This window comes from Belliella marina, from assembly GCF_042682445.1.
Lineage (GTDB): Bacteria > Bacteroidota > Bacteroidia > Cytophagales > Cyclobacteriaceae > Belliella > Belliella marina.
In genome coordinates this window covers 56498-114168 of sequence record NZ_JBHUHR010000038.1, presented here as the reverse complement: position 1 = coordinate 114168, position 57671 = coordinate 56498, and the positions used below count along the sequence as shown (strand labels likewise).

At 40.0% G+C, this 57671-nt stretch carries 55 protein-coding genes (2 of these 55 running past the window's edge); 35 read left to right on the top strand and 20 right to left on the bottom strand.

What is annotated here, in order from left to right:
* On the top strand, window positions 1-426 hold the end of the coding sequence (locus ACFSKL_RS12625) for a polyprenyl synthetase family protein (RefSeq protein WP_376886893.1). It extends 549 nt beyond the left edge of the window; only the last 426 of its 975 coding nucleotides appear in the window; its start codon lies off the left edge, out of view; its stop codon occupies window positions 424-426.
* 186 nt (window positions 427-612) lie between these two features.
* On the opposite strand, the gene ACFSKL_RS12620 is transcribed toward ACFSKL_RS12625, so the two are convergent.
* Entirely contained in the window at window positions 613-1863 is a 1251-nt protein-coding gene (locus ACFSKL_RS12620) for an RHS repeat domain-containing protein (protein ID WP_376886572.1), read from the bottom strand.
* A 242-nt stretch (window positions 1864-2105) separates the two neighbouring features.
* Here ACFSKL_RS12620 and ACFSKL_RS12615 point away from each other — a divergent pair, with 242 nt between their 5' ends.
* The 5 genes from ACFSKL_RS12615 (at window position 2106) to ACFSKL_RS12595 (ending at window position 6566) form a co-directional block, all read left to right on the top strand.
* On the top strand, window positions 2106-2792 hold the full coding sequence (locus ACFSKL_RS12615; RefSeq protein ID WP_376886571.1) for a DoxX family protein: 687 nt from the start codon (window positions 2106-2108) through the stop codon (window positions 2790-2792).
* A 109-nt stretch (window positions 2793-2901) separates the two neighbouring features.
* The gene (locus ACFSKL_RS12610) at window positions 2902-4230 is read left to right on the top strand and encodes a hypothetical protein (RefSeq protein ID WP_376886570.1); all 1329 of its coding nucleotides are present in this window, start codon (window positions 2902-2904) and stop codon (window positions 4228-4230) included.
* Window positions 4231-4235: 5 nt separating this feature from the next.
* Window positions 4236-4886 carry a hypothetical protein gene (locus ACFSKL_RS12605; RefSeq protein ID WP_376886569.1) on the top strand — a complete coding sequence of 217 codons (651 nt, stop codon included), beginning with the start codon at window positions 4236-4238 and terminating at the stop codon, window positions 4884-4886.
* A 161-nt stretch (window positions 4887-5047) separates the two neighbouring features.
* Entirely contained in the window at window positions 5048-5743 is a 696-nt protein-coding gene (locus ACFSKL_RS12600; RefSeq protein WP_376886568.1) for a hypothetical protein, read from the top strand.
* Between the two features lie 277 nt (window positions 5744-6020).
* A complete protein-coding gene (locus ACFSKL_RS12595) occupies window positions 6021-6566 on the top strand; it encodes an REP-associated tyrosine transposase (RefSeq protein ID WP_376886567.1) in 546 nt (181 codons plus the stop codon).
* Between the two features lie 317 nt (window positions 6567-6883).
* Here the strand turns inward: ACFSKL_RS12595 and ACFSKL_RS12590 are convergent, their stop codons facing one another.
* Entirely contained in the window at window positions 6884-8113 is a 1230-nt protein-coding gene (locus tag ACFSKL_RS12590; protein WP_376886566.1) for a peroxiredoxin family protein, read from the bottom strand.
* A gap of 406 nt (window positions 8114-8519) precedes the next feature.
* On the opposite strand from ACFSKL_RS12590, the gene mraZ reads away from it, so the two are divergent.
* From mraZ to ftsZ, 13 genes are all read left to right on the top strand, one after another.
* On the top strand, window positions 8520-8960 hold the full coding sequence (gene mraZ, locus ACFSKL_RS12585; protein ID WP_376886565.1) for a division/cell wall cluster transcriptional repressor MraZ: 441 nt from the start codon (window positions 8520-8522) through the stop codon (window positions 8958-8960).
* Between the two features lie 3 nt (window positions 8961-8963).
* On the top strand, window positions 8964-9869 hold the full coding sequence (gene rsmH, locus ACFSKL_RS12580) for a 16S rRNA (cytosine(1402)-N(4))-methyltransferase RsmH (RefSeq protein WP_376886564.1): 906 nt from the start codon (window positions 8964-8966) through the stop codon (window positions 9867-9869).
* A 1-nt stretch (window position 9870) separates the two neighbouring features.
* Complete coding sequence (locus tag ACFSKL_RS12575; protein ID WP_376886563.1) at window positions 9871-10251, top strand: FtsL-like putative cell division protein; 381 nt, start codon at window positions 9871-9873, stop codon at window positions 10249-10251.
* The gene (locus ACFSKL_RS12570) at window positions 10248-12362 is read left to right on the top strand and encodes a penicillin-binding protein (protein ID WP_376886562.1); all 2115 of its coding nucleotides are present in this window, start codon (window positions 10248-10250) and stop codon (window positions 12360-12362) included. Before ACFSKL_RS12575 ends, ACFSKL_RS12570 begins: the two co-directional genes overlap by 4 nt.
* Window positions 12363-13823 carry a UDP-N-acetylmuramoyl-L-alanyl-D-glutamate--2,6-diaminopimelate ligase gene (locus tag ACFSKL_RS12565; protein ID WP_376886561.1) on the top strand — a complete coding sequence of 487 codons (1461 nt, stop codon included), beginning with the start codon at window positions 12363-12365 and terminating at the stop codon, window positions 13821-13823.
* 3 nt (window positions 13824-13826) lie between these two features.
* Window positions 13827-15038, top strand: a complete 1212-nt coding sequence (gene mraY, locus ACFSKL_RS12560; protein ID WP_376886560.1) for a phospho-N-acetylmuramoyl-pentapeptide-transferase — start codon at window positions 13827-13829, stop codon at window positions 15036-15038.
* Window position 15039: 1 nt separating this feature from the next.
* Window positions 15040-16383 carry a UDP-N-acetylmuramoyl-L-alanine--D-glutamate ligase gene (gene murD, locus ACFSKL_RS12555; RefSeq protein WP_376886559.1) on the top strand — a complete coding sequence of 448 codons (1344 nt, stop codon included), beginning with the start codon at window positions 15040-15042 and terminating at the stop codon, window positions 16381-16383.
* 10 nt (window positions 16384-16393) lie between these two features.
* The gene (locus ACFSKL_RS12550) at window positions 16394-17566 is read left to right on the top strand and encodes an FtsW/RodA/SpoVE family cell cycle protein (protein ID WP_376886891.1); all 1173 of its coding nucleotides are present in this window, start codon (window positions 16394-16396) and stop codon (window positions 17564-17566) included.
* A 12-nt stretch (window positions 17567-17578) separates the two neighbouring features.
* The gene (gene murG, locus ACFSKL_RS12545; protein WP_376886890.1) at window positions 17579-18688 is read left to right on the top strand and encodes an undecaprenyldiphospho-muramoylpentapeptide beta-N-acetylglucosaminyltransferase; all 1110 of its coding nucleotides are present in this window, start codon (window positions 17579-17581) and stop codon (window positions 18686-18688) included.
* Window positions 18685-20079, top strand: a complete 1395-nt coding sequence (gene murC, locus ACFSKL_RS12540) for a UDP-N-acetylmuramate--L-alanine ligase (RefSeq protein ID WP_376886558.1) — start codon at window positions 18685-18687, stop codon at window positions 20077-20079. The genes murG and murC overlap by 4 nt, the downstream gene beginning before the upstream one ends.
* Window positions 20069-20824, top strand: a complete 756-nt coding sequence (locus ACFSKL_RS12535) for a cell division protein FtsQ/DivIB (protein WP_376886557.1) — start codon at window positions 20069-20071, stop codon at window positions 20822-20824. The genes murC and ACFSKL_RS12535 overlap by 11 nt, the downstream gene beginning before the upstream one ends.
* A gap of 10 nt (window positions 20825-20834) precedes the next feature.
* On the top strand, window positions 20835-22169 hold the full coding sequence (ftsA, locus tag ACFSKL_RS12530) for a cell division protein FtsA (RefSeq protein WP_376886556.1): 1335 nt from the start codon (window positions 20835-20837) through the stop codon (window positions 22167-22169).
* Between the two features lie 111 nt (window positions 22170-22280).
* Window positions 22281-23942: a cell division protein FtsZ gene (ftsZ, locus tag ACFSKL_RS12525; protein WP_376886555.1), complete on the top strand. Its 1662-nt coding sequence runs from the start codon at window positions 22281-22283 to the stop codon at window positions 23940-23942.
* 3 nt (window positions 23943-23945) lie between these two features.
* Here ftsZ and ACFSKL_RS12520 read toward each other — a convergent pair whose 3' ends face one another.
* Entirely contained in the window at window positions 23946-24470 is a 525-nt protein-coding gene (locus ACFSKL_RS12520) for an NADPH-dependent FMN reductase (RefSeq protein ID WP_376886554.1), read from the bottom strand.
* Between the two features lie 288 nt (window positions 24471-24758).
* Between ACFSKL_RS12520 and ACFSKL_RS12515 the strand changes: the two genes are divergently transcribed.
* The 9 genes from ACFSKL_RS12515 to ACFSKL_RS12475 all read left to right on the top strand — a co-directional run bounded on the left by ACFSKL_RS12515 (window position 24759) and on the right by ACFSKL_RS12475 (window position 34465).
* Window positions 24759-25595: a purine-nucleoside phosphorylase gene (locus ACFSKL_RS12515; protein WP_376886553.1), complete on the top strand. Its 837-nt coding sequence runs from the start codon at window positions 24759-24761 to the stop codon at window positions 25593-25595.
* A 361-nt stretch (window positions 25596-25956) separates the two neighbouring features.
* Window positions 25957-26766, top strand: a complete 810-nt coding sequence (locus ACFSKL_RS12510) for a purine-nucleoside phosphorylase (protein ID WP_376886552.1) — start codon at window positions 25957-25959, stop codon at window positions 26764-26766.
* A gap of 183 nt (window positions 26767-26949) precedes the next feature.
* On the top strand, window positions 26950-27861 hold the full coding sequence (gldA, locus tag ACFSKL_RS12505; RefSeq protein WP_376886551.1) for a gliding motility-associated ABC transporter ATP-binding subunit GldA: 912 nt from the start codon (window positions 26950-26952) through the stop codon (window positions 27859-27861).
* A gap of 4 nt (window positions 27862-27865) precedes the next feature.
* Complete coding sequence (gene gldF, locus ACFSKL_RS12500) at window positions 27866-28588, top strand: gliding motility-associated ABC transporter permease subunit GldF (RefSeq protein WP_376886550.1); 723 nt, start codon at window positions 27866-27868, stop codon at window positions 28586-28588.
* Complete coding sequence (gldG, locus tag ACFSKL_RS12495; RefSeq protein ID WP_376886549.1) at window positions 28585-30258, top strand: gliding motility-associated ABC transporter substrate-binding protein GldG; 1674 nt, start codon at window positions 28585-28587, stop codon at window positions 30256-30258. The genes gldF and gldG overlap by 4 nt, the downstream gene beginning before the upstream one ends.
* Window positions 30259-30912: 654 nt before the next feature.
* Window positions 30913-32037 (top strand): DNA polymerase III subunit beta, encoded by a 1125-nt coding sequence (gene dnaN / locus ACFSKL_RS12490; RefSeq protein ID WP_376886548.1) that lies wholly within the window; start codon window positions 30913-30915, stop codon window positions 32035-32037.
* A gap of 510 nt (window positions 32038-32547) precedes the next feature.
* Window positions 32548-32778: a hypothetical protein gene (locus ACFSKL_RS12485; RefSeq protein ID WP_376886547.1), complete on the top strand. Its 231-nt coding sequence runs from the start codon at window positions 32548-32550 to the stop codon at window positions 32776-32778.
* A 118-nt stretch (window positions 32779-32896) separates the two neighbouring features.
* A complete protein-coding gene (locus ACFSKL_RS12480) occupies window positions 32897-34078 on the top strand; it encodes a 6-bladed beta-propeller (protein ID WP_376886546.1) in 1182 nt (393 codons plus the stop codon).
* Between the two features lie 3 nt (window positions 34079-34081).
* A complete protein-coding gene (locus ACFSKL_RS12475; protein ID WP_376886545.1) occupies window positions 34082-34465 on the top strand; it encodes a DUF1573 domain-containing protein in 384 nt (127 codons plus the stop codon).
* Between the two features lie 495 nt (window positions 34466-34960).
* Here ACFSKL_RS12475 and ACFSKL_RS12470 read toward each other — a convergent pair whose 3' ends face one another.
* From ACFSKL_RS12470 to ACFSKL_RS12435, 8 genes are all read right to left on the bottom strand, one after another.
* Entirely contained in the window at window positions 34961-36841 is a 1881-nt protein-coding gene (locus tag ACFSKL_RS12470; RefSeq protein ID WP_376886544.1) for an alpha-amylase family protein, read from the bottom strand.
* Between the two features lie 108 nt (window positions 36842-36949).
* Window positions 36950-37702, bottom strand: coding sequence for a hypothetical protein (locus ACFSKL_RS12465; RefSeq protein ID WP_376886543.1), 753 nt, complete (start codon window positions 37700-37702; stop codon window positions 36950-36952).
* A 182-nt stretch (window positions 37703-37884) separates the two neighbouring features.
* Window positions 37885-38472 (bottom strand): hypothetical protein, encoded by a 588-nt coding sequence (locus ACFSKL_RS12460; protein ID WP_376886542.1) that lies wholly within the window; start codon window positions 38470-38472, stop codon window positions 37885-37887.
* A gap of 317 nt (window positions 38473-38789) precedes the next feature.
* Entirely contained in the window at window positions 38790-40076 is a 1287-nt protein-coding gene (locus ACFSKL_RS12455) for a M20/M25/M40 family metallo-hydrolase (RefSeq protein ID WP_376886541.1), read from the bottom strand.
* A 143-nt stretch (window positions 40077-40219) separates the two neighbouring features.
* Window positions 40220-40867: a hypothetical protein gene (locus ACFSKL_RS12450; protein WP_376886540.1), complete on the bottom strand. Its 648-nt coding sequence runs from the start codon at window positions 40865-40867 to the stop codon at window positions 40220-40222.
* A gap of 132 nt (window positions 40868-40999) precedes the next feature.
* The gene (gene murA, locus ACFSKL_RS12445; protein ID WP_376886539.1) at window positions 41000-42307 is read right to left on the bottom strand and encodes a UDP-N-acetylglucosamine 1-carboxyvinyltransferase; all 1308 of its coding nucleotides are present in this window, start codon (window positions 42305-42307) and stop codon (window positions 41000-41002) included.
* Window positions 42308-42976, bottom strand: a complete 669-nt coding sequence (locus ACFSKL_RS12440; RefSeq protein WP_376886538.1) for a DUF4290 domain-containing protein — start codon at window positions 42974-42976, stop codon at window positions 42308-42310.
* A gap of 212 nt (window positions 42977-43188) precedes the next feature.
* Window positions 43189-45444, bottom strand: a complete 2256-nt coding sequence (locus tag ACFSKL_RS12435; protein ID WP_376886889.1) for an ATP-dependent helicase — start codon at window positions 45442-45444, stop codon at window positions 43189-43191.
* Between the two features lie 283 nt (window positions 45445-45727).
* On the opposite strand from ACFSKL_RS12435, the gene ACFSKL_RS12430 reads away from it, so the two are divergent.
* Window positions 45728-46102 (top strand): GxxExxY protein, encoded by a 375-nt coding sequence (locus tag ACFSKL_RS12430; protein ID WP_376886537.1) that lies wholly within the window; start codon window positions 45728-45730, stop codon window positions 46100-46102.
* Between the two features lie 83 nt (window positions 46103-46185).
* On the opposite strand, the gene ACFSKL_RS12425 is transcribed toward ACFSKL_RS12430, so the two are convergent.
* Complete coding sequence (locus ACFSKL_RS12425) at window positions 46186-47040, bottom strand: lysophospholipid acyltransferase family protein (RefSeq protein ID WP_376886536.1); 855 nt, start codon at window positions 47038-47040, stop codon at window positions 46186-46188.
* Between the two features lie 337 nt (window positions 47041-47377).
* Between ACFSKL_RS12425 and ACFSKL_RS12420 the strand changes: the two genes are divergently transcribed.
* The 5 genes from ACFSKL_RS12420 (at window position 47378) to trxA (ending at window position 49885) form a co-directional block, all read left to right on the top strand.
* Window positions 47378-47971, top strand: coding sequence for a sigma-70 family RNA polymerase sigma factor (locus tag ACFSKL_RS12420; RefSeq protein WP_376886535.1), 594 nt, complete (start codon window positions 47378-47380; stop codon window positions 47969-47971).
* Window positions 47972-48025: 54 nt separating this feature from the next.
* Window positions 48026-48298, top strand: coding sequence for an anti-sigma factor (locus ACFSKL_RS12415; protein WP_376886534.1), 273 nt, complete (start codon window positions 48026-48028; stop codon window positions 48296-48298).
* Between the two features lie 5 nt (window positions 48299-48303).
* Window positions 48304-48876: a guanylate kinase gene (gene gmk / locus ACFSKL_RS12410; RefSeq protein ID WP_376886533.1), complete on the top strand. Its 573-nt coding sequence runs from the start codon at window positions 48304-48306 to the stop codon at window positions 48874-48876.
* A 3-nt stretch (window positions 48877-48879) separates the two neighbouring features.
* On the top strand, window positions 48880-49446 hold the full coding sequence (gene nadD / locus ACFSKL_RS12405; RefSeq protein WP_376886532.1) for a nicotinate (nicotinamide) nucleotide adenylyltransferase: 567 nt from the start codon (window positions 48880-48882) through the stop codon (window positions 49444-49446).
* A 118-nt stretch (window positions 49447-49564) separates the two neighbouring features.
* Window positions 49565-49885 (top strand): thioredoxin, encoded by a 321-nt coding sequence (gene trxA, locus ACFSKL_RS12400; RefSeq protein ID WP_376886531.1) that lies wholly within the window; start codon window positions 49565-49567, stop codon window positions 49883-49885.
* Between the two features lie 92 nt (window positions 49886-49977).
* Here the strand turns inward: trxA and ACFSKL_RS12395 are convergent, their stop codons facing one another.
* From ACFSKL_RS12395 to cmk, 8 genes are all read right to left on the bottom strand, one after another.
* On the bottom strand, window positions 49978-50538 hold the full coding sequence (locus tag ACFSKL_RS12395; protein WP_376886530.1) for a DUF502 domain-containing protein: 561 nt from the start codon (window positions 50536-50538) through the stop codon (window positions 49978-49980).
* A 243-nt stretch (window positions 50539-50781) separates the two neighbouring features.
* Complete coding sequence (nqrE, locus tag ACFSKL_RS12390) at window positions 50782-51393, bottom strand: NADH:ubiquinone reductase (Na(+)-transporting) subunit E (protein ID WP_241275160.1); 612 nt, start codon at window positions 51391-51393, stop codon at window positions 50782-50784.
* Window positions 51394-51406: 13 nt separating this feature from the next.
* Window positions 51407-52087 (bottom strand): NADH:ubiquinone reductase (Na(+)-transporting) subunit D, encoded by a 681-nt coding sequence (locus ACFSKL_RS12385; RefSeq protein WP_376886529.1) that lies wholly within the window; start codon window positions 52085-52087, stop codon window positions 51407-51409.
* Between the two features lie 25 nt (window positions 52088-52112).
* Window positions 52113-52889 (bottom strand): NADH:ubiquinone reductase (Na(+)-transporting) subunit C, encoded by a 777-nt coding sequence (nqrC, locus tag ACFSKL_RS12380; protein ID WP_376886528.1) that lies wholly within the window; start codon window positions 52887-52889, stop codon window positions 52113-52115.
* Window positions 52876-54090: an NADH:ubiquinone reductase (Na(+)-transporting) subunit B gene (locus tag ACFSKL_RS12375; RefSeq protein ID WP_376886527.1), complete on the bottom strand. Its 1215-nt coding sequence runs from the start codon at window positions 54088-54090 to the stop codon at window positions 52876-52878. The genes nqrC and ACFSKL_RS12375 overlap by 14 nt, the downstream gene beginning before the upstream one ends.
* Window positions 54091-54095: 5 nt before the next feature.
* Window positions 54096-55481 carry a Na(+)-translocating NADH-quinone reductase subunit A gene (locus ACFSKL_RS12370; RefSeq protein WP_376886526.1) on the bottom strand — a complete coding sequence of 462 codons (1386 nt, stop codon included), beginning with the start codon at window positions 55479-55481 and terminating at the stop codon, window positions 54096-54098.
* A 131-nt stretch (window positions 55482-55612) separates the two neighbouring features.
* Window positions 55613-56515, bottom strand: a complete 903-nt coding sequence (locus ACFSKL_RS12365; RefSeq protein ID WP_376886525.1) for a 4-hydroxy-3-methylbut-2-enyl diphosphate reductase — start codon at window positions 56513-56515, stop codon at window positions 55613-55615.
* A gap of 15 nt (window positions 56516-56530) precedes the next feature.
* Window positions 56531-57208: a (d)CMP kinase gene (gene cmk, locus ACFSKL_RS12360; RefSeq protein ID WP_376886524.1), complete on the bottom strand. Its 678-nt coding sequence runs from the start codon at window positions 57206-57208 to the stop codon at window positions 56531-56533.
* A 79-nt stretch (window positions 57209-57287) separates the two neighbouring features.
* Here cmk and ade point away from each other — a divergent pair, with 79 nt between their 5' ends.
* Window positions 57288-57671, top strand: the start of a protein-coding gene (gene ade, locus ACFSKL_RS12355; RefSeq protein WP_376886887.1) for an adenine deaminase. Its footprint extends 1251 nt past the window's final position; 384 of the gene's 1635 nt are visible here — the first part of the coding sequence; it begins with the start codon at window positions 57288-57290; its stop codon lies off the right edge, out of view.

The window sequence follows — 57671 nt, the reverse complement described above, 5'->3', positions numbered from 1 at the left end:
GGTGCCGCCACTTCAGGTGCAGATGCAGTGTTGGTAGAGAAAATGCGTGATTTTGGGGAAAAGGTTGGGATGGCTTTTCAGATCAAAGATGATCTTTTCGATTATGGTGAAGATGAGATTGGGAAGCCAGTAGGGATTGATATCAAAGAAAAGAAAATGACACTTCCTCTAATCTATGCCTTGAACAATGCTTCATGGCTAGACAAGAAAAAAATCATCTACCTGATCCGAAACAAAAACGAAGACAAAAAAGCAGTCAATGAAGTGATTGACTTTGTGAAAAAGTCCGGTGGCTTGGATTATGCGGATAAAGTAATGAATTCCTATTTTGAGGAAGCTTTGGCATTGCTGAATGAATTTCCAGACTCCGAATACAAAACTTCCCTGGAAGGATTGGTAAGGTATACCATTGAGAGAAAGAAGTAGTTTTTTCCTAAGCGTAGATTATATTGTATTTGTTTTTTATCCAAGGGGTTGCAATTCCATGCTTTTGTGAAGGTGATACACTTCTTTGCCAGTAATCTCAATTTCAAATATTAATGGTTGTATTGGAGCGATTCTGATAAACCGGGACTGGTTATCCATAAATATCTAATATGATTATCCGCAATATCACTCATAGTAAATTATCTCACGCTCTTTGATCACTTGTTGATATACTTCATCTGTTTCTGAAGAAAGAAGTTTGAGTTCAAATTTCACCCAGTTACCAACTACATCATAATTATGGGTCTTTATTTCTACCGTTTCTTCTTGGGGTTTATTTAGAATATGTTCTGTTACATTTCCATTGGTGTCAAAAACGTAAGATTCGTCTAAACTTATGCTTCCATCAGATTCATAAACAGTACGTTCTGTCATATTTGACTTGACATCAAACCTTCTTGTGACTTTTGATATCAAGTCTCCATTGCTATCAACTGACTTGTAGAATATTTCATTGCCATTTTCGTCATATTCTATGGAGTTTTTGACACTGCCCTTTTGGGAATCATGTATGTTTTCTTGAATCAAATTTTGGTTGGAATCGTAAGTAAGTTCATAAGTTATTTCACGCAGTGGTTCCCCTGTGTATTTTTTTCCAGTTTTGGAAGTGAGACTTCCGTTTGCATCATATTTAAATGAGCTTATAAATGATTGGTCTTCATCTAAGTAGTAACCTGTGGTTTGGTCTTTCAAATGCCCATTTTCATTTATAGTCGAAGAACTTTTGGGAGCATAGCGCAGATGGGTCTCTTTGGTTATTCTGTTCTTTTCATCATAATCATATTCCCAGACAAATTCCAATCTTTCTTCAGGGCCTACAAATTTTTCAAACTTTACAAGATTGTTTGATTGGTCATACTTCCAAGTTTTTTTATAGCCAAATGCATTTGAAAAAGGGTATTTCACCGTGACTTCTACAAGTTTTGAATTCTCATAAATCTCTTTTTGTATATGATCGACTTCCTTGTTTTGCTTATATACAGTTATTGTTTGGTTTCCATCTTCATGGATTTCAAGTTTGTTTTGAAGATACAGTCCTTCATGTGGGTACGTGTGTTTTTTGGCTTGATGGTCTTCCCACTCTTCCATCGATGAAAATGTAGGTGACATGTATGTGCTTTTGGAGATCTTTTTGCCTTCACTGGAATAGCTATAGATTGTTTTTTTGTCCAGCCTATCCAGAAAATACTCTTTTGTTTCTATAATTTGTCCTTCAGAATTATACGTGCTTTCATGTGAGTATTCATCCGTATCAGAATTCAGTTGCTTCCCTTGCCTATTGAAGGCGTATTTTGAGATTCTTACTTTTGGCTCTTCATTGGTATACTTGGTCGTTGAAGTTTCGCGTACAGAGTTGACTTTTCCTTTCAAATTCAATTTTTCCCAATCAGTTTTTTCTGTATTTATTATCGGTTTAGTGTTTTTTGCTGCTGTAAAGCTAGATGTTAGAAAAAATCCAAAAATTAGTAAAAGGGGAAATCTAAGGTTTAATACTGTTTTTTTCATTTTGATACTCTTCTTCAATATTTTCAATCGGGTATGACTTTCCTTGTTTAATACTGATTTCTTGTTGAAATTGTTCCAATTTGATACACTTTAGCCTTTCTTCCGTCCATCCCATGGGAGCATATTTAGAAGCGCTTCACCACACTGGTTATTATTATACTTTTATCGGAGTTGTGCAAGTATTGGCTGCATTGCTATTATTATATCATAGGACTGTCATGGTAGGTGCGCTTTTATACTTTTCAATTATTGTTAATATTTGGGTTTTATCTTTGGCTGTAAGGTTTGATGGGTCTTTGATGTCATCAACATTGATGGTTTTTGCTAATCTCTATTTGATTTGTTGGAATTATGATCGGTTTAAATATTTGTTCTCAACACCAAAAGTCACTGTTTCAGATTTGACAAAAACGTTAAATAAAAACAAGTTTCCACTGAAGTTTTTTAGTGGGGTGCTTTTTGCTATTTTCTTGGTTTTTGTTGTTGCGTTCAAGGTTTTTGATGTAAGACCGAGAAATACTATAGAGCAATGCAAAAGTCAATTTGAAAATACCGAATATGAAAACGAGGGCTTTGAATTTTGTAATTGTGTTCATTCTAAAGGTGGGCCTTTGAAGATCTGTCTTGATCAATATGAAATAAATATCAAAAAGCTTTCACATCCAAGGAATTTGAAATTTCTCAATTTAATATTCTTCAGCTTCACTAATAAAAGAGACCGCATAACAAAACCTTTCTTTATTAGGATTTATACACGGGAGATAGATAATGTTTTGAGTATGAATGCGTATGATATGTGATTATTTGTAAAAAAAAATTCAAACTAAAAATTTGCTTCTTTCTTTCTTTCTTTGTCTCTGTTTAATAGTTGATTAGGTTTTTTAAAATCATTTTTAACAAAAAAAGTATATGAAAAGAATATTACAATCTCCACTAATTTTAGTGTTATTTATGTTAGGGTGTTCAGGAATTGATGAATCTTCCATAAATTTGGATAAGAATGATCTTATATTAAAAAATGCTTCGGTCCCAAAACACTTAATTGATTGGTATAAGTTAGAAATAGGTAAGCAAAAAGAATTTTTGAAAAACCCAAAGAATTTATCTCTCAATAAAGATAAGATTAAATTATTATTTAGGGAGCATAATATTGATTGGGCAAGTGTTCAACAATTAGATTATAATGGTTTTGCTTCAGCTTATGAGTTCGAGATAATTCAACCTGAGTTGGTTTATCCTCATGATTTCATCAATAAATATCCATTAGATTTTCAGGAAAGAATAAACCAGACTCTTTTAATATTTGATCATGGAGAAAACATTAAAGGGTTTTTAATCAAGTATTACTACGAGGGCGAAAAACAACTAGATTTTTCAAATATAAATTATAATAATATACCGAAGGAATGGACTGGGGAAATTTGGGTTTATAGATTGGATGGAACACATGTTGTTTCATTTAATATTCTTGGTGGTAGGGTGCTAAATACCACAATACTGAGAAAAAGTGAAGAAAATATAATGAATTCTTCAGGAACGGCATCTGCAATGACTCAATGTTATGTAGTATGGACTCCTGGACCATGTGAACCAATTGAAGGTGAAGTAGGTATTGTGTGCTATGATTCGTTCAGCATCACTTGTACATCTCCTCCTGTAATGCTTGGTTATACGATTTGGTCAGGTAGTGGTGGGAGCGGAGGTGGTTCTGGTGGGATTGATCCTGGAGATCAATATTTATGTGATTTTGATCCTGATTGCATTCCTCACCCCGATGTTTCTATAAACATTGAGGATGTTATCAATTTTGATGGCTATTATGACAACCCTATTGATTTTGTAATAGAGAGCAATCCAGGTGTGAAAGATTGGCAGTCATTAAATTCAGCGCAGAGGTTTATTCATCTTTTCAATCATATAGTGAATGCCAAGGCAAATGGAAATCAATCCCTGAATATTAGAAATATCTTCTCAAATTGGCCATGGGACATTTCGTCTGATGGTCCAATCAAAGGTGATTGGGCAAACATCAGATATAATGGAAACCCCTATAGGATTTATTATGAAATTCCTGTTGTAGAACCATGGTCTATTATAAGTGTTACAGGATATGAAGGTTATAATGATAGAGGTGAGTGTAGAATTGAGTATTTAATTCATGGAGGAAATTTGCGTTCAGGGTTGATTTTAATTCCATATGCGGATTTATGTTCTTATTTTTGGGATCAGTTATTATGAGAAATGTGAAGAAAATAATGTTTTTGACCTTTCTTGTTATTATATGTTCATGTAAAGGTGGTTTGGAAGAAGGGGAGGGAGATGCTTTGTCTGAATTGACAGCCGAGGGTGATGGCGGTGGATCGATAGATATCGATATAGTCACAAGGAATGACAAGCCCGCTTGGCTTGGGATTAATGATGAGGATTCGTTAATAGTGATATTGGGTAACCTGGATACCCTTAAACTGGCTGATTTTGTATGGAATGATATTTCCTTGGGAAATATAAGTGAAGATATATTCAGAGGGAATGGTAACTATGTTCACTCCAAAAGTAGAATAAATGAAGAAATATCTTTTTATAAAAAAGATTCAACAATATTTTCATTTAATGATAAAGGATTTCGTGGATTTTATATTGAGGATATCGATAGTATGTCTTTTAAGAGTGTGAAATTGAAGGATTTAGATATATATTATTTTAAGGACAATTTTCCAAGAACCTATAGTGCGAGGAATTTTTTTATTGATGCGTATAAGATAAATTTTATTGATAATTTACCAGAGGAATATGATCGGCTCAAATTTCATTTGGAAGAATCAGAAAGGATCTTGAACATCAGGTTTATTGATGGGGTTGTAGTACAATTAGAGTTAGAGGATGGCTTTCTGTAAACATAATTAAGAGAAGGTTTTTGTTGTATGTGGCACATTCTTGGGTAGCAATTGGTTTCCATTTAGCTTTGAACTTAATCTAGGGATTAATTTAAATAGGAAAAATTGATTGAATTATTGGGAAGCTGATCTAGCTTCCCAATTTTCATAACGTAAATCTGATGTATAGAATACCTTCATTGCTTGTGTTTTTTTTGCTTTGGTTCAGTTCCTGTCAATCGACCAAGACTAGTATTAGGCAGTACTGCAAAGCTTGCCTAGATCCAGAAGATGGCATTATCATCGATGATTTGGCGAGCCCGATGCTCTCCGTTATGCAGAATAATGAGCTATGGGATATTATGAAGTTGGTTTTTGAGAAAGAAGGGTTCATCAATGTCTATGATAGATATGAGTTGGATTATGAGTTTTTCAACAATAACATTAAAGGAATAGATAGTCAGGAAGACAGAGAACAATTGGCTCTCAAGCTGGGAATCAAGTATATTCTCAAGCCATCTGTGTTGCAAACGAGGGAATCTGAAGGTTTCATGTATGATGCTATAAATCCGAATACATCCAAATATTCTTTTCCTCGAGAAGTACATCCAATTCCCAGAAAGCCAGCAGAAAATCAATCGATACTACAATATGAATTGATCGAGACTTCTTCGGGAGAGGTGGTTTACAGGGTAGATTTTGTAAACTCAGATTTAGGGTTTATAGACGATGATGGAGATGATTATAATATTAGCACAGTAATGAAAACTTTGCGGGCTGGAACCAGAAAAGGCACTAAATTCACCATTGCAGATTGCAGTTGTCCAAAGAAGAAGTACGCCAAGAGAAGGAAGTTTTGGGAGAAATTAGGTCATTGATGATTTTTCGGGGTTATGTGTCTTGGTTAAAAGAAGTTCATCTAAGCGTAGATTGCATCTACATTTTCATATCCTTGGTATTTGCAATTCGACTTTCAAAAAACAATACCCTTGAAGCAAAGATATATTAGGTGTAGTTTAAAACTACACCTAGTCGGTTTGTAGTTGATTTTAAGGGTCTCTCAAAAAACAGGAGTGCGCCCCTAAGCGTAGATTGCATCTACACTTTCATCTCCCTAGAATTTGCAATTCCAATCCAAGAGGATTATATTTAATTATGGGTGATGCTTTTCAAATTAGAGATCAGGAAATGCCTTATTTTTTGACATTCCAAGTTGTAGGATGGGCAGATGTTTTTACCAGAAAGAGGTATAGGGATTTTATCTTAGAAAATTTAGCGTATTGTAGAAAATCAAAAGGATTGTTTCTATTTGGTTATGTAATTATGAGCAATCATATTCATTTGTTGGTTCAACAAAAAGATGGTAGGTTGTCAGATTGGGTTAGGGATTTCAAAAAGTTCACAAGTAAGAAATTGATAAAAATGATTTCAGAGAACCCTGATGAAAGGAGAAAGGAGTGGCTTCAAATGATTTTTGAATATCACGGGAAGTTTAATAAGAGGAATAATGATATTCAGTTCTGGACTCACGAAAACCATGCTGTTGAAATGTATAATGTCGGCATGATAGAAAGTAGAATGAATTACATTCATGAAAACCCTGTTAGGGCTGCCATAGTTGAAAAACCCGAGGATTATTTATACTCCAGCGCAAGGGATTATTCTGGGTTAAAGGGATTGATTGATTTGGATTATTGGTGATTTTGAATAAACCTATGCCCCTAAGCGTAGATTGCATCTAAACTTATATATCCCTAGAATTTGCAATTCCACTTTCAAATAATAGAACCCACGCAGTCAAAATATTTAAGGTGTAGTTTCAAACTACACCTAGTCGGTTAGTCGTTGCTTTTTAAGGATTTCTCAAAAAATAGGGTGTGTGCCCCTAAGTGTAGATTGTATCTACACTTTCATATCCCTAAAATTTGAAATTCTGCTTTCAAATAACAATACCCACGCAGTCAAGATATTTAGGGTGTAGTTTCAAACTACACCTAGTAGGTTTGTTGTGTGTTTTATCATCCTTCCCCCAAAAGCCCCTCAACCAATTCTTCATGTTCTTCAACCCACCTGTCGTACAGTCCTCCTGTGCCAGGGCCATTGAAGCCAGTGTGGATATGGCGGACTTTGCCTTTTTTGTCGATGTAGACCAGTGTGGGAAAAGCTACTACACTGCTCAAAGCCGGCAATGCTTCCGCGGCTTTTTCTTTGTTGCTTACTCCTGCGATCAAGAAGGTATAATCTACGCCTAGCTTTTCGGCAGACTTCTTCACGCGCTGACTTGCATAGTCAAAATCCGGTTTGCTCTCAAAAGCCAAGCCGATGATTTCTATTCCTCGGTCCTTGTTTTTCTGATACCAAGGTGCCAAAAACTTCGTCTCGTCCATGCAGTTGGGACACCAGGTGCCAAATAGTTGGACGAGAACAACCTTGTCTCTGAATTTATCATCTTTGATGCTGACCATATTTCCATCGATATCGGGAAAGCTAAAATCCAGTTCGTCGTAGCCTTCTTTCAAATGGGTAAGCCCATAAGAGTCTGGCAATTCGAATTCCTCATCTCTCACCGCAATAAAGGTCTCTTCATATCTTGGTCCACTTCGGAATCTTCCCTGGATGGATCCGTCTTCCAATAGTTCGCCTGTGAAAAAGAATGCGTGGCTTCCGTCAAACGCACTCAGGTAAAAAGTGCTGCCACTGACGTTTCCTTCCAAATACCTATAGTCTCCCAAAGGAGTTAAGAATGTTCCATGTATCTTGTTTTCAGTTTGTTCGAAGCTTCCTATCGCTTCGGAAGTCTTTCCCTTTGAGTCTTGGAAAATTGTTTTCCATTTTCCCGAAAAATCAGTTTTGGGGGATTCCGAAACATCAAACCTATCGTACTTCCCCTTCTTGGCAGAAAAGGGAATGGAGTAATCCGACGAGTAATTTCTTACATAAATTCCCCGAAGTAAACTGTCTTTTTCAACTACTGCCCTGATTTCAGAATCAAAAATGCCCAAAGGGATAAAAATCGAATCATTTTTCATATATGCGTCATCAAGTTCGAGTTTTTCTTCTCCATTGATGATATTTATCACCCACTTCTCACCACTTTTTATAAATTCGAGTTCAAATGGCAATTTATCTGGGCTGATGTCCAATTCTGCCCGCCAAGTACCGCCAAGATTTACAGATGAGTTCTCAGATTTCCCACAGGAACTTAGAATAATGCAAACTATGCCAATTAATAAAATATGTGATTTCATAGGGTGATTTTTGAACCAAAAGCAAAGGTAATTCAAATAATCTATTTAGTCTATCAATTAAGTAGGGGAAAATTTGAGCGATATTTTTTTTCTTCAGTTCAGATCCTTGGGATTTTTCCCCACTTTTTCCCCTATTTAATTTAGTTTTGCCCAACTAAGTGGATTGCTCTGGAATTTTTTATTCAAAACCTTTAAAAAACGCATAAATCAAGCATTTTTGATTCGGTGAAAAAAGAACTCAATCCCTTGATGATCAATGAAAAAAAGTAGATTTTTTGTCTAAATCATTGCGATAGTTGAAACTTTTAGATACTTTTAAGAAAAAGTGGTGAAAAGTGGGGTGAAGTGGTGGATAGTGTAAAAGCTTTTATTACTTTTGTATTTGAAGTAAACTCAAGATTAATCCATGGGAATGTTTAACAGTCGTTATGAATGCAAGGTTGACGCCAAAGGTCGTCTGGCATTGCCCGCCAAAATAAAGGCGGCAATTCCGGAGTCCAATGGGAGTGAACTGTTCTTGCGATTTGGTGACGATGGTTGTCTTGCGCTTTACACAGAAACAGAATTCAAAAAACTCTACAATCAGATTAATTCTCTTTCGGATAGGGATCCTATCATGAGAAGGATCAAGAGAAGCTTTTTTGACGGATTGGTAACTGTCGAGTTGGATAGCGCTGGCAGATTGCTGATCCCCAAAAATTTTATGGCCTACGCAGGGATTGATAAAGACGCCTATGTGATTGGCATAGGTTCCTACGTGGAAATTTGGAGTGCTGAAAAATATAATGAAAACGTCGTGACGGATCAAGCTGAGCTTTCCGAGTTGATGGACAAATATCTCTCTTAAGTTATGGCAGATCGAGCTTACCATATTCCTGTGATGCTTCATGAATGCATTGAAGGCTTGGAAATCAATCCCAACGGGGTCTATGTAGACCTGACATTTGGGGGTGGTGGCCACTCACGGGAAATATTGAAAAAATTGGATCAAGGCCATCTTTATGGTTTTGATCAGGATGTGGATGCGGAAGCAAATATTCCCGAGAGTGGGAATTTCACTTTTGTATCAGCAAATTTCCGGGATTTGAAGAAATACCTCCGGCTTTATGGTGTAACCCAGGTTGATGGGATTATCGCTGATTTGGGGATTTCTTCCCATCAGATCGATGAGCCTGGCAGAGGTTTTTCGACAAGGTTTGATGGTGATTTGGATATGAGGATGAGTGCATCCATGAGTATATCGGCCAAAGATGTTCTCAACACTTATGAAGAAGGAAAGCTTCATAAAATATTCGGGATCTATGGTGAAATAAAAAATGCAAAGACGCTGGCGCAGGCTGTTGTTTCACATAGGGCTGCAGAGCCGTTTGTGACGATAGAAGGCTTCAAAGCTTTGCTTCAGAAATTCGCTCCAAGAGGGAGGGAATTCAAATATTTCGCTCAGGTATTTCAAGCCTTGCGCATTGAAGTGAACGATGAGCTTGGTGCTTTGGAGGAAATGTTGCAGCAGACGATTGAGGTTTTGAAGCCGGGAGGCAGGTTGGTCGTCATGAGTTATCATTCTTTGGAAGATAGGTTGGTGAAGAACTTCATTGCCAAAGGCAAGTTTCAAGGCGAGGTTGAAAAAGACTTCTTTGGAAACTTGGTCAGGCCTCTTGAGCCTGTCACCAGAAAGGCAGTGACGGCATCGGCAGAAGAGCTGGAGTTGAACAACAGGTCTAGGAGTGCCAAATTAAGAATTGCAAAAAAGGTATAAGATGAGCCAGAATACTTTCAAAAAGAAAATCAAGCAGGCAGCTTCTCCGGGAGGTAAAAAGAAAACCCTTTTTACCCTGATTGAGGAGAAGCTTAATGTGACTGGAATTCTTGGTGATGGTATCCCGGTGAGATTTGGGCCTCCATTTTTCTTTGCCGCATTTTTGGCAATGATCTATATCTGGAGCAATCACCGGGCTGACAATTTGATCCGAAAGATCGAAAAGATGCAACAGGAAGTAGAGGATCTAAGGGCAGATGTGACTACGTTGGAAGCGGAATATATGCTCAGTAGCAAGCAGTCCGAAGTAGCCAAAAAGATTCAGCCTTTGGGAATATATGAAATAGATGAACCTCCGGTTAAAATAAAATATAAGAAGTGAATATAAAACGTTCCATAGTACTGAGAGTAAGAATAGCCTTTATTTTGGTGTTCTTATTTGCTGGGCTGATCTTTTACAGGATCGCCCATTTGCAGTTTGTGGAGGGGGAGAAATGGCAGGCAAAATCAGAGAGTCTGAATTTCCAATTTAGGCAAGTCAGTGCAACGAGGGGGAATATCTATGCTGGGGACGGTAGTTTGCTTTCTACAAGCTTGCCTTTTTACAGGGTTGTGATTGATCCTGCGGTGGCCAAAGAGGAGGTTTTTAGCAAAGGAATCGATTCACTGGCTTACTTGCTCTCTTCATTTTACAAAGACAAGTCAGCCGATTCTTACAAAAGAGCCATCAAAGATGCCAGGGCAGATGGAAAGAGATATTTGATTCTAAACCGCAAGCAAGTTGGCTATCAGGACATGCAGGCCATGAGTAAATGGCCCATTTTCAGAAATGGAAGAAATTCAGGTGGGATCATATTTGAAAAGGTAGAAAAGCGGTACAGGCCATTCAATGACCTTGCAAACAGAACCGTGGGCTATATCAATGAGGATAAATATGGAGCTGGGATCGAGTATAGTTTCAACGAATATTTGGAAGGGAAAAACGGTAAGGCTTTGTTTCAGAGGATTGCCGGGGGAAGTTGGAAGCCGGTATTTGATGCGGAAGATATCAAGCCAGATGATGGTTTTGATATTTTGACGACTTTGGATGTGAATATCCAGGATGTAGCTGAATCTGCCTTACTCAGACAATTGACAAATAAAGACGCAGAATTTGGATCTGTCATTGTGATGGAAGTGGCTACCGGTAAAATCAAGGCCATTGCCAATCTTCAAAAAAATGGTGGTGGTAGAGGTTACGGTGAGAATTACAATTATGCCATAGGAGACCAAGGACTGACTGAGCCTGGCTCTACATTCAAGCTTTTGTCAATGTTGGCACTGTTGGAAGAGGGCAAAATCAACTTGGATGAAGCCATTGATACAGGGAATGGGACGTTTAGGTTTTATGATAGGGTTATGAGGGATGCCAAAAATGGAGGATATGGAGTCATCTCTATCAGAGAGGCATTTGAAAAATCTTCCAACGTAGCGATCTCAAAACTGGTGGAGGAGAATTTTGGGCACCAGCCAAAGAAATTTGTCAGCTATATACAAAAAGTTGGGCTGGATCAGCCGATTGGGTTCCAACTAAAGGGTGAAGGTGCCCCGTATTTCAAAACTCCAGGTGAAAAATACTGGTACGGGACGACTTTGCCATGGATGTCGATAGGTTATGAATCCAAGCTTACCCCCATGCATACTTTGATGCTTTACAATGCAGTGGCAAACGGTGGGAAAATGGTGAAGCCGATGATTGTACAGGCCATTGCGAGGGGAAATCAGGTTGAGAAAAGTTTTGAGACAGAGGTATTGAGAAAGAGCATTGCTTCTGAGAAAACGATCAAACAGCTTCAGGGACTATTGCAAGGTGTCGTTGACAATGGAACTGCAAAAAATATCCACAACAGCGATTACAAGATTGCCGGAAAGACAGGGACTGCCCAGAAATTGATTGATGGCAGGTATACGCAAAGATACTATACCTCTTTTGCCGGATATTTTCCTGCGGATAATCCGAAGTATTCTGCAATCGTCATTATAGATAGTCCAAAGGGTTTCAATGCTTATGGTGGGGATGTTTCCGCTCCGGTTTTCAAGGAAATTGCAGATAAGATATATGCCCAGGACTTACAGATCAATGTCAAGAGTCAGCCTAAGTTTCAGTATGCAGATTCGAATACAGATGAGTTTCCATTTATCCAAGCAGGAAAATTCGATGAACTTCAGATGCTCTGCAACAAGTTTGGAATCTCCAACCATTACAACAATGATGGAGGGGAAAGTTGGGTGAAATCCACGGTCAGTAATAAATCCATCCAATGGAAGGCCAATAAAGTAGAGTCCCCGACAGTTCCTGATGTAAGTGGGTTGTCCTTGAGGGATGCGCTTTATGTATTGGAAAACAAGGGGCTTAGGGTAGTCTATGAAGGTAAGGGTAGGGTGAAAAACCAATCCATGTCAGCGGGCAGTACAGTTCACCAAAATACGGTTATCAAATTAGTATTGGGTTAAATGAAGATATTAAAAGACATATTGTACAAAGTTTCATTGAATGCCACCATTGGAAATATGGACAGGGAGATCAGTGAGATTGTTTTTGATAGTCGTAAGGTTGTCAAGGATAGTGTCTTTGTGGCTATACCGGGGACATTGGTAGATGGTCATGGTTTTATACTTGCTGCGATTGAGAAAGGCGCAGGGGTTATTGTCTGTGAAATACTTCCGGAGGATTTGCATCCAGAGATTACTTATGTTCAGGTAATCAGTGCAGCAAGTGCGCTGGGAGTTATGGCTGCGAATTATTATGAAAATCCATCCAGCAAATTGAAGTTGGTAGCTGTGACCGGAACCAACGGAAAGACGACGACAGCGACTTTGCTGTACCAGTTGTTCGTGGAAATGGGGTATGAAGTTGGTCTTTTGTCCACCGTGGAAAACAAGATCAGCGATGAGGTTATCCCTGCTACCCATACGACACCGGATGCTTTGAGTATTCAGGCGTTGTTGGCCAGGATGGTTGAGGCTGGATGTACCCACTGCTTTATGGAAGCAAGTTCTCATGCAATAGTACAGGGAAGGACTTCCGGAGTGCAGTTATCAGGGGCGGTTTTTACGAATATTTCGCATGATCACTTGGATTATCATGGCACATTTGACGAGTATATCAAGGCAAAGAAAAAGCTTTTTGATGAATTGCCTAAAGATTCATTTGCCCTGATCAATGCAGATGACAAAAGAGGGATGGTCATGCTACAGAATACCAAGGCTGCCAGACAGACTTTTGGGCTGAAATATCCTGCAGACTTCAAGGCAAAGATCTTGACCAATGCTTTGGAAGGGTTAGAACTGGATATCAATGGGAAGCAAGTCTGGTTTAGGATGATAGGGGAATTCAATGCCTACAATATCCTTGGGGTCTTGGGGACAGCAGTTCTCTTGGGTGAAGATGAAGAAGAGGTGTTGATGCAGCTTTCCAAAGTACAGGGTGCCCAAGGGAGGTTTGATAAGATTTCGATTGCGGGAATCACCGCAATAGTGGATTACGCACATACTCCTGATGCTTTGGAAAATGTGTTGAAAACCATCCAAGGCGTGAGGTCAGGAGGAGAGCAAGTGATCACCGTCGTAGGGTGTGGAGGGAACAGGGATAAGACCAAGCGGCCAATCATGGCAAGAATAGCGACTCAGTTGAGTGATAAGGTGATTTTGACCTCTGACAATCCAAGAGACGAAGAACCCATGCAGATTCTAAAGGAAATGGAATCAGGGGTGAATCCAGTGGATTTCAAAAAAACCATGATCATCGAAGATAGAAGGGAAGCGATCAAAACGGCAGGGATCATAGCCAATAAAGGGGATATCATATTGATAGCCGGCAAAGGGCATGAAACCTACCAAGAAATAAAAGGTGTGAAGCATCCTTTTGATGACCGCGAGATAGTAAAAGAATTGATAACCCTATTGAATAAGTAAAAGATGTTATACCCGATTTTTGAATATTTCGACCAAGTATTGGATATCCCAGGAACGGGAGTGTTTCGCTATATCTCCTTCAGGGCAGGTATGGCAGCGCTTGTTTCTCTGGTGATCACGATCACTTTTGGTCAGAATATCATCAGTTGGATCCGCAATAAGCAGATTGGTGAGACTGTAAGGGACTTGGGGCTGGAAGGTCAGACTGAGAAGAAAGGTACGCCGACTATGGGTGGATTGATGATCATGGCGGGGATCATTATCCCAACTTTGCTTTTTGCCAATGTCAACAATATTTACATCATCCTTTTGCTGATTACGACGCTTTGGCTTGGAGCAATCGGCTTCCTGGATGATTACATCAAAGTATTCAGGAAAAATAAGGAAGGCCTTGCAGGGAGATTCAAAATCATTGGCCAAATCGTCATTGGGATCATTGTAGGGGCTACACTATACTTTCATGAGGGAGTTGTAGTGAGGGAGTTTACGAACCCTGTATCCATAGAGGAAGGTGTGGTTGAAACCCCCGCATTCAAGGACGTGAAGACGATGAAGACGACCATTCCTTTTATGAAGGACAATGAGTTGAACTACGAGAGGGTATTTGGTTTTCTCGGGGAAGCTGCGACACCGATTTTCTATATCCTGATTGTGATTTTCATCATTACGGCAGTTTCTAATGGAGCCAATATTACAGATGGAATAGATGGTCTTGCGGCAGGTACTTCAGCCATCATTGGCTTGACGATAGCCATATTTGCCTATATATCGGGTAATGCCATCTTTTCCCAGTACCTGAATGTTTTCTTTATCCCAAATTCTGGTGAGTTGGTGATATTCTGTGCTGCATTTGTGGGTGCATGTATTGGTTTTTTGTGGTACAATGCCTACCCAGCCCAGGTATTTATGGGGGATACAGGAAGCTTGATGCTTGGTGGGGTGATTGCGGTCCTCTCTTTGACGTTGAGAAAAGAATTGTTGATTCCTGTGCTATGCGGAATTTTCGTAATCGAAAATGCCTCTGTGATCATTCAGGTGTCATATTTTAAGTATACAAGAAAGAAATACGGTGAAGGAAAGAGGATATTTTTGATGTCCCCCCTACATCACCATTATCAAAAGAAGAACATCCACGAAGCTAAGATCGTGACTAGATTTTGGATTTTGGGGATTCTGCTTGCCATCATCACTTTGGCAACATTAAAGTTGAGATAAAATGAACAAAAAGATAGTCATACTGGGAGCCGGAGAAAGTGGATTGGGGGCAGCATTGCTCGCAAAACAGCAGGGCTATGCAGTATGGGTATCAGATATGGCAGCAATAAGTGCTTCCAGAAAAGTCTCCTTGATAGCAGCGGGGATAGCCTTCGAAGAGGGAAAACATACTGAAGAAGAAATTCTCAGTGCCGATGAGATCATCAAAAGCCCAGGGATTCCTTCAAAAGCACCAATCGTCAAATTGGCATTCGAAAAAGGGATTCCAATCATAGATGAATTGGAATTTGCCTACAGATTTTCAAATGGAAAGGTAATCGCAATCACCGGAACCAATGGCAAGACTACCACGACGCTTTTGACCTATCATATGCTCAAAAGTGCCGGTATGGATGTGGGATTGGCCGGGAATGTTGGGCAAAGCTGGGCAGGTCAGCTGGTGGACGGAGACAAAGACTGGTGGGTGATCGAAGTGAGTAGCTTCCAGATAGATGGATTTGTGGGTTTCAAGCCTGCGATAGCCATTTTGACAAATATCACTCCGGATCATTTGGATAGGTATGATTACAAGTTGGAGAATTATATCGCATCGAAAGTTTCTTTATTCAAAAATATGGAAGCTGAGGATTTGGTGATCTACAATGCAGATGACCTGAACATCCACAATGGTCTGGTAAAATCTCCTATCAGTGCAAGTGTTCTGACTGTTTCTACTTCCAGCGTATCTAATGTGGGAGGGTATTTTGATGGAAATAGTATTGCTGTCAAAACCAATGGGAAATCCATCAAAATTGGGACTTCGGAGATTGTATTGAAAGGTGTTCACAACATGCAGAATGCGATGAGCGCAACATTGGCAGCATTGACCGCAGGTGTGGGACAAGAAACGATCAGGACTGCATTGAAGGATTTCCAAAATGCCCCACATAGGATGGAATTAGTGGACGTGGTCAAGGGGATCACATTTGTCAATGACAGCAAAGGTACCAATGTAGATGCGACTGCGTATGCATTGGAGAGCTTTGAGGAGTCATTGGTTTGGATAGCGGGAGGGGTTGATAAAGGCAATGATTACTCAGTATTGTTTCCGGTAGTTGAAGATCAAGTGAAAGCTTTGATTTGCTTGGGGGTTGACAACGAGAAATTGAAATCGGCTTTCGCCGGGAAAGTACAAAAGATAAGGGAAACGGAAGATATTGCCCAAGCAGTAGCTTGGGGGTTGGAATATGGTGAAAAGGGAGACGTGGTATTGCTGTCACCGGCATGTGCCAGTTTTGACCTTTTTAAAAACTACGAGGACAGAGGCGATCAATTCAAATCTGCTGTAAGGGCATTGAAAAAATAAGGGAGTTATGATGAACGCAGCGAAGAAGTTTGTAGATGATAATTTGAAAGGCGACCCAATAATTTGGGGTATCGTGATCATTTTGTCTATCATCAGCATGCTGGTAGTTTATTCGGCTACCGGTTCTCTTGCATACAAATATAGAGGTGGTGATACAGAAAGCTACATCATCAAACATGGCTTTTTGGTAATCATAAGCTTTGCAGTCATGTGGGCTGTGCACAAAATACCATATAAGACATTTGGATTGATTGGGCGTCTATTGTTGGTAGCATCTATTCCATTATTGATTTTTACCTACTTCTTTGGGTCGAATATCAATGAAGCCAATAGATGGTTGACGATTCCTTTGATCGACCAGGCATTCCAGCCATCTGATGTGGCCAAATTGGCGTTGATAGCAACTTTGGCGAGTCTTTTGGCAAGAAAGCAGCAGAATATCAGGGATTTTCAGAATACCTTTTTGCCTATTATGATAGCCATTGCGATTGTGTGTGGTTTGATTGGGATGGCAAATATGTCCACTGCGGTGTTGCTGCTGATGACTTGTCTTTTGCTGATGTTTATTGGAAGGGTCCCGATGCGGTTTATAGTCATGGTAGTCATGATTGGCGGATTGGCATTGACTACTTCCCTTTTGTTGGGACAAAGGGGAGGGACATTCTTTTCCAGGATAGAAAATTTTATCTCAGGAGAAGATATTCCTTATCAGGCAGAACAATCATATATAGCGATATCTACTGGTGGGATTACGGGTAAAGGTCCGGGAAATTCTGAACAAAGAAATTCGCTTCCCCATCCATATTCCGATTTCATATTTGCAATCATCATAGAAGAATATGGGCTTGTAGGTGGGGCGACAGTATTGTTCCTCTATTTGGCCTTATTGTATCGGGGGATGCGGATCGTAGCTTCCTCTACCAAGCCTTTTGGGGGATTGCTCTCGGCAGGGCTGAGCTTTGCCCTGGTGCTCCAAGCGATGGTCAATATGGCTGTAGCGGTAGGTTTGGGACCTATCACAGGATTACCACTTCCGCTGTTGAGCATGGGGGGGACGTCTTTGATTTTCACAGGATTTTCTTTGGGGATCATCCTGAGTGTGAGTAGAGGAGATCATGAGGATTCGGTAGAGCCGATTGTGGAAGGAAAAAATAGACCTAGAAAAACATTGCAGACAATATAAAAAATATAGCTTATCGAAAAGTCAACAACATATAGAATCATGATCAGCGGTGGAGGTACCGGAGGACATATTTACCCTGCGATAGCCATTGCCAATGCCTGGAAAGAAAAATATCCAGACACTGAATTCTTGTTTGTTGGTGCGGAAGGTAAGATGGAAATGCAAAAAGTACCAGAAGCTGGATACAAAATAGAAGGGTTGAAAGTCGCAGGATTGCAGAGGAGTTTGTCCCTTTCAAATTTGAATTTTCCATTCAAGCTTTTGGGAAGTCTTAGAAAAGCAAAGAGCCTGATCAATGATTTCAAGCCTGATGCTGCGGTCGGAGTGGGTGGCTATGCGAGTGGACCATTGTTGTATGCAGCACAGAATAAAGGGATTCCGACCTTGATTCAGGAGCAGAATTCCTATGCTGGATTGACCAATAAATTGCTTTCCAAAAGAGCCCGCACTATATGTGTGGCTTATCCAGGGATGGGAAAATTTTTCCCAGTGGAGAAATTGGTTTATACGGGAAATCCTGTGAGGAAGGATATCATGGATTTGGTAGGTAAGAGAGAAGAAGCAGAAAAGCATTTTGGGCTGGATGCAGGGAAAAAGACGCTTTTGGTATTGGGGGGAAGTCTGGGGGCAAGGACAATCAACCATGCGGTCATTCAGGATATGAATGCTTTGGAGGATGCAGGTTATCAGGTATTGTGGCAAAGTGGGCGCTTTTATTTTGAAGAGATGAATTCAAAAGTAACGGCATCAGGGTTGGGTCATATACATGTACTTGAGTTTATCAGGGAAATGGACTTGGCCTATGCAGCTGCAGATGTAGTCGTGTCTAGGGCAGGGGCATTGTCTGTTTCGGAACTGAGTTTGGTTGGGAAGCCTGTGGTATTTATTCCTTCCCCGAATGTAGCAGAGGATCACCAGACCAAAAATGCCATGGCTTATGTAAGCCAAGATGCCGCCGTTCTATTGAAAGATGTAGATGCGGTTGGGAAATTGAAAGCCACTGTAGATGCAGTGATGAAAGATGAAGTAAAAGCCGAAAAATTGGCTTCAAACATAAAAAAATTAGCAAAGCCGAATGCGGCAATAGAAATCGTTGAAGCATTGGAAGCAATCATAAAATGAATGTAAGAAATCTACATAGCGTCCATTTCTTGGGTATCGGTGGTATCGGCATGAGTGCTTTGGCCCGATGGTTCAACCATCTTGGGATCAAAGTGTCAGGTTATGATAAGACACCATCCCCCTTGACCAAAAGATTGGAAGAGGAAGGGATGGAGATTTCCTATGAAGATGCGGTTGGGAATATTCCTTCCCAAGTAATGGACTACAAAGACCAAACTTTGATTGTTTGGACTCCGGCGATGCCAAAGGATTCAGCACAATTGAATTTCTTCATCAATGAAGGGTTTGGCTTGAAAAAAAGAGCGGCGGTATTAGGGTTGATTACTTCGGATTTGCCTACGATTGCTGTAGCAGGGACACATGGTAAAACCACTACATCTTCCATGGTGGCGCATTTGCTGAAGTATGGAGGGGAAAATATTGCGGCATTTTTGGGAGGTATTACCCAAAATTACGAGAGCAATCTTATTCTGCACGATGAATCAGGGCAAGATGCAACAGTGGTAGTGGAAGCGGATGAGTTCGACCGTTCATTTCTACAGCTACATCCCAATACTGCCATCTTGACAAGTGTAGATCCAGATCATTTGGATATCTACGGAGATGACAAAGTCATGCGTGAAGGATTTAGTGAATTCATTGACTTGATTGCTCCGGATGGAAAGCTGTATATCCATTCCAAAGCATTTGTGAAATTGGGAAAAGAAGATTATAAATCCCTTTCAGTAACCCAATATGGAATAGGATTTGGTTCAATACAGGCTGAGAACATCGAAGCTTTGCCGGGAAGTTTCAAGTTTGATTATGTCCATGGAGAGCAGCGGATTGAGGGTTTGGAATTGAAAATGCCTGGTTTTCATAATGTTGAAAATGTGCTTCCTGCCATAGCGATAGCGTTGGATGCAGGGATTGGGGTAGAGAAGCTCAGAGAAGGCGTGGGTACATTCAAAGGCGTGAAAAGAAGATTTGAAATCCATGTGCAGAATGACGAAAAGGTGTATATCGATGACTATGCGCATCATCCCGAGGAGATCAGGGCGTTTTTGGGTTCCGTAAAAGCGATGTATCCAGAAAATAGGTTGACAGCGGTATTCCAGCCACACTTGTTTTCAAGGACTAGGGATTTTGCGGAGGGGTTTTCCGACAGTCTGTCGATTGCAGATGAAGTGGTTTTGCTGGATATCTATCCGGCGAGGGAGTTGCCGATAGAAGGGGTGACATCGGGAATGCTTTTGGCAAATATCAAGTCGGGTATGAAGTCACTTCAGAGCAAGGAGAGTCTGATGACCTACTTGAACGTAAGCAAACCTGAGGTACTGGTGACCATTGGGGCTGGCGATATTGATAGATTGGTTGGACCGATAGCTAAATGGATGCGCGATGAAAACTAACATGAAAAAAACGATCAGTTTCACTGTCATTGTGATGGTTTTGGTTGTCTTCATCGGGTTTGTCGAAAAGAAGAATTCCGAAAAGCGCATGACGAATATACAGGTAAAAGTGAATGCGATTGCCGATGTGTATTTTGTGGATGAAAAGGAGATTTTGGAGAAACTCAAGACGGAGTTCCCCATATTGAATACAGGGATTTCAATGAGTGAATTGAATTTCAGCAGTATTGAGAAAAAAGTGGAAAACCATCCGTTTGTCAAGAATGCTGAGGTTTTTGGAGATTTGAAAGGAAATGTATGGATAGAGATTGACCAGCATAAGCCAATGGCAAGGATCGTGCGTCCAATGGCGGCAGATGGGTATATTTCTACAGAAGGGATCCTTCTACCTACTTCCCCAAATTATACCACAAGGGTATTGACCTTGGAAGGTGCTTATGCAGAGGGTTTATTGGGGTTTGAGGATTTGAGTAAGAAACATGGAGATTTATTGACTTTGATCAAGTTCATAGAAAAGAATGATTTCTGGAGAGCACAGATCACGGGTTTGGAAATCAGCAAAAAAGGAGATATCAAGTTTCACCAACAGGTAGGCAAGCAGGTGATCGAGTTTGGTGAAGCAGTAGATATAGAAGAAAAGTTTAAAAAGATCAGCCTGTTTTATGATGAGATTCTTCCTGCCAAAGGATGGAACGCATACAGCAGGGTGAATGTAAAATATAAGGATCAAATTATTTGTGAATAATTGAATGGCTATGGAAAATGACAACTTAATCGTAGGACTGGATATCGGAACCACCAAAATCTGCGCAATCATTGGGCGTAAAAATGAATTTGGGAAATTGGAAGTGCTCGGTATGGGCAGGGCTGTATCTGATGGTGTTATCAGAGGTATTGTGACCAATATTGACAAAACTGTCAATGCAATCCAAAAAGCTGTGCAAGATGCTTCTGATATGGCAGATGTAAATATCGGTGAGGTAATCGTCGGTATTGCAGGTCAACATATCAAGAGTACTGTCCATCACGGTGTGACGATAAGACGTCAAAACCAAGATGAAATCACCATCGAGGATGTACGTGGTCTTTCCAATGATATGGAAAACATTGTCGTTCCTCCGGGAAATTCCATCATCCATGTCATGCCTCAGGATTATACCGTGGATTATGAAGATGGCATCAAAGATCCCGTTGGGATGTCTGGTTCGAGATTGGAAGCCGATTTCCATATCATCACTGCCCAGACTACAGCCATCAACAATATCAATAGGTGTGTTAAAAGGGCCAATTTAAACTCGCAAGATTTGATTTTGGAGCCATTGGCAAGTTCACTTTCGGTACTTGGGGATATTGACAAGGAAGCAGGTGTTTGTTTGGTTGATATTGGAGGTGGTACTACAGATATTGCCATTTTCTATGACAATATCATTAGACATACAGCAGTGATTCCATTGGGTGGAAACATCATTACTACCGATATCAAAGAGGGGTGTATGGTATTGCATCATCAGGCAGAGTTGTTGAAGACAAAATTTGGAAAAGCCATAGCCGAAGAAGCCAATCCAAATGAGATCGTTTCTATCCCAGGTCTTAGGAATAGACCGCCAAAAGAAATTTCAATCAGAAACTTGGCAGCTATCATCCAAGCCAGGATGGAAGAGATTATAGAGTATGTCCAAAATGAGCTGGTAGCCAGTGGCCACTATAAAAAATTGGCAGCAGGAATTGTATTGACAGGAGGAGGTGCCCAATTGCAAGGTGTTGCACAGTTGTTTGAGTACATGACTGGTTTGGATACCAGGATCGGTTATCCAAATGAACACCTTGGGAAATGTAAAATCGAAGAAGTAAAGAGTCCCATGTATGCGACCACAGTAGGCCTTGTATTGGCGGGCTTTAAATCGCTGGATGACAGGGAAACTTCTTATAATGAGCGGTCTGTAGATGCTGGAAATGGGGTCAACCAAAACCTCAAAGTCAAACAGAACGATAAGATCCATTTAAATGCAGATAAATTATTCTCTAGAATAGGAAGCCGAATCAAAGATATAATCGGTGGAGATGTAGGGGATGAAGGAGGAAATTACTAGGGCTTATCGATTAAAGGGGAGCTGGGAGACATTGTTTTTCATTTCCCCCTTCCTTAAGTCCAGTCTAAAAATATAAAAGTTCACCAAAATAAATTCAAAATGTCAGATAACATGAAAGATTACAAATTTGATCTTCCAAAAAATCACAAATCTATCATCAAGGTGATAGGTGTCGGAGGAGGTGGTTCTAATGCGGTGAACCACATGTACAACCAAGGTATCAAGGATGTGGAGTTTGTGGTAGTCAACACAGATGCCCAAGCTTTGAAAAGCAGCCCTGTACCTTTGAGGCTTCAGTTGGGTGCAAACCTAACCGAAGGGCTAGGAGCTGGTGCAAATCCTGAAAAAGGAAGAAACGCAGCTTTGGAAAGCAAAGAAGAGATTAGAGAGCTTTTGTCGGACAATACCAAAATGGTGTTTATCACTGCCGGTATGGGTGGTGGAACCGGAACTGGTGCAGCTCCTGTGATCGCAAAGATCGCCAAGGATTTGGATATCCTGACCGTGGGTATTGTGACTGCCCCATTTATTTTCGAAGGGAAAAAGAAAATGAATTCTGCCCAGTTGGGAATAGAATCTTTGAGGGACAATTGCGATACGGTACTGGTCATACTCAATGATAAGTTGAGGGAAATCTATGGCAATCTTGCCATCAGATCCGCTTTTGCAAAGGCGGATAACATTCTCTCAACGGCTGCAAAATCCATTGCGGAAATCATCACTGTTCACCAGGATGTAAACGTTGATTTTGAAGATGTGAAGACGGTCATGAAAGATGCCGGTGCTGCTGTGATGGGATCTGCAACCGAAGAAGGTGAAGGAAGAGCCATCAAAGCTGCTGAAAAAGCAATCGCATCTCCATTGTTGAATAATGTTGACATCAAAGGTGCCCAAAAAATCCTCTTGTCTATCATGTCTGGAGAGGATGAAGAGTTGTCAATGGATGAATTGAGTGAAATCACCGAATATATCCAAGAGAGAGCTGGTGAAGAGGCTGAAGTTATCTTTGGTCAAGGGATCGATACGGATTTGGGTAAAGCAATTAGGGTTACTGTTATTGCTACAGGTTTTGAAATGGACAGGTTGACAACTTTAGCTGCTCCAGCTTCAGGTAATGAAGAAACCAAATCGGACAAAAAAGTAATTGAAGTGACTGAGGAGGCTGAACCGGTAAAGAAACTCATCCATTTGGAATCAGGAAAAACTTCCAAAATCGAAGAGGAAGCTCCAGCGGTCTCCGGACAGACTTATACCTTTACTTTCAACAAACCATTATTCCCTACAGCAACAGAAAGCAAGACTTCTGTAGAGGCATCCAAGCCACAGGAAACAAAGAGGGTTGATGCACCAAAGCAGGTTGAGCTGAATGAGGAAGAGGAAGAAAGCGGGTTCGAGTTTGTAAAAGTGAACAACCAAGAGCCAGAGAAGAAGGTCTTTACTTTGCAAGATGAAGAGCAACCTGCTGCAAAGGCACCGGTTGAGGAAGAGAACCCAGTTGAAAATCCAGCTTACGGGAATGATTACTACGAGCAGTTGAAGCAAAAAGCAATTCAAAGGGCCCACGAGCGGTTTGAAAAGCTGAAAAGCATCAAGAGCTTTAACCAAAACCCAGAAGAGTTTAAGGATAAATTAGATACTCCTGCTTATGTAAGGAAGCAGATTAAGTTGAATGATGTGCAGCATAGTTCTGAAAGAAGTATTTCAAGGTTCAATTTGACAGATGACAATGAATTCTTGAAAAACAATAGATTTCTGCATGACAATGTTGATTAAGTCTTAGAACTTAATCAACATTTCAGCTTGGGTTTGAAGCAATTCCATGTACAGCCTGTTGGTGAGCAGGTTATCTGACATATTGTCCTCGATCTTTGCGTATTTGAGTTTGAGGGCAAGTACATGCATGCCCAGATAATGGAAGATGTCGGTAAGGTGGCTCAAAGCGATGCCACCACCGCCTATTCCAGAAGAAACCCCAACCAATGCACACTTTTTGTCCCTGAATGCATTCGGGTAAGTCATCCCATCAATAAATGCTTTTAGTGCTCCGGGAAATGAACCATTGTATTCCGGCACGATAAACACAAATTTGTCCCCTTCCATTACTTTGCTGTGAAATTCGTTGTACATCGAGTTTTTCCCGTTGTTTTCGTACAAAGCAGAAAATAAAAAATCAATTGGTAGCTGTTCGAGTTCGAGGATTTCTGATGTTTCCCCTTGTCCAAAAAGTATTTCTTGATAGATTGAAGCGATCTTTTTTGAGATCGAATTTTTTCTGTTTGTGCCAACTATAATTTTGATCATCTGATTCGTATTCCTTTTTTGTATGCTGATACTACAATTTGTTTAGATATTTAGTTTCGGGTTTTTCTCTTAAATTTTAGGGAATCTCTGGGTGATTTCAGTGCAAATCTTGTTGATCTGAAGACTAGTCTTATTTCCTGTTGCGGCATTAGTGATTTTGAATTTGGTTCTTCTAGCCTCTGTGTTGCCTGTTGAGAGTAGTCCAGTTTGCATTTCCATATTGCCAAAGTAGCGGATTGTCATCCTAAACTTAAATGATTTCCGTATTTTAGTCCAAAATTATGAATTATGAGGCAAGAACCTGAGATTGATTATTTGGAGCAAATAAAGCATGCTAAAGACCATATCAAAAATGTCTTTAAAAAAAATATTGATATTGGGATTATTCTGGGAACTGGACTTGGGCAGCTCATCAATCAAATTGATGTCAAGCATGAAATTCCGTATGATGAAATTCCATTTTTTCCGATTTCCACAGTAGAGAGCCACAGTGGTAGGTTGGTCATCGGGGAGTTGTCCGGTAAAATTGTAGTAGCAATGCAAGGCAGGTTTCATTATTATGAGGGGTATTCTATGAAGGAAATAACTTTTCCTGTAAGGGTGATGAAGGCGATAGGAGTATCCAAACTTTTTGTTTCCAATGCTGCCGGTGGCTTGGATCCCAATCATCAAATCGGTGACTTGATGATTCTCAACGACCATATAGATTTGTTTCCGGAAAATCCTTTGAGGGGAAAGAACCTGGATTCTTTTGGGGTGAGATTTCCTGACATGAGTGAGCCATATTGTTCAGAATTCATTGATAGGGCCATTGCAATTGCAAAAGATAATAACATCAATATCAATCTGGGCGTGTATGCAGGGGTGCAAGGGCCAAACCTGGAAACCAAGGCAGAATACAAATACCTCAGAACAATCGGGGCAGATGCTGTCGGCATGAGTACCATACCAGAGGTGATAGTAGCAAGACATATGGATATGAAAGTCTTTGCTGTCTCAGCCATCACTGACCTATGTTCTCCCGGAAATGTCAAAGAAATCAGTATCGCTGAAGTCCTTGCCGCGGCTGCCATTGCCGAGCCAAAGATGTCTTTGGTTATCAAAGAGTTGGTGAGGGAGGTTTGAGAAGCGAGAGGGGGGCATGCATAAGACGCAGAGGACGCAGGGGTGCAGAGTTACGTTGAGGTTATAGGTGATATGAGAAGCTAGAGACGAGAGACGAGAAGCAAGACACCTATTTCAGGACGAGACCTGATGACAACCCGGAGAGCCTGTCCCGTAATCGGGAAGTTGAACTTCCTCATTTAAAAGAAAAAAGTGTCAAGTAATTTCAGGGCATGACAAACCTTTTGAGCCTTATAACTTTCCAACCTTTTAATCCAATAATCTTCCAATCAAGCTGACTAAACAAAAACCTTCTAACCTTGCAACTTTCCAACTTTCTATTCCATCAACCTTAAAACATTATAACTTACCTCCAACCCTTATGAAATACCTGGAAAAAGCAAAATCAGCAGCAGCTTACATCCAATCCCAAATTTCCCAACAAGCAGACACTTTGGTGATTTTGGGTTCTGGTCTGGGTGGATTTGCAAAAGTTTTGGAAGAAGCTGTTTCCATTCCATATAGTCAGATTCCTTATTTTCCTGTTTCCACCGTTGCAGGGCATTCGGGAGAGTTGATGCTTGGGAGGATTGGTGACAAATGGGTCTGGGTCATGAATGGGAGGTTTCATTATTATGAAGGATATGAATTGGGAGAGACTGTATTCCCTTTGAGGGTTTTGAGTTTGGTGGGGGTAGAGCGATTGGTAGTGTCCAATGCGGCAGGTGGATTGAATCCTGATTTCAAAGTCGGTGATTTGATGCTTATCACAGACCATATTGATAAATTCCCTTCAAACTCTTTGAGGGGTAAGGATGCCACAGATTTTGGACTGAGGTTCCCCGACATGAGTGAGCCTTATGATTTAAAATGGAGAAACCTAGCCAAGGAAATGGCAAAATCATTACATATCAATTTGCGTGAGGGTACATACACCGGAGTGACTGGCCCAAGCTTGGAAACCAAAGCAGAAATCCGATATTACAGAACTTTGGGTGGTGATGCCGTCGGCATGAGTACAGTGCCTGAAGTCATAGCCGCCAATCAAATAGGGATGAAAGTCCTCGGTATCTCAGTCATCACCAATGAATGTAACCCAACTGATAACAAGCTTTTTGCCCATGAAGATGTGGTGGATGTGGCTACCAAATCGGGAAAAGCGATGCAGGAGTTGGTGAAAGGGGTCATTTAATTTTCCATGTTTTTATAGTTGGGTGAAATTGATTGCTTTATATCTTTTTGTCAAGTTTCATCCAAACGAATATCCATAAGCATCAAAAATCAAATATCCCATTTGGCCCGGTGCTACATATTTTTTTTTGCTACTTCCCTACATCTGCGTAACTTCGTCGGATAATTTTCCCATCAATCGACTATGTCACTGATCGTCCAGAATCTAACCAAAATCTACGCAGAACAAAAAGCCTTGGATCAAGTTTCCTTTGAGGCGGAAAAAGGGCAGGTTTTGGGTTTTTTGGGGCCAAATGGAGCAGGGAAATCTACCACCATGAAAATCGCCACGGGATTTCTCCTCCCCGACGAAGGGGATGTACTGATCAATGGCATTTCCGTTTTACAATCCCCAAAAGAGGTTTCCAAGCTGATTGGCTATTTGCCTGAGCATAATCCACTGTATTTGGAGATGTATGTGCGGGAGTTTTTGGGATTTATCGCAGGGCTCTATGGGATAAAAGGCCAGAAGGTCAAAAAACGGATCGATGAATTGATTCCACTTTGTGGTTTGGAGGTGGAAGCACACAAAAAGATCCACCAACTTTCCAAAGGATATCGACAACGGGTGGGTTTGGCAAAGGCATTGATCCATGACCCCGAAGTGATCATTTTGGATGAACCTACCACAGGATTGGATCCTAACCAATTGGTGGAAATCCGTGCGCTGATCAAGAAAATCAGCAAGGAAAAAACCTTGATCCTTAGTACCCATATCATGCAAGAAGTAGAAGCAATCTGTGATAAAGTTGTGATTATCAACAAAGGAAAGATAGTAGCTTCCGATCTAATCTCTGATTTGAAATCAGAAGCAGGGAAAGTGGAACTTGTCTTGGAAACAGAAGAATCCTTAGACTTGGCTTGGTTTGAAGGTGTTGGACAAGTCGAATTTATCCAAAAAAAGCAATCTGCTGTATCCATTCTCGTTGAAGATGGGAGTGTCGGCAGAAAAGCTTTGCTTCAAATTGTACAAGAAAAAGAGTTGAATTTGATCAGTGTTCAGCAGAAGGAAAAGAATTTGGAATCTATTTTTCAACAAATCACCCAAAGCAAATAATTTGATGCGCGCATTGTACTGGAAAGAAATCAACGCCTTTGTCGGAAACCTTTCGGGGTTCCTGATTTTGGCTGTTTTCCTGATTTCCATTGGATTGATGGTCTGGGTTTTTCCGGACTCTTCGGTGTTGGTTTATGGTTTTGCTGATTTGGAACCTTTATTCGTTTATACTCCCTATGTTTTTACTTTTCTGATTCCGGCGATCACCATGAAGATGATTGCAGAAGAGCGTAAATCAGGTACTTGGGAGATTTTGAGGACCTCGCCACTTGGAGATTTGGCTATTGTCTTAGCTAAATTCCTTGCTGCTTTTACACTGGTTTTCGTTGCTGTTTTACCCACTTTGGTTTATTACTACAGCATCGTACAGCTTGGTGATCCTGTTGGGAATATTGATCATGCAGGATTCTTTGGTTCGTGGATAGGACTTATGTTGATAGGGGCTGTTTTTGTTTCGATAGGGATTTTTGCCAGTGCTTTGACCAGCCATCAGATCATTGCATTTATTTGGGGTGTATTTATGATTTTCTTGCTTTACTTCGGATTGACTGCATTGGTTCAGCTGCAGGTGATGTCTTCCTTTGCACTTTTATTGGAGGAGTTGAGTTTGAGCTACCATTATGAAAGTATGAGTAGGGGAGTGATAGAAGCGCAAAACATAGCGTATTTTCTCTCCATTACAATATTGATGTTGGGTTTGACTGTTATTTTGATTAGGAGAAAATGAAAAATAAAAGCAACAAACATATCCTCAAAATACTCGGCCTCATCCTTCTAACCATCGTTGTGATCAACGTGCTTTTCAGCTTGATCAATTTCAGGATAGATCTGACAGAAGAGAAAAGATACTCCCTTCATCCCGCCTCCATTGAGGTTTTGGAAAATCTTGAAGAACCTCTTGAAGTGGAGATCTTACTCTCGGGAAATCTGCCTGGAGGCATGAGAAGACTTCAAAGATCCGCAGAGCAAATGGTCAGGACCTTCAATGCATTCAGTTCCCAAAAAATAAGTTTTTCATATCTGGATCCATTGACACTTCCTGCTTCAGAACAAGAAGATTTTGTAGTGGGATTGACTGAATATGGTATACAGCCGACCAATTTGTTTGTCACGGAAGATGGCGGGCAAAAGACCAAAATGATTTTTCCGGGAGTGCTTGTCAAAGATTCGGAATATGAAACTGGAGCTTTGATCCTAAAAGGTGAAAAAGGGATGTCTCCCGATGAGATTTTGAATAATTCTGTCGAGAACCTTGAATATGAATTGATCAATGCGATTCGCAAGCTTATCAGCAAGCAACAGTTTGCAGTAGGTATGATGATGGGAAATGGTGAACTGGAAGGCGATGATGGGTTTGGAATCGTGGAAGCTTTGGTGGAGGATTTTGAAGTGTTCAAAATTCCCTTTGAACAAGCCAATAAAGTCGAAGATTTGGATCCTTTTGATGTTTTGATCATTTCTGGTCCAAAAGAAACTTATGGCGAAAAGGAAATCTATCTCCTTGACCAATATTTGATGAAAGGGGGGGATTTGATTGTTTTGCCAAATGCATTGGCTTATGAAATGGATGAAGCTGGTGGAGAAGGAACAGTTGCGATGCCATTCGAAAACGGATTGGATCAGTTGCTTTTCAGATATGGGATTAGGGTCAACAAGGACTTTGTCCAAGACATGAATTTTGGCTACCATCCAGTGATGGCTGGGAATTTTGGAAACCAGCAACAATTGGTGCCTTTGCCTTGGCCGTTTTATATTGCTGCGGGAAGAATGGCCAAGCATCCGGTAACCAAAGGACTCGATCAGGTGATGTTTAGGTTTACTTCAAGTTTGGACACGGTAAAGGCTGATGGGGTAAGAAAGATCCCATTGATTTTTGGTTCTGAATTTAGCAGAAAGCTTCCTGCACCTGTAAGGATAGCTTTTCAGGATATGGATAGTGAACCGGATTTGGATTTGTTTGGCTTGAGAAATTTACCTCTCCTGTATTTATTGGAGGGGGAGTTTACTTCGGTTTTCAAAAATAGATTTCTTCCTGACGGTATGTCCAAATCATCGTTTTTGGAAACAGGAAATGAAGGTAGAGTCTTGGTCTCCGGAACTGGAAGATTGTTTGAGAGTGCGATTGACCCAAGATCAGGAGAGCCAATGCCGCTGGGGATTGATCCTTTTTCCGAAGTTCATTATGCCAATCGCCTGTTGCTCCAAAACATGATCAATTATCTGGTCGAACCGGAAGGTATTATAGCCACAAAGACGAAACAATATCAAATCCGACCTCTGAATAAAGTCAAAGTCAACCAAGAGAGAACGAAATGGCAGGTGGTTAATGTGGTTTTGCCTGTGCTTTTGATGGGATTACTTTCGTTGATTTGGATAGTGGCTCGAAGGAGGCGGTGATTGTAAGGCCTTGCCTCTCGCAAAGAAGCGCTGAGGAGCAAAGGGGGATATTTGAAATGTTTGTCTTGATTGTCTGATTATAAAATTGAAATATTGAAAAATTTTAAATTGCGCGAGAATGGTAGATTCGTAGATTTTAAAGTTGGAGGAATATAAAATATAATTCGGGGAATAAAGATTCAATTTGGAATTGAAGTTTTAATTTTCGTACCTACTATTCAACCCCATTCGGGGTTGTCTTTTTCCATCCTAATTGATCCAATACCCTAGGTTTCACCTAGGGCTCGACCATGGCGGACAAGTTATTGAAAAGTTAGACGGCTTCACCGTCGTTAGATATATCGGTTTTTATACGATCCACCGACCACGAAGTGGTCAAACCTCTCAATAACCTCGGGTGAAACCCGAGGAAAACAATGACAAAGACCCCACCAACTTCCGACCCTTTCAGGGGTATTGACCACTCCTCCGTCCTCCTTTTGAGTTCTTCTTCCTTCTAAGACTCTCCTGTCTTTGTCTCACGTCTCATATCTAGCATCTCATATCTAAAAAAACACTTTTTTTCAATGAAAATCCAAGTCATTGGCTGTGTTTATGATTTTATTTATAAATTTACCCTGTTATAATATTTCGACATAAAATAAGCTATTCGATATGAAATTTATTGTTTCTTCTTCTGCGCTTTTAAAGCAGCTTTCAGCTATCAACGGGGTAGTGACTACCAATCCTGTAGTACCTATTTTGGAGAATTTTCTTTTTGAAATCAAGGAAGGGAAATTAACCGTAACGGCTTCTGATTTGCAAACTTCCATGATGACTGAGATCGAAGTGGAGGCCAAAGAAGATGGAAACATTGCTGTGCCAGCGAAGATTTTGATAGAGACACTGAAAAACCTTCCAGAACAACCGGTTACATTTAGTATTGACCACGATACTTACAGCATCGAGATCAGTTCTGATAATGGTAGATACAAATTGGCGGGAGAGAATGCCACTGATTTCCCAAAAATCGCAACAGTTAGCAATGCTACAACCGTGGATATGTCCACAGAGGTTTTGAGCAGCGCTATCAGCAATACGATTTTTGCAACAAGTAATGATGAACTGAGACCGGCTATGACTGGTGTTTATATTAATTTGAGTAGTACCAATACCACTTTTGTAGCGACTGATGGCCACAGATTGATCAGATACAGAAGGGTTGATATCGCTTCTCCTGATGCAGCAAGCATTATTATTCCAAGGAAGGCACTTAACCTACTCAAGTCTACTCTTCCTTCTGAGAATGTTCCTGTGACAGTTGAATTCAACAGTTCCAATGCATACTTTAATTTCGGGAGTATCAAGATGATTTGTAGATTGATTGACGAGCGTTTCCCTGATTATGAAAATGTAATCCCTGTCGACAATCCAAACCACATGACTATCGATAGGATAGAATTCTTGAGTTCCTTGAGAAGGATCGCCATCTATGCCAACAAAACAACCCATCAGGTAAGATTGAAATTGGCGGGTAGTGAGTTGCAGATCTCTGCCGAAGATTTGGATTTTTCCAATGAAGCGAATGAAAGACTTTCATGTGACCACGACGGAGAAGATATTGAGATAGGATTCAATGCCAAGTTTTTGGTAGAGATGCTCAACAATATCACTTCAAAACAAGTGACACTGCAATTCTCAGCACCAAACAGGGCAGGCTTGATCGTTCCTTCCGACAAGTCGGAGAATGAGGACATCCTGATGTTGGTGATGCCTGTGATGTTGAATAATTATGTGTAAAAAATGATGCTGATGGATATTTTGCTTTCGCAGAATTGATATTTGTAGATATTTTGAAACCACAAGTTGGTTTATAGCAAAAGCTCCAATTAGAAAGTTGGAGCTTTTTTAATATAAGAAACCGAAAAGATAAAGAGGAATTTTGTTTCCCATTCCATAGATCATTTCATCTGCGGCAATGTAGGAATTTGGCTAAAGCCACATCCCAATTCAAAGTCTCCCTTCCTGAATTGCCTTCTTTTTTAGCTGGAGGAATATGAAGAAATGATTCTGTCGATGCTTTAGCCAAATAAATATTCAATTAGTTTTTTTGATGTTGATTAAAATAGTCGAGAAATCTCTCTTTGCCTTTAATTCTATGAAAAGTATAATCGATGTGATTTTAGTAATGTTTTCAACAATTCTTGATGAATTTTTCTGTTTTTTCAAACTAAATGCTTGTTTCTTTCTTTCTTTCTTTCTTTCTTTCTTTAGGTAAAATATTTAATTCACATATAAATCATTTCTCTTATGAAAACAAAAGTCAAAATTACAATTTTATCTTTAATGTGTGTAGGCTTTTTATTTGTTTCACAAATTAAGCACAGTATTGCCGATGGCGGATTTCTTAAGATGCATATTTGCCAAGTAACTAATGAAGAAGGTCAGCTGATTATGGTAGGAAATACGTGTGTTTCTTGCGGATCACAATGTGAATCTAATCCATGTGATAAGGGAGGAGGAGATGCTTCTATTGAATGAGATAATTAAGAAGTAACTATTGAGAAAGTGAGGTTTTTGACTCACTTTCTCAGTTGTTTGAGTAGGGTGTTTAGGGTGACACCAAAAATAATATTGTTAAATTATTGACAAAATAAAAATGAAATCAAACTACTTGCTTATACTATCTGTATTTTTTTGTTTTGTAATTTGCTCTTGTGGTTCTAACAAGAATTCAGACTTTGGTGATTTAAAAAATTCAGAAGAAATAATTGCACTTTCTTTAAATGGTAATTGGGGGAAAAATGAGGAAAAGTTTACGTCTTTGTTTATTGATTATGAAGTTATACCATTAAAAGTTCCTGATTCTTTATTTATTGTTTCAATTGATAAAATTCATTTATCGGATGACAGAATATATGTTTTGGATAAAAAATTCTCTAACCTTTTTTGTTTTAATATATTAGGAGAGTTTATAGGTCAGGTAGGAAGTATTGGCTCAGGTCCAGGTGAATTTCTTGGCATAGAGGATTTCAATATATTTGAAGATAATATCATATTGATGTCATCAGGAGATATGTCTTTTTTTGTTTATGATAAATTTAATTTTGATTTTAGAAAACAATATAGCTTAGGGTTATTCGGATATTCTTTTGTGCCTCTTTCGTTAGATAAAACAATGATATATATAAATCATAATCCCAGTAGTTTTGGAGGTAACTATAATCTATTTATAAGTGACAAAGATTTAAAAAATCCTAAAGGATTTTTTCCTTTTGATCCAAAGAAATCATATGCAGTAATTGATTTCTCGGGTTTTTTGACATTTCAGAATGAAAAAATATTATTTGCAAAGCCTTTTGATGATTTGATATATGAGTTTAATTCTATTGAAGAAGACTTTAACCCTATTTTTAAATTAGAAACTATCAGCGAATTTGTTCTTGAAAATAAAGAAGATTTTTCTAAAGTAGTTCGCCCTGATATTTTAACTAACGCTGAGCATAAAACAAGCTTTATGGGTTCTACATTTTTTATGAATGAAGATTTCTTAGTTTTTGATTACCATTATAAATCCCGTATTTTCTATGGAATTTATAGCTTAAACAAAAATTTATTTAAAAGTTTTTCAAAATCTTCAAAAGACCCATTATTTAAATTGTTAAGTAAGCCTATTTATCTTGAAGAGGATAGGATATGCTTTACATTCTCCTCAGAAGCATATGTTGACTTTATAAAAAAATATCCGCAGGATCTTTTGCTTTCAAATGAAAGTTTTAATGAGATAAATAATTCTCCAAATGATTATTATTTAGTTTTTTCCCAAATTAATTTTAGATAGAAAATGAATTCACTTAGATGTTTAGTACTATTGATTAACTGTTTGATTTTGTTTGGCTGTGAAGAAAAAAGTGTCTCCTCCGAAATTTGGACTCCCTCGAAAATATTACAGATTGGTGAGTTTTCTATTGCTGATGGAGCGTCGGATAGTATTTTATTAGTGAATAAAGGAAATAGCAAGGTTAGGATAAAAAATTATCAATCTGATTGCGCTTGCACTATTCCAAAATTAAGTAAAGACTGGCTTAATCCAAGTGATTCTGTTTTTTTGAAATTTGATCTACACCCCTCTTTACCGGGAGTTGTTCAACAAAAAATTATAGTGGAAACAAATTCTAGTTCCAATCCAAAATTCATTTTTTTAATTAGAGGAAAGGCAATTTTGTAAGTATTTATCGGATTCATAGAAATGGTTTATAGAAAAAGCTCCAACTGGAAAGTTGGAGCTTTTTTTTGGCAAACGAAAAATTGTATCTTTTAAGATACAATTTTTGTTATTTTTTGTACTCTAAAAATACATTTAGCCGAAGGTGTTTTTTGAAGATTTTGGTCTAGCTTCCTGACAAAATAGGATTAACAACAGTCTCCATGACTTTGTCAGATAAATTGTTTCTTCCTTAAATTCCATGAAAAAGGAGTAGAAGTAGTTTAGGAATTTTGATTTTGGCATTGTAAAGGAACTGAAAGTAGCGGAAAATCAGATGTTTTGGTTAAAGCCGGTTAAAAGTAAGCTATAATCAATAGAGCTGGGCTAAAGCCACATCCCTATTGAAAATGATCCATATCAAAATGATTTTCTCCTCTTTCTCTTGAGTTCAATTGACTCTTTATTTAGTTGGAGGAGAATATTGATCTTTAATCACTTAGTATCAATTCAGACTATCTATTTTAACTGCAAAATCCAGCTCTCCAAAGGTTTTAAATCCACTCTGACTTTGGCTTGATTAGCGGATACAATAAGGTTTGTTTGAGCATTTTGGTAGAGCTTTTCTTCCAAATCGTATTCTCCATCTTTCAGTTCCCAAGCTTCTATCATGCTGGGTGGAAGTTGCAATTCAAAACCAAAAGCTTTATCCGAGTCAAAATTGGTAACAATGATCAATTTCTGGTTCTGTGACCATCTTACATAAGAAAAAACTCGATCATTATACCATTCTGTATTTCCTCTGTTGAAAGCATGGATTTCTGCATAGTTTCCTGCCAATGCAGGGCTTTTGACCGTGAAGTTGAGTAGTCTTTTATAGAAATCCCTTAGCTCTTTTTCGGATTGGCTTAATTGGCCACCATCGAATGTCCCCTTATTCATCCAGCGCTGATGGTGGGGGACACCGATGTAGTCGAATATGGACGTCCTACTCGGGCTTCCAAAGCCTGCATTTTCAGCAGCTGGCTCACCTACTTCCTGGCCGAAGTAGATCATCATAGGGGCTTGGTCGATTGTAGCGGAAAGTACGGCTGCGGGCTTGGCTATTTCAGCCTTTCCAACAAATTCGGGACTTGCGATACGCTGCTCATCGTGGTTTTCCAAGAAATGAAGCATGTGTTGGCTGATGTCTGATAAACCTTGCTGGATTGGGATCAGGTTATCTGTTGAGCCTCTGCCTTGCATGATGTTTTTGAGTGTATCATAGAGCTCTACTTTGTCGTAGAGGTAGTCCATCTTACCTAGATGGATATAGTTTCTGTATTCTCTTGGGTTGTAGATCTCAGCGAGAAGAAATGCTTTGGGGTTTTCCATTTTGATGGCTGAGTTCATAAAACTCCAAAATTCAACTGGCACCATTTCAGCCATGTCAAAGCGAAAGCCATCTACACCTTTCTTGGTCCAAAACAATGCAATGTCTCTAAATTTCTTCCAAGAATCAGGTACATCTTTGTTTTTCCAGAAATCAAAATGGGCTTTGTAATCCTCTTCTCTGAAATGTGGTGGCAACTCTTCAAAATCTTTCCTGCCATCGGGTTTTATTCCGTAATTTATCTTGACCGTTTCGTACCAATCGTAGAAATCAGGGCGTGCTTCTCGGGATCCATTTCCAGTCCATTTGGCAGGATTTTCTTCGAATATACCATTAGAAAGTGGATGTTTTTCTCCTCCCAAGGGACGATATTCATTCAATGCAATTGGTACTTCAAATGATTTGCCAGGGATGTAGTAAAAATTGTTGTTTCTATTGTATTCCACATTGGTGTCGTCATCTGCACCGAAGTCCCTAACGCCTTTGGGATTGTTTTTTCCTTCATACCTCCTCGCTACATGGTTGGGTACGATGTCGATGATGACTTTCAAGTCATTTTGATGTGTTCTTTGAATCAATGATTCAAATTCCGCCATTCTATTTGCAGGATCATCCGCTAGATCGGGATTGACATTGTAGTAGTCTTTGACAGCATAAGGAGAGCCCGCACGGCCCTTGACTACATCTGGGTCATCATCGGATATCCCATATGCTGTATAATCCCTAATTACAGCATGATGTGGTATTCCAGTGTACCATATGTGTGTTACCCCTAAATCTTTGATTTCCTGAAGTGCTTTATCTGTGAAATCAGAGAACTTGCCAACACCATTTTCTTCAAGTGTACCCCAAGCCTTGTTCGTGGTATTAGTGTTTCCAAAAAGTCGTGTAAAAACTTGATAAACTACTACTTTGTGTGTCTGCTCCATTTGTAAAGTTGATTCCTTTTTTTCGTTTGGTTTATCACAGCTGATCATCCCGAAAAGTAAAAAGGATACCGTAATAATTTGATAGAGGGATTTTTTCATAAGCTCAAATATAAAAAATGTTAGTATGCCTTGTGGTAATTATTCTCCAAATCTCTGCGGTAATTTGTCATTCGTCAGATAATATTGATGTTGGGGGAGGCAGTCTATTCAGTCTCCTCCGGCATAAATGTTCTTACCGTCTTTTTGGAGCACAAATCCTTTCCAAGCGAATAATAAATAGCTCCCATCACTCCAGTTGCCTTCGCTTGTCTTTTTCAAGATGATTCCGTTTTTGGAATTTGGCAGAAAAATCTCTGCATTTTCAGCGTTTTCGTCAAAGTGAAGATATACCTGATTTCCATTTTTCATAGCTCCAACTTCCATTTGGTTGAGTTTAAACCCAAGTTCTTTGGGGGTGATGCAGGTGTTTGTCATATTTGACTTTACGGCATCCTTATCAAAAAAGCAATTTGATTCCAACTCTTCACAATCAGTCAGGAGAAATACCAGCCCATTATCGAAATCCAATTTTGATGGATCTTTGAATGTTGCTTCCTTTTCATTTACGATAACTTCTCCAAAACCTTCGGTAAGTTTTCCTTCGCTTATTTGGAAAGCAACCTGTCTTTTGCTCTCCATACCTTCTGAAGTGAATTCATAATCTCCTGTCAACAATCCATTCTCGATTTTTCCTGAGAATTTCCCAAAGTTTTGATCTTTTTCCAATATGGCATAAACCAACTCACCTTGAATGATGTCTCCAGTTTGGTTGATTTTCAATCCAGCTACAGAACCGTTGGATTCATAGAAATAACAACCCGTTTTAATTTTGGTTTCGGGGATTTCTGTGGTTGATTCTTCGCTCTTTTTACATGAAAAAAGAAAAGCGGTAAGCAAAAATATCAAAGTGGTATGTCTCATAAGCTTGTAATAGTTAAATCAAAAACATGTCAGGTATTATAAATCTAATCAAAAAGTCCTTTTGTATAATAAAATAGCTGAAAACTTTAGGGTGGTTTTCAGCTATTCTTATCTGGATTTATTTCATTAAACTCATGCAACAGTGAATTGTTGCATGAGTGGGGGGATTTCTTCTGACAAAATCAATTTCTTCCAAAGAAATAATTCACGCCTAGACTTACTTGACCTAAACTAGCTTGAAAATGCCTTTCTCTTAACTGGGAATCCGACCAATTTGAGCGGAAATATAATTGGCTTACTCCAATATCAAATCCCCAGTTTTTATTAGGCATAAAAGTAAACATTGGCTGTATAGAGAGTCTTAATGTTGTGTCATTTTCGGGATCATCTTCTCCTTTTGTCCTACCTACCAAACCTTCACCTTGCAAACTAAAATAGAACTTCTCAGAAATTGGCAAGAATTTTCTGACGAAAACTCCTCCACCGTAACTATTTGTGTTCCGATATCCTATTGAATTAGTTGTTGGGTTAAAAAAAGGGGTTTTAATGTTGGTAAAATTTATAGCTGGACCTATTGCAAATGATTCATTAAGGAAGAACCCAAGATGAGAATTTCCAGAAAAATAATTATTGTAACTGGGTAGATTTGGTTCCGAATTGTACTTACTTGAAGAGAAAGATATATTACCACCTATCATTTTTGTTCCTTTAGAGAATTGCCCAAAAGATACCAACGGCACGAAAGCCAAGAAAATTAGTAGTTTTTTCATTGTCTGTATTTTAGAATTTTTTTGAAATATAGAAAATAAATTTTATTTTCAAACGAATTGTTTTTTAATAAAAAATCTAGTTTGCTTTTTTCATGAATTGGAATAGTATATTAAAAGCTTTTTTTTTAAAAAAAAATCAACATGTTAAGTTAAGACACTGGTTTCAAGTTGTTCATGTTTCTTGTTCTTAGACGAGCGGGTTGTTATATTCAATATCATTGACGTATTGATAACTTATCGACTGATAACCAATAACAGTAGTCCAGACAATCATATTTTTAGGAGATGATTTCAAAAAAAACACAACTTGTTTTAAACTACTTCAATAACCGATTAACAAACAAAGTACTTCTTTTGATCAAATCAGGATATTCTTCCATATTGATGGTTTCTGCTGGCGAATGTGCCCCGGTTCCCGAAGCCCCAATTCCGTCAATGCAATCCAAATAATCAGCAACATAAGAAATGTCTCCTGCTCCCCTTGAGCCAGGATCTCCTGCTTTTACTTCACCGAATCCCATGTCTATGCTTACTTTGTTAAGAATGTCTACCAGTGCCATATTTCCATCAGTAGGAGGCATTGAGGGGATACCATCTTCAAATTCAATTTCAGCCGTAGTACCATTCAGGTTTTGAGAAACAATGTTTTTCATTTTTTCTCGCGCAGTTTCTTTTTGTTGCTCTCCCAAAAACCTCAAATCACCTGTCACAAATGCTTCTCTAGATACAATGTTGGTTTTGCCCAAGGCTTCTCCCTTTCCGCTGATTGGGTCATAAACCACATCAGATCCCCCGACAATTTGTCCGGGATTGAAAGTAAGGTATTGCTCATCTGCAAGTTCTATCCTGAATTCATTGAGGATTCTGGCAGCCTCATAGATTGCCCCATAGCCGACATTTTCCTTGAAAACACCTGAGGAGTGAACTTGCTTGCCAGTTGTTTTCAAAGTCCATCCCGAAGCACCTCTTCTTGCTACGGTAGCTATATTGAAACCTTGCGCAGTTTCATAAGCCAATGCAATATCATGCTGCTTGGCTCTTTCTATAAAATCCAATCTGCTTACCCAGCTTGGTTTGCCGGAATTTTCCTCATCTCCTGTGAAATAGACGGTAATGGTACGGTCTTCCAATAACCCCAATTCATGCAATGCTTTCAATGTCGCAAATATCATCGCATTACCACCTTTCATATCATTCACCCCTTGGCCTTTGGCAGTGTTTTTATCCAATATGGTGAATGGATAGAAAGGCATGTCTTTCTCAAAAACAGTATCCAAATGACCGATGAAGAAGAGCTTTTTGCCCTTGCTTCCTTTTTTGGTGGCAACAAAATGCCCTGCCCTCTGAAGTGAATCCGGTAAAGTGATCCATTCTGTCTGGAATCCAATTTTGGCAAATTCCCTCTCATATATTTTGGCAACTTCCCTGACCCCTTCAAGGTTGAATGTGCCAGAATTGATATTGACGGTTTCTTCCAACAGCTTGACAGTCTCGTTGTAATTTTTGTCAATTGCATCAACAAGTTTTTGCTCTACTTTGCTGAGATGTTGGGCCGAAATTTGAAAAGAAATCGAAAGTACAAGGAAAGTAATTAGCTTCTTCATAATTAAATTGATTGGTATATAAGCATTCTTGCCAGTAGCCTTAATAAATGTCCCAGACAGGTAATCTATCCAACCTGTTGACAGTTGGACGGCCTGATTATGGCTTATTTATTCCTCTAGTGACAATGTTGTGGATAATCAGATTACTTGATTTCAATGTTTGTAAACCAGATAAGTTTCATCCCTTCAGCATTGTAATGCTCAGTTGCAAAAGTGACTCCGTTGAATTTTTGCTCAGCTTCCCAGGTGAAGGTCCTGCCTTCTGCTCCATTTCCTTTTCTGAAAACCCACTCTTTGATCATATATGATTCATCCAAGTACAAATCATAGGCATCTCCTGGGGTATAGCCATCTTCATTGTTGTACACAATACTCAGTTTAGTAGTGTTCTCTCTCGAGATTGGGGCAGGCACATCATGCGTCTCCTCATAGGTATAACCAGAATCCCACATCAGTTGGAATGGATACATCAACCAATACTTGTCATTGATAAAACCAGCATCAGCCTTCGGCAATTCTTCTTGGGGAAGATCAAGGCTGTATGTGTAACTCGTATCGGCATCTGCGAAATAGACTGTTCGATCTTGGATATTCCACCTCCAATCCCTGGTCCGAACTACATCTCCAGCTTGAACATTCCAGGTGTAGGCTATGGAATTTACTTTTTGAAAATTGTCAAATCCATAAGCTTGGGCAACTTTTTGAGGCGTGTTAAGCTCTTCTTTTGGTGTGGAGCAAGCGATAATACCTACGTAGAAGAGAGCGGGAATCAATAGTGTTTGTAGTTTCATACTGAGGAAGATATGTGAAATGAAACTACAATTTAATCGATTCTACAGTTAAAAAAAGAACCACCAACAAATAAATGCTGGTGGTTTCTTTAATTTACTAATATCTTGATATCAAGTTATATCATTTTCATCTTAATCAATCCTCACAATATCTGCTCCCAAGGCATTCAATCGCTGATCAATGTATTGGTATCCACGATCGATTTGTTCAATATTGTCTATGATAGAAGTGCCTTCTGCAGATAGTGCAGCAATCAATAACGCCACGCCAGCTCTGATGTCTGGGGAAGTCATTCTAATGCCCCTCAATGGATATTTTCTGTCCAAACCTATTACCGTAGCTCTATGCGGATCGCAAAGAATGATCTGTGCACCCATATCAATCAGTTTATCCACAAAGAAAAGACGGCTTTCGAACATTTTTTGGTGAACCAAGACAGTCCCTTTGGCTTGTGTCGCAGTCACCAATATTATACTCAACAAATCGGGTGTAAAACCTGGCCAGATAGCATCTGCAACTGTCAGGATGGATCCATCTATAAATGTGTCGATTTCATAATGTTTCTGTGCGGGGATGTGAATGTCATCTCCTCTGAATTCCAAATTGATCCCCATTCTTCTGAAAGTGTCGGGAATGATCCCAAGCCTGTGGATTTGGGCATCTTTGATGGTGATTTCAGATTGCGTCATAGCGGCAAGGCCGATAAATGATCCAATCTCAATCATGTCGGGAAGCAATGTATGTTCAGTCCCTTTCAGCGATTTGACTCCCTCTATATTCAATAGATTCGAACCGATACCTGTGATTTTCGCCCCCATTCTGTTGAGCATTTCACAAAGTTGTTGGAGGTATGGCTCGCATGCGGCATTGTAAATGGTGGTTTTTCCTTCTGCCAAGACAGCTGCCATGACGATGTTCGCTGTTCCTGTTACAGAAGCTTCATCTAGAAGCATGTATGCGCCTTTGAGGTTTTTGCCATCAATATGATAGATTTCCCTTTTGTTGTCATATCGGAACTCAGCCCCAAGTTTCTGGAAACCGGTAAAATGGGTGTCCATCCTTCTTCTGCCAATCTTATCCCCTCCCGGCTTTGATAGCCTGCCTGTACCAAACCTTGCCAAAAGTGGCCCCAAGATCATCACTGATCCCCTGAGAGAGGAAGCCTTCTTCAGAAAATCCTCAGTATCCAAATATTTCAGGTCAATCTTGTCTGCCTGGAAGGTATAGGATTCAGGACCGATTTTTTCTACTTTCACTCCCATGTCTGCAAGCAATTCAATCAGTTTATTGACGTCGCGGATGTTTGGGATTTTATTGATGGTGATTTTTTCCGGGGAAAGTAATACTGCGCAAAGAATTTGAAGCGCTTCGTTTTTTGCTCCTTGGGGTGTGATTTCACCTTTAAGTTTTAATCCACCTTTTACTCTGAATGAGGACATTTATCTACGTTTTTTGGAGTGAGCGCCGTTGTTGTTTCTTCTTCTATTGTTGCCGCTGAAGTTTCTGCGGTTGCTTCCGGAGTTTTCAGCTTCGATAGGGATTTTGAAATCTCTTCTTGTGTTGGTTTCGAAAAGACCCATTTCCTTTACTTTTTCCAAATCGATATGAAGCTTGTTTTTGGAGAGGGTTTTGATATCATCCAATATGATCTGGTCATCAAAATTATCCCTGTTCCACGTAGAGTGAAAACTTCTCATCAATTGGCCGATGTAGATGATCGCAGCTTCCTGCTCCTCATCATCTTCGATTTCAACAGCTTTTTCGATCAGTTTTTCAATGTTTCTTCCATAATGCTTGAATTTCACTTCACCTATTGGATAGCCAATCGGAAGGGGTTTTTTGCCAAGCAATTCCTTCTCTGGCATAGGATAGGGACCGTCCACTTCCAAAGTGAAATCCGACATGATATACAAGTCGTCCCAAAGTTTTTGGTCACTTTCCAACTTAAGCGTTGGGTTGAGCTGTTTGATGATTTCCACAAGTGTGTAGGCGCTTTGTGTGCGTCTTTCACGATCCTCGATACCAGCTACATGCATGACTAGTCTTTGGATATTTTTTCCGTATTCTTTCAAAATGAGATTATGTTTATTTTCTTCTAAATTATTCATGATCAGTGCCATTCATAATACCGTGATGAAGTTACAAAAAATCTCACAATATCTGGCCTGACTTATTTTTATGCTTTTAGCAATTTAATCCGCAATACAAACCTCTGTTATTCATCTGTTTGCTCTTTAGGATCCCGTATTTGATTTCAAAGCTGTAAACCCAGAAACAACGATTCTCACAGAATTAATGACAATTTTTGATAAAAAACCAACTATTCCATTATTCGAAGCTTCGCAAAGCTAAGTAATAAAGTCTTTTCTCCAAAATTATCGAATTGTATGGTCGCTTTTTTATTGATTCCCTCGACTTCTATCTTCAAAACCTTGCCAAAACCGAATTTCGGATGCTCTACTTTCATGCCTTCGCCAAGATTGTTGGTGTTGGATGGTTTGAAATCAGGGCTGGGTGTATGGACTTTTGCAGTTGTCTGTGGGCGCATGGATGGGTTTTTCTTAATGCCTATAAACCCATTTCTACCTTCACTACCTTCATTTCTTAATGCTCCCGCAGGTGATGCTGTCATCCGTTTGTTGACACGAATGCAAGCTGGATCGACTTCTTCCAGAAACCTGCTTGGCTCGCAGTTGAGCAATCGGCCATATCGGTAGCGGGTGAGTGCGTAGCTTAAGTATAGTTTTTCCATGGCACGGGTAGATGCAACATAGAACAATCGACGCTCTTCCTCCAGATCCTCCCTGCTTTGCATCATCATTTGGGAAGGAAAAAGATCTTCTTCCATTCCCACTACAAATACCTGCCTAAACTCAAGCCCTTTGGATGCATGAATACTCATCAAAGTCACGGAATCAGAGGTGTCTTTATCTCTGTCGTTATCTGTAAGGAGTGCGATTTCCTGTAGGAATGCCCCCAAGGATTTGTCTTCGTTTTCAGGGTTGTCCACATACTCCTTGATTGCATTGAGCAATTCTTGGACGTTTTCATAACGGTTAAGCCCTTCGATTGTTTTATCTTCATAGAGATCCCTAAGCAATCCAGATTGCTTGGAGATGGATGTAGCGGCTTCAAAAGCATCCTTACGCTCCACTTCTATACTGAAACTTTTGATCATGGTCGTGAAATCTTCCACAGCATTGGATGCTCTTCCTGACAGGAAGCTGTTGGCATTGAGCATCACTTCCCACAGTGGGATGTCATGTTCATAGGCTGCCACAAGCATTTTCTCAACTGTGGTATCCCCAATCCCCCTTTTTGGGTAATTGATGATCCTTTTGAAAGCTTCTTCGTCGTCCCTATTGACCACAAAGCGCATGTACGCCATCAAGTCTTTGATCTCTTTTCGTTGGTAAAATGACAGTCCCCCCACGATTTTGTAGGTGATGTTCATTTTTCGCAAGGCTTCCTCCATGGATCTGGACTGGGAATTGGTCCGGTAGAGGATGGCAAAATCACTATTGCTTAGTTTCTTGTTGTTTTTCTCTTCAAAAATAGTTGTGGCCACTATTCGTCCCTCTTCATTGTCGGAACTTGCCTTGATGAGCTCGATCATGTCGCCTTCACCGTTTTGTGTCCAGACATTCTTTTTGAGCTGTGCTTTGTTTTTGGCGATGATACTGTTGGCAGCCTGCACGATGTTTTTGGTAGATCGGTAATTCTGTTCCAGCTTGACTACGAAAAGTTCTGGATAGTCCTTTTCAAAATTTAGAATATTCTGGATATCGGCGCCACGGAAGGCGTAGATACTCTGGGCATCATCACCGACTACACAGATGTTTTGGTGAACGGCTGCAAGTTTTTTGGTGATGAGGTATTGTGAAAGGTTTGTGTCCTGAAACTCATCTACCATCACATACTTGAAGCGGTGTTGGTATTTGTTCAGCACATCCAAATGATCTCTGAATAGTACGTTGGTGTTGAATAGCAAATCATCAAAATCCATGGCTGATGATTTGAAAAGGCGTTTTTGGTAAGTTTTGTATATTTCACCCATGCGCGGCTTCATGGCGGCATCATCATCCGCCCTGATGTTTGGGTCGGTGAGATAAGTTTCCCAAGAGATCAGCCTGTTTTTGGCTCCCGAGATTCTGGAAAGGACTGTGTTTGCTTTGTAAACCTTGTCGTCCAGCTTCATCTCCCGTACTATGGAACGGATCAGTGACTTGCTATCGTCAGAATCATAAATGGTAAAATTGGAAGGATAGCCCAGTTTCTCGGCTTCTACACGAAGGATTTTGGCAAAGGTAGAGTGAAAAGTCCCCATCCAGGTATTTCTTGCTTCCAAACCAATCAGTCTTTCTATCCTGTTTTTCATCTCGGCAGCGGCCTTATTGGTAAAGGTCAGGGAAAGAATATTGAAAGGGTCTACACCTTTGGCATGAATAAGGTGGGCGATGCGGTAAGTGAGGACTCGGGTTTTGCCCGATCCTGCACCTGCGATGATCATCACAGGACCATCAGTGTGTTCTACAGCTTCTTTTTGTGGAGGGTTGAGTCCTTTGAGGTAATCCATTGTTAATCTATCCATTCTACAAGCTTCAAAGTTAATGGATTTTTTGGCTTTAATGGAACGCAGGTGTCACGGATTATGCAGATAGTCACGGATGGGATAGACCACGATGACACGGATTGAACGGATAGTCACAGTTGAAAATTGTAATCAGTGAAAATCAGCTCATCAGCGTCATCAGTGTTCGGTATCTCTCAGGAAATGGGATTGCTTATGTCTGTTGAAATAAATGTTTTTTAACTGTTAATCTATACTTTTTCTAGGCCTAGAATCATTAAATTGAAATATGGAATTTTTGCATCAAGGTCTTACGGAGCAGGTCATCCAAGCTTATTTTAAGGTCTATAACACTCTTGGCTTCGGGTTTCTTGAAAAGGTATATGAAAATGCCTTGTTAATTGAGCTTAGGTCTAAGGGGCTGTTTGTAGAAAGGCAAAAAAGAATTAAGGTCTATTATGAAGAAAATGAAGTTGGTGATTATTTTGCAGATTTGATTGTCAATGAAATAGTTATTGTTGAAATAAAAGCGGCTGAAAGCTTGTGCAAAGAACATGAATATCAATTGATAAACTACTTGAAAGCAACGGATCTTGAGATTGGGCTTTTATTGAATTTTGGGAAAAAGCCTGAATTCAAGAGGAAAATATTTTCAAATAGATAGGGGATGGACCACGGATGACACGGATTGAGCGGATAGTCACAGATGAAAATTGTAATCAGTGAAAATCAGCTGCATCAGCGTCATCAGTGTTCTATAGGTCGACTGACTTTCCAGCGGTTGTGGCTCCAAAGGTATAGGCTCGGACTGTGGCGGATGGTCTGCTCGGTACGTCGGATAAACTCGTCGGTAATGCTGTGTTCGGCAGCTTGGTCATAGGGAGGCATGTCCATGAGGCTATAGGTAAAGATGTAATGCCCTCGTTTTGGCTTGCGGACATCAGAATAAATCACTGTGTGCCCAAATCGCTTGGCAAGTTTTTCGGCTCCCTCAAAGAAAACGGTCTCACGGTTCATAAATGGCGCCCAATAGCGAATTTCGGTGTTTGTAGGCCTTTGGTCGGCAGCGAGGACAATCAGTCTGGGTTTGTCCCTGTTTCTCAAATACTCTCTTTGAAACGCAGCCCTTTCGACCAGCATTCCTCCAAATCTTCCCCTTATGTTTTTCATCAGTTTCTCAAAAAATGGGCTATTTACTTTAAGATAAACCACCTCACATTGTGTGCTGACATTTGCCATCATTTGAAGCAAGTGCATCTCCCAATTGAAAAAATGACCTGTCATTCCTACGACAACTTCACCTTTTTTGATCAAATCGAGTGGGATATGGGCATTTTCTATCTGGACTCTCCTTGCCAATTCCTCTTTGGAAATACTGTACATTTTGATGATTTCGGCAAAAGAATCGGTCAGGTTTCTGAAAAATTCTTTCTCGATTTTGAGTCTTTCTTTTCCTGTCTTCTCAGGAAATGCTTGCTCAAGGTTTTCCCGTATTACTTTTTTTCTATATCCAATCACATAGTACCCAATCAAATACAAAATATCCGAAAAAAGGTATAGGATACTTAAAGGAAGGAAGGATATAAGTTTGATGGGGAACATTTCGTTTTTTGATATTGATGGATATAAGGTATTTGGTTGATATGAAAGACCTTTGATTGACAAATATCTAAATATCCTAAGTGATTACCTGTATTCTGGCCAATAAGTTTGAAAAATTGTTTGGGGGAATTTATAGAGTGGCAAATAGCCATAAGATAAGGTCTGCATCGCATATTCCAGCATCCAATATCAATCTTAATATCAAAAAGTAAATCAACAAAATGATATAGATATCGTATCAATCATCAAACGTGATTCTACGCAAAAAAGTGGTTTGCCAACCACTTTCTTTAAAAAAATTAGCTATAATTTGGCTCATTGATTACTTTTGAACCTTATGTCTGAAGTACAGAGAAAAAAATATTCCGATCAGGAGAAAAACCGGATTTTCGATGGGGAGTTTATGCCGCACATAGATTCCATGTACAATTTTGGGTACAGATTGACCTTCGATGAGGATGACGCCAAGGATTTGGTACAGGATACTTATCTGAAGGCTTATCGCTTTATCAATTCCTTTGAGCAGGGGACCAATGCTAAGGCTTGGTTGTTCAGGATATTGAAGAACAGTTTTATCAACGATTATAGAAAGAAAAGTAAGCAGCCTGCAAAAGTTGATTATCAGGAAGTTGAAACTTATTACAACTCAGATGATGTTGACTATGGTATCACCTCAGATTTGAGGGTGGATTCGGTGAAAGATATGCTCGGTGACGAGATTTCCAATGCACTCAATAGCCTTGCCGTAGATTTCCGTACGGTGATAATCCTATGTGACTTGGAAGGGTTTACCTATGAAGAGATGGCGAAGATTTTGGATATTCCGATCGGCACAGTTAGGTCTAGGCTGCATAGAGCCAGGAACTTATTGAAAGAGAAGTTGCGTTCTTATGCCCAAAACATGGGTTACAAGACTGATGAAGAGGAATAATATCAAGTAACATAGAAGAATAAGAAACAAAGATTACCCTAGATTGAGATTAAAATGGAGAATAATTTAGAAGGAACAGGAGAAAGGAAACTACAGTGTTCTGATGTGAGCAAATGCTTTCAGTTGCTGGAAAGTATTCTGGATGGGAATGAGAATCCTGATTCGCAAGAAGTACTGAAGTCAAAGCTCGCCAAGTGCCAACCGTGCTTTGAACACTATCACTTGGAACAGGCCATCAAGGAGGTTCTCAAGACCAAGTGCACGAAGCATGAAGTGCCCTCCCAGCTCGTGGAAAATATCCGTCAAAAAATCGAAGAGATAAAATAAGGGATATGACATCAGGTAAAGCGATTATTTTTTCGGCACCATCAGGTTCAGGCAAGACGACGATTGTCAGGCATTTGATCGGAAAATTTCCCAATTTAGGTTTTTCTATTTCTGCATGTACAAGAGACAAGCGTGGAAGGGAAGAAGAAAACGGCAAAGATTACTACTTTTTGAGCCCAGACGAGTTCAAGTCCAAAATAGATCAAGATTCATTTATAGAGTGGGAAGAAGTGTATGCAGGGAATTTCTACGGTACACTCAAAGAGGAAATCCAGCGTATTTGGGATTCCGGTCAGCATGTAATATTTGATGTAGACGTCAAAGGTGGCCTGAATCTAAAGAAATATTTTGGAGACAAGGCTTTGGCAATTTTCGTAAAGGTACCTTCTTTGGATGTACTTACCGAAAGGCTAAAAGACAGGGGCACCGAATCGGAGGAGAGCCTATCCCGTAGGCTATTCAAGGCAAAGTTCGAAATGGGCTTTGAAAACAAATTTGACGTGACCATTGTCAACGATGATATGCAAAAATCCTTTGCTGAAGCGGAATCACTGGTAGGACAATTCTTAGCAAAATAAATTTTGAAAATCGGTTTATTTTTCGGATCTTTTAATCCTATTCACCTTGGCCATTTGATCATAGCCAATGTGATGCAGGATCAGACTGATCTGGACGAAGTGTGGTTTGTGGTCAGTCCCCAGAATCCTTTCAAGACACAGAAATCTCTTTTACACGAATTTGATCGGCTTAAGATGGTAGAGCTCGCCATTGCCGATCATTTTCATTTTAAGGCTACGGATGTGGAGTTTCACATGCCTAGGCCTAGTTTTACCATCGATACACTGATCTATCTGTCTGAAAGTTACCCCCAACATGATTTCAAGCTTGTGATAGGAGGTGATAACCTGAACCATTTCCATAAGTGGAAAAATCATGGACTTATCCTTGAGCGATATGGACTTTATGTATACCCACGCCCAGGTCTCAATCCCAACTACAAGCATCCCAATGTCAAGTTTGTGGCGGCTCCATTGATGGATATTTCAGCTACATTTATCCGTCAGGCGATCCAATCGGGTCATTCTGTCCGTTACCTACTTCCCGAGAAGGTCGAGGAGTACATTGCCGATAAGAAACTGTTTCTGTAGTCAGTCAGGTTGAAAATAGGACTGTGGTCAATTATTTTGATACAAAAGGAACTAATTAATATCTAAAATACTTTTGTAGTATATTTGAAAATTAAGGATTAACATAACTTATATAAAAATGGCAAAAGCAATTGAAATTACCGATTCAAATTTTGAAGAAATCATGAAGTCAGATCAGCCTATCCTTGTGGATTTTTGGGCTGAGTGGTGCGGACCTTGTAAGATGATCGGCCCTGTTGTCGAGGAGTTGGCGGGAGATTATGACGGTAAGGCAGTAGTTGGTAAAGTCGATGTAGATGCCAACCCGGCAGTAGCAGCTCAGTTTGGTATCAGAAGTATCCCAACCCTTTTGTTTTTCAAAGGTGGCCAGGTTGTAGATAAGCAAGTGGGGGCAGCTCCAAAGTCTATATTGGCACAGAAACTTGATGCACAGTTATAAGGAATACCCTTTCAATTACATCGAAAAAGCCGCTGAGACAATAGTCTTGGCGGCTTTTTTTGTTTCTGACTAACCTTGATATGATTTAGAATCTACACCCTCTCCAAATTCGAAACCCCACCCGATACGATAAACTTCATCACATCCGAACTTTTGACATTGTTGAGAATCCGTACATTTTCCCTTGGGACAAGGTAGAGGTTGCCGGAGAAGTTATAGCTGTGCGGAAAATATATCGCAACCAATCCTTCTTCTTCCAGAATACTCAAGTCATCCTGGGTGATAAATCCCAATCTGGACATGCCTTCGGAAAGTTTGACGATGACCGGGATATTGAATTTTTTCTTGTCTCCGACAAATGCCGACATCAGATCTTTGATACTGGTGTAGACGATATTGATCAAGGGGATCTTAAACACCCATTTTTCAAACAAGTCAAACAAAGGCTTGGTAATAAACAAACTTGCCAAATATCCCACAAATGTGATAAAACCAAGCATAATAAGAATACCTAATCCAGGGACAGGAATTGGGATGATGCCATCAAGGAAGTTGATAGTCAGGACAATGACATAAACCGTCAATGCAAAGGGAACTACAAAAAGCAATCCCCTGAAAAAGTACGTGATAAATCTCTTATATGTAAATGCCATCTTGAATTAGTTTTCAGTGCATAAAACTACAAAAAAGCCCCAGATTTCTCTGAGGCTTTCTTTAAAATGTTAAAGGGATATTAATTGTAATGATTGTTTACTTCCTTCACATAAGGCCGTTGGAATCAATCTTTACCTTTTGTTGACCGTCATCTGTTGACACTCGTACGCCGTGGCGTAGTTGACGATTATCCGCTAGATTTAAGTTGTTGATTTAATCAATTAATATCAATGCGGATGATCTTATAAGTCAATTCCCATAAATGACATAAATGCAATTCCCATCAATCCGGTAAGGAGCATGGTGATACCAAGACCTTTTAGACCGTTGGGCACATTTGAGTATTTGAGTTTTTCCCTGATGGCTGCCAAGGCGATGATTGCCAAGAAGAAACCTGTACCAGACCCGAAGCCATATACCGCTGATTCAGCCAAAGTATAATCTCTCTGAGCCATAAAAAGGGATCCCCCAAGAATCGCACAGTTCACAGCGATCAATGGAAGGAAGATACCCAAAGCACCATACAGCGCTGGGGCAAACTTCTCTACTACCATCTCCACCAACTGGACCATGGCTGCTATGATAGCGATGAACATGATAAACCTCAAGAACGAAAGGTCAATGGTAGCGAATGTTTCACCAGCCCAAGACAATGCACCTTCTTTCAATACAAATTCATTCAAAAGCCAGTTGACAGGAACTGTTACTGTCAAAACGAAGATTACAGCTGCGCCAAGGCCCAATGCAGTACTTACCTTTTTGGATACCGCCAGGAATGAACACATTCCAAGGAAGTAGGCAAATACCATGTTGTCAATAAATATTGATCGTATAGCTAAATTAAATAATTCCATGTCTCTTTATTTATTAATGTTCAACATATCCGGTTTTGGTACGCTGTACCCAAATGATCAATCCAAGTATGATAAATGCACCCACAGGAGACACCATCAAACCATTGGTAGCCAAGCTAAAGTTTTCACCAAACAAACCAGAGATAGGATCATAAATGGCTACTCCAAATACGGATCCCGAACCCAACAGCTCTCTAAAGAAAGCTACGGCCAAGATGATCCAAGAATAACCCAATGCGCTACCGAACCCATCAAGGATTGCATCATAAGGTTTGTTGCCCAAAGCAAATGCCTCCAAACGACCCATTACGATACAGTTGGTAATGATCAAGCCAACAAATACGGAAAGCTCTTTGTACATATCATATGCGAATGCTTTCAAGACTTCATTTACCAAAGTCACCAAGGTGGCAACTACTGCAAGTTGAACGATAATCCTTACCCTGGATGGAATTGTGTTTCTCAATAAAGAGATTGTCAAGTTTGCCATGACAATTACAAAGATTACCGAGATGGCCATTACCAAAGTAGGCTGCATCTGTGTAGTCACTGCCAATGCAGAGCATATCCCCAGTACCTGTATGGTGATTGGGTTGTCATCTACAAGAGGGTCAGATATTAATTTTTTTCTTCTTTTGGACAGAAGTGCCTCGGAGGACTTTTTTACTTCTGCTTGTGCTGTTTCTGTACTCATTATATAAAGATTGAAACGTTCAAAATCAATTTAATTCTGCTACGTCAGTAGAGTTGCCTGACTTTTTCTTTTCGATGTAGGATTGGTAGTGGCCGATATAGTTTCTCAACATGGCATTCACTCCATTGGCCGTAATGGTAGCTCCAGAGAGTCCATCTACCTTGTGCTCTTCACCAGAATAGTCTTTCCCTTCTCCCTTTTGCATGATGACAGCTTGTAAGTCACCTCCTTCATCAAAAATCTTCTTTCCTTGATACCTGGCCTGTACGCTGTTTTCCGTGATTCTTGCTCCCAATCCAGGAGTTTCCCCTTTATGTGAGAATGTAACCCCTTCCACAGTATTCAAGTCTGTCTGAAGCGCCAAATAGCCCCAGATTTCATCCCAAAGACCAGCACCATATACAGGAAGGATATAAGAATCGACGGCGTCTTCATTTCCTTCTTCATGGTATATGAAAATCGGGTACAATCTGTCTTCCGGAGATTTTTTATAGTTTTTGCCAACATTTACTGTTTCAGCAACTATGGCATTTCCATCCGAATCTTTTTCTACTTCATTGCCTTCTATGTCAACTACCTTTGAGGCAATTCTAGCCTCGTAATATTCCAATATCTCTTCAGGACTCATTACTTTCAATTCTTCAGGCGCCATGACTGCACCAAGAATTTGCTTTTTGTTGTCCAAGTCTTCTGCCTTTTTTTGGATAGGCCCTAGTACTTGGGAAGTTCCTGATAGCAATAGTCCCAATACAACTGTTAGGATTACTGAGAAAGTGATGATATAAGCGTTAGACTGTTGCACGTTGTAACCTCCTTTTCTTGTTTGCTTTTACTACATAATAATCAATCAATGGCGCAAAGACGTTCATAAATAGAACAGCTAGCATAATTCCTTCTGGATAGGCTGGATTGGTTACCCTGATGATCACTGTTAAGAAACCGATCAATAATCCATATATCCATTTCCCGGTTTCTGTTTGGGCAGCAGATACTGGATCGGTTGCCATAAACACAATACCGAAAGCCAAGCCTCCCATTACCCAGTGGTATTCCGGACCCATTGCCATATATTCATTCACCGCAAAAAGGTTCATGATAAAGCCCATGATATATGCACCTGCAAATCCACTTACGATGATTTTCCAACTGGCTACACCAGTAGCAACCAAAATCAACGCACCGATCAATGCCATCAAGGTTGAGGTTTCTCCAATCGAACCTGGAATCCATCCCATAAATAAATTGGCGAATTCATAAAGGCCAGCACCCAAATCACTGTTGTGAGAGGACAGTGCTGCATTGACTGTTTCTCCTTCGACCCCTGCATTATAAGCTACTGCCAATGCTGTAGCTCCCGAAAAACCATCTACTGGAGCTTTATCTCCCAAATATGTCCAAACCTGATCACCTGAAATCTGTGCAGGATATGCGAAGTACAAGAATGCCCTTGCAGTCATGGCTACGTTTAGGATATTCATCCCCGTTCCACCAAATACCTCTTTTGCAATCACTACGGCAAATATAGTAGCCAATGCCACTTGCCATAAAGGCATAGTAGCAGGGACTACCAATGGAATCAACATCCCTGTCACCAAGAAGCCTTCGTTGATTGGGTGCTTCCTGATCACTGCAAATGCAGCTTCTACCAAACCACCTGCCGCATAGGCAACGATGACAATCGGTAAAACCAATGTAAGTCCTAAAATTGCTTTGTCTGCGAAATCATCCCACAATCCTGCTGTTTGCCCTGTAGCCAAGAAGTGTTGATGTCCTGTATTATAAATACCAAACAACAAACAAGGGATCATTGCAATCACAACTGTGATCATCATCCTCTTCAAGTCAATGGCGTCTTTTACTTGAGCACCCTTTATCCCATTCGTATGGTTTGGCGAAAACAAAAACGTCTCGCCTGCCTCAAATGCATAATAAAGACTCTCTAATTTTCCTCCTTTATGAAAAAGGGGTTTCTGCTTATCCAACAGATCTCTTAGAAACTTCATATTGATTAACTGTATTGAATTAAATCTATTCCTTTTCTAACTAATTCCTGTACTGGGTGTTTGGAAACATCCACAAACTCGCAAAGTGCCAAGTCTTCTTCCACGATTTCGTAAATTCCCAATTCTTCCATCTCATCAAAGTCCTCAGCCATGATGGCTTTCAACAGGTAAACAGGAAGAATATCCATTGGGGTTACACTTTCGAATACTCCGGTCTGGACAAATGCTCTTTCTTCGCCTCTGACGTTGGTGTCCAAAACAAACTCTTTGTTTGGTTTCAAGAATGAAAGTAGACCCAATGCCCTGTGAAAGCTTAGCTTGTCGGCAGTTGGCTTCATCCAGCCTAGGAACTCATGATATTCACCTTCAGGCAACAAAGTAAGTTGGTTGCTGTAGTAACCCAAATATCCATCTTTGTTGATCTTCTCACCAGTCAAGACATTTCCAGAAACCACGCGTGTCTCTGGGGCTATATCTGATTTCTCATCTGCCTGAAGATTTCCGTTGACCATGGTGTCTACACAAGCACCTAAAAATGTTTTGGTATATGCAGCTGTTTTGGCTCTTGAGCCGGTAATTGCAATTACTTTTGAAGCGTCATATTTGCCCTCAAGGAAAAGTTTGCCAATCTGGGCTACACCATATGGGCTGATAGTCCAAGCTACCTCGCCTTTGTTGATGGCATCGATGTGATGGATCTGAACTCCTACGTTACCAGATGGGTGTGGACCTGAGAACTTGTTGATTTGTGCATTCTGAACATTTGCGAATACCGAAGGTACTTCTGCATCTGCGTTTAGATTCAAATGAACTGTTCCATCGGTTAGCTTTTTCAAGATGTCAATACCTACCTGGAAGTATTTTTCCTCACCTTTCAAGGTAACCGCATAGTCCGGTGCCAATGGATGTGAATCAAAACCAGATATGAATATCGCCTTAGGCTTGTCGGCAGGATTGGCAACGATACCAAATGGTCTCTGGATCAACTGAGGCCAAACACCACTCTTGGTAAGGTTGGCTATAGCGTCTTCCTTGGACAGGGCTTTGATGGAGGATTCGGTGAATTTATCAAAACTCTCGTAGCTGATTTCGTTATCTGCAAGGATTTTGATCTCTAACAATTTTCTCTTTTCACCTCTTTTGATCTCAACGATTTCACCAGATACCGGTGCGACATATTGAACTTGATCCAATGCTTTGTCGAATAAAATCGGAGTTCCAGCCTTTACGATATCGCCTTCATTTACAGTGACTTTTGGTCTTTGTAAACCAATGAAGTCTGTAGGTTTGATAGCAAAGGTTTTGGCTGGCTGGAATTCTACAAGCTTTTTTTCAGCTTTTCCAGCGAGCTTAATGTCGAATCCCTTCTTAAGCTTAACTAGTTTTGACATATTTTTATGAACTGTATGGTCTTTTGAAAAACGCCTCAAATCTAATAAAATACATCAGTTATTAGAAGATAATTTCGGTATTATTTATCACCTTCTTGCTAAATGACATACTTACTACTCGTCTTTCAATTTTAATTGTTTTCAAATTCAAGGTTTGCTTCCAAGGTGTTGATGTGGTGCATTACTTGTTCCATCAACCACATAGGGGTCGAGGTTGCTCCACAAATACCAACCTTATCTTCTACACTGAACCACAATGGGTCTATCTCTGTTTCGTTTTCCACAAAATAACTTCTGGGGTTCTCGCCTTTACATACTTGGTAGAGTGCTTTTCCATTTGAGCTCTTTTTGCCTGATACAAAAATAATCACATCATTTTCCCTGGAAAAATTCAACAGTTGTGGCTCTCTGTTGGATACTTGGCGGCAAATGGAATCATTGGCATTGAAATCAACTTCTTTCAGGATCCCTTTTGCCTCTCTGATCCTGTTTTCGATTTTCTCTTTCAATTCATAAAAGCCTTTCGTGCTTTTGGTGGTTTGGCTGAATAGCGTGACCGGTTTGGTGTAATCTATCTTGTCCAAATCCTTGTCGTCCATGACGACGATTGCTTTTTCAAGTGTTTGGCCGGTCAGTCCGATTACCTCTGCATGGCCTTTTTTGCCATAGATGATAATCTGCCCTTTTTCCTTTTCCATTTTGTCAAAAGCCGTCTTGACCCTGTGCTGTAGTTTCAATACCACAGGACAAGAAGCATCGATCAATTCTATGTTGTTTTCAATTGCTGTTTTGTAGGTTTCCGGTGGTTCACCATGCGCACGGATCAAAACCTTGCAATTGTTCAGCTCCTGAAGTTTCTCTCTGTCGATCACTACCAATCCTTTTTCACTCAGTCTCTTGACCTCCATGTCATTGTGGACTATGTCCCCCAAACAGTAAAGCTGGTCGGACACTTCCATCTCATCTTCCGCCATTTTGATGGCGAATTCTACCCCAAAGCAATATCCTGAGTTCTTATCTATGGTAACTTTCATAATTCAAATTGATTATTAGCCAATTTTTTCTTTCGCAAGTGATACAATACGATCTACTTGATCTTCAAATTCCAAGAAACTAGTGTCTATCTCTACAGCATCTTCTGCTTTTTTCAATGGACTTTCTTTTCTTGATGAGTCGGTCTTGTCCCGCTCGTCCAGGTTGTCGATGATTTTTTGGATTTCCACCAAGTCACCTTTTTCCAATATCTCCTTTTGACGTCTTTCAGCTCTTATGCTGAGGTCTGCCGTCATAAAAACCTTGAGTTCGGCATCCGGGAACACTACAGTCCCAATATCCCTTCCATCCATGACCACCCCTTTTTTCTTGCCCAGCTTTTGCTGCTGCGACACCAATTCCTGTCGGACTTCTTTGATTTTGCTTACCTCGCTTACATAATCAGAGACACGCATGGTCCGAATCTCATCCTCAACATTCAGACCGTTGAGGTATGCTTCTTGTTTCCCGTTATTGGGATTGATTTGAAAGCCGACCTCCATACTGCCCAAAGATTTCTCAACGTCTTTGGGGTTGGTCAGTACTGTGCGGTTGTTCAAAAAGTGAAGTGTAGCAGCTCTGTACATTGCGCCAGAATCTATGTAAGTGTAACCCAATGCCTTGGCAACCGCTTTGGCAGTGGAACTTTTTCCGCATCCCGAAAATCCATCTATTGCAATTACGATTTTACTCATTTACTAAATTTGTCTTGCGCTTTTCTTTTCAGGTGCAAATATAGTAGTTTTAAATCTAATAATTTAAAAAGCTAATATGATGGATTGTTTTAGTGTTGAAGGGCAGCTGGTTGATATAGAAAACAGGAAAGTTTTCTCGGCTGAAGTCAAAATTGGTAATGGAAAGATCGTTTCTATCCGTAAGATCCAACACAATGATAGGCTTCCATATATGTTGCCGGGGTTCATAGATGCACATGTGCATGTAGAATCTTCCATGTTGGTGCCCTCTGAGTTTGCGAGGTTGGCTGTGGTACATGGTACGGTAGCCACTATATCAGATCCGCATGAGATAGCCAATGTCTGCGGGATGGAGGGTGTGGATTATATGATCGACAATGGAAGAAAAGTGCCTTTTAAGTTTTACTTTGGTGCACCTTCCTGTGTGCCTGCCACGCCTTTTGAGACGGCAGGCGGGGAAATT

Bases quoted from the DNA above. Each gene is read 5' to 3' on its own strand.
- ACFSKL_RS12615 (WP_376886571.1), top strand. From the start codon at position 2,106: ATGGGAGCATATTTAGAAGCGCTTCACCACACTGGTTATTATTATACT.
- ACFSKL_RS12610 (WP_376886570.1), top strand. From the start codon at position 2,902: ATGAAAAGAATATTACAATCTCCACTAATTTTAGTGTTATTTATGTTA.
- ACFSKL_RS12600 (WP_376886568.1), top strand. From the start codon at position 5,048: ATGTATAGAATACCTTCATTGCTTGTGTTTTTTTTGCTTTGGTTCAGT.
- ACFSKL_RS12595 (WP_376886567.1), top strand. From the start codon at position 6,021: ATGGGTGATGCTTTTCAAATTAGAGATCAGGAAATGCCTTATTTTTTG.
- ACFSKL_RS12590 (WP_376886566.1), bottom strand. From the start codon at position 8,113: ATGAAATCACATATTTTATTAATTGGCATAGTTTGCATTATTCTAAGT.
- mraZ (WP_376886565.1), top strand. From the start codon at position 8,520: ATGGGAATGTTTAACAGTCGTTATGAATGCAAGGTTGACGCCAAAGGT.
- rsmH (WP_376886564.1), top strand. From the start codon at position 8,964: ATGGCAGATCGAGCTTACCATATTCCTGTGATGCTTCATGAATGCATT.
- ACFSKL_RS12575 (WP_376886563.1), top strand. From the start codon at position 9,871: ATGAGCCAGAATACTTTCAAAAAGAAAATCAAGCAGGCAGCTTCTCCG.
- ACFSKL_RS12565 (WP_376886561.1), top strand. From the start codon at position 12,363: ATGAAGATATTAAAAGACATATTGTACAAAGTTTCATTGAATGCCACC.
- mraY (WP_376886560.1), top strand. From the start codon at position 13,827: ATGTTATACCCGATTTTTGAATATTTCGACCAAGTATTGGATATCCCA.
- murD (WP_376886559.1), top strand. From the start codon at position 15,040: ATGAACAAAAAGATAGTCATACTGGGAGCCGGAGAAAGTGGATTGGGG.
- ACFSKL_RS12550 (WP_376886891.1), top strand. From the start codon at position 16,394: ATGAACGCAGCGAAGAAGTTTGTAGATGATAATTTGAAAGGCGACCCA.
- murC (WP_376886558.1), top strand. From the start codon at position 18,685: ATGAATGTAAGAAATCTACATAGCGTCCATTTCTTGGGTATCGGTGGT.
- ACFSKL_RS12535 (WP_376886557.1), top strand. From the start codon at position 20,069: ATGAAAACTAACATGAAAAAAACGATCAGTTTCACTGTCATTGTGATG.
- ftsA (WP_376886556.1), top strand. From the start codon at position 20,835: ATGGAAAATGACAACTTAATCGTAGGACTGGATATCGGAACCACCAAA.
- ftsZ (WP_376886555.1), top strand. From the start codon at position 22,281: ATGAAAGATTACAAATTTGATCTTCCAAAAAATCACAAATCTATCATC.
- ACFSKL_RS12520 (WP_376886554.1), bottom strand. From the start codon at position 24,470: ATGATCAAAATTATAGTTGGCACAAACAGAAAAAATTCGATCTCAAAA.
- ACFSKL_RS12515 (WP_376886553.1), top strand. From the start codon at position 24,759: ATGAGGCAAGAACCTGAGATTGATTATTTGGAGCAAATAAAGCATGCT.
- ACFSKL_RS12510 (WP_376886552.1), top strand. From the start codon at position 25,957: ATGAAATACCTGGAAAAAGCAAAATCAGCAGCAGCTTACATCCAATCC.
- gldA (WP_376886551.1), top strand. From the start codon at position 26,950: ATGTCACTGATCGTCCAGAATCTAACCAAAATCTACGCAGAACAAAAA.
- gldF (WP_376886550.1), top strand. From the start codon at position 27,866: ATGCGCGCATTGTACTGGAAAGAAATCAACGCCTTTGTCGGAAACCTT.
- gldG (WP_376886549.1), top strand. From the start codon at position 28,585: ATGAAAAATAAAAGCAACAAACATATCCTCAAAATACTCGGCCTCATC.
- dnaN (WP_376886548.1), top strand. From the start codon at position 30,913: ATGAAATTTATTGTTTCTTCTTCTGCGCTTTTAAAGCAGCTTTCAGCT.
- ACFSKL_RS12485 (WP_376886547.1), top strand. From the start codon at position 32,548: ATGAAAACAAAAGTCAAAATTACAATTTTATCTTTAATGTGTGTAGGC.
- ACFSKL_RS12480 (WP_376886546.1), top strand. From the start codon at position 32,897: ATGAAATCAAACTACTTGCTTATACTATCTGTATTTTTTTGTTTTGTA.
- ACFSKL_RS12475 (WP_376886545.1), top strand. From the start codon at position 34,082: ATGAATTCACTTAGATGTTTAGTACTATTGATTAACTGTTTGATTTTG.
- ACFSKL_RS12470 (WP_376886544.1), bottom strand. From the start codon at position 36,841: ATGAAAAAATCCCTCTATCAAATTATTACGGTATCCTTTTTACTTTTC.
- ACFSKL_RS12465 (WP_376886543.1), bottom strand. From the start codon at position 37,702: ATGAGACATACCACTTTGATATTTTTGCTTACCGCTTTTCTTTTTTCA.
- ACFSKL_RS12460 (WP_376886542.1), bottom strand. From the start codon at position 38,472: ATGAAAAAACTACTAATTTTCTTGGCTTTCGTGCCGTTGGTATCTTTT.
- ACFSKL_RS12455 (WP_376886541.1), bottom strand. From the start codon at position 40,076: ATGAAGAAGCTAATTACTTTCCTTGTACTTTCGATTTCTTTTCAAATT.
- ACFSKL_RS12450 (WP_376886540.1), bottom strand. From the start codon at position 40,867: ATGAAACTACAAACACTATTGATTCCCGCTCTCTTCTACGTAGGTATT.
- murA (WP_376886539.1), bottom strand. From the start codon at position 42,307: ATGTCCTCATTCAGAGTAAAAGGTGGATTAAAACTTAAAGGTGAAATC.
- ACFSKL_RS12440 (WP_376886538.1), bottom strand. From the start codon at position 42,976: ATGAATAATTTAGAAGAAAATAAACATAATCTCATTTTGAAAGAATAC.
- ACFSKL_RS12435 (WP_376886889.1), bottom strand. From the start codon at position 45,444: ATGGATTACCTCAAAGGACTCAACCCTCCACAAAAAGAAGCTGTAGAA.
- ACFSKL_RS12430 (WP_376886537.1), top strand. From the start codon at position 45,728: ATGGAATTTTTGCATCAAGGTCTTACGGAGCAGGTCATCCAAGCTTAT.
- ACFSKL_RS12425 (WP_376886536.1), bottom strand. From the start codon at position 47,040: ATGTTCCCCATCAAACTTATATCCTTCCTTCCTTTAAGTATCCTATAC.
- ACFSKL_RS12420 (WP_376886535.1), top strand. From the start codon at position 47,378: ATGTCTGAAGTACAGAGAAAAAAATATTCCGATCAGGAGAAAAACCGG.
- ACFSKL_RS12415 (WP_376886534.1), top strand. From the start codon at position 48,026: ATGGAGAATAATTTAGAAGGAACAGGAGAAAGGAAACTACAGTGTTCT.
- gmk (WP_376886533.1), top strand. From the start codon at position 48,304: ATGACATCAGGTAAAGCGATTATTTTTTCGGCACCATCAGGTTCAGGC.
- trxA (WP_376886531.1), top strand. From the start codon at position 49,565: ATGGCAAAAGCAATTGAAATTACCGATTCAAATTTTGAAGAAATCATG.
- ACFSKL_RS12395 (WP_376886530.1), bottom strand. From the start codon at position 50,538: ATGGCATTTACATATAAGAGATTTATCACGTACTTTTTCAGGGGATTG.
- nqrE (WP_241275160.1), bottom strand. From the start codon at position 51,393: ATGGAATTATTTAATTTAGCTATACGATCAATATTTATTGACAACATG.
- ACFSKL_RS12385 (WP_376886529.1), bottom strand. From the start codon at position 52,087: ATGAGTACAGAAACAGCACAAGCAGAAGTAAAAAAGTCCTCCGAGGCA.
- ACFSKL_RS12375 (WP_376886527.1), bottom strand. From the start codon at position 54,090: ATGAAGTTTCTAAGAGATCTGTTGGATAAGCAGAAACCCCTTTTTCAT.
- ACFSKL_RS12370 (WP_376886526.1), bottom strand. From the start codon at position 55,481: ATGTCAAAACTAGTTAAGCTTAAGAAGGGATTCGACATTAAGCTCGCT.
- ACFSKL_RS12365 (WP_376886525.1), bottom strand. From the start codon at position 56,515: ATGAAAGTTACCATAGATAAGAACTCAGGATATTGCTTTGGGGTAGAA.
- cmk (WP_376886524.1), bottom strand. From the start codon at position 57,208: ATGAGTAAAATCGTAATTGCAATAGATGGATTTTCGGGATGCGGAAAA.